This is a genomic window from Flavobacterium galactosidilyticum, assembly GCF_020911945.1.
GTDB lineage: Bacteria > Bacteroidota > Bacteroidia > Flavobacteriales > Flavobacteriaceae > Flavobacterium > Flavobacterium galactosidilyticum.
Window position 1 is genome coordinate 1672473 of record NZ_CP087135.1, and the last position, 57671, is coordinate 1730143.

Sequence of the window (57671 nt, forward strand, 5' to 3'; positions counted from 1 at the left end):
TAAGAATTAATGCAGTTGTTGTTTGTCGTTTTCCTTTATATAAAGTTCCTAGAATTAAACCTAAGAAAAGCAATACATTGACAACAACTAGATAATCTAATTCCCTTGGGATTTCAAGGAATTTTCTACCTTCCCAATGATTAAAGTGAAAACCTACTATGGCAACAACACCCACAATAGCTAAGGAAATCAATTGGACATATGCCCATTTTACGCTTATTAATTCAGTTTGTGCTTCTTCGGGGATAATGTAGTAAGCGGCTCCCATAAAGCCAGTTAATAGCCAAACAACTAGGAGATTGGTGTGTACAGCTCTTGCTGTGTTAAAAGGAATGATTTGATGTAGGCCTTGGATTCCTATACGGTCAAAGCCCATAATGAAGCCGTAGACGATTTGCAGCGAGAACAAAAGCATGCACAAGGCAAAAAACCAATAGGCTACTTTTTGTGATTTATATTTCATTTTTGTAAATTTTATTTGTTAGCGGTCAAAAATGGTATCGCCTTTTTTTTAATTGTGTTTGTTTGCAACAAACTTTTTGTTAGTGGCGGGTTCATTTTTGTTTATTTTAAATTATTCTTGATCTTTTGCTAATGGGGAAACTATTCTGTCAAAGCCATTTAAGTCAATTTTACTAATCCACTCGAAATAAGCAACCATTGCATTTGCATCAGCTTCGCTCATTTTGTAAGCAACCATTTTTCTTCCTTTTGGAGCCCATGGTACTGGAGACATCAAAACAGCTTTTACATACCCTTCGCCTCGGCGTTCTAGTACTTTAGTAAGTTCTGGTGCATAATAGCCACCTTCACCCATAATACTATGGCAACCCATACAATTGTTTTCTTCCCAAATTTCTTTTCCTCGTACTACTTCTTTAGTAATCTTGCCGTAGTTTGTTTGATCGTTTCGGGGCATGAACGAATAAATGGTCAATCCTATAAAGATTAAAAAGGTGACCAGCGTTCCTCCCAAAAAAAATGCTCTTGCTTGTGATTTTGAAAGCATAATTATCAGTTTTTGTTAGTTAATAAAAAATTGTTATTTAGATAGAGGACAAAATTGTCTTTTATTTATCTTCTGCAAATTAATAACTTAAAATAAAGTTAAAACATGATAAAAATCATTTTTTATAATTCTTTTGAAAAAAATATTTATTTATAAAATAGGGAATAAAATGATTCGTAAAGTGTTGGTAGCTATATTTTTATCAAAATAAAATTGTTTGTAATTTAATTACGGATAAATTTGTCCTTTATTCAAAATAGTACTAGATTTGTAAAAATATTTCAAAATAAAAATTACAATTATGGAAACTTTAGAAAAAACAACAATCGGAGAATATGTAGCAAAAGATTTTAGAACGGCAGCCGTTTTCTCAAAATACGGTATTGACTTTTGTTGCAAAGGAAACAGGACTATCGAAGAAGCTTGTGATAAAAAAAACATTGATACTACTGTTTTACAAGAAGAATTAGAAACTGTTTTAACTACTAAGGATGATAGCGGAATTGATTTTAAATCATGGCCATTGGATTTGTTAGCCGATTATATCGAGAAAACACACCACCGTTATGTAGAGGAGAAAACACAAATTTTACTTCCGTTTTTAGACAAACTTTGCAAAGTACACGGAGCAAGTCATCCTGAATTATTCGAAATAAATGAACTTTTTGTAGGCTGCGCAGGTGAATTAGCACAGCACATGAAAAAAGAGGAGTTGATGTTATTCCCTTTTATCAAAAAAATGGCAAAGGCAAGTCTTACCGATGAACTTATTGCAGCACCACATTTTGGAACTGTCAAAAATCCAATTGCGATGATGATGGCTGAACACGAAGCTGAAGGAGATCGTTTTGTGAAAATAGCTGAACTAACGAATAACTATACGCCTCCAGCAGATGGTTGTAGTACATATCGTGTAACATTTGCAATGCTATCTGATTTTGAACAGGATTTGCACAAACACATTCACTTAGAAAACAATATTCTATTCCCCGCTGCAGCACTTTTAGAACAAAAATTCGCTGGACAAGAATAAATTATAAGCTACGAAGGCGCAAAGTCACAAAAAGGCATTTAAACTTTTTTATTTTTTAGAAGTAAACTAAAAATGGAATAGGTGAAATTTTTGTGCATTTGCGTCTTTATGGTAAAAAATAACTAACCAAAAACCAATCAAATGCTATGGAGAAATACGTTATCAAAAGAAACGGAGAATACAAACCGTTTGAACCTTTTAAAATAAAAGATGCTATTGAAAAAAGTTTTCAAAGTGTTTCCATAGCAATTGACGATACCATTTTTGAAAATGTAATACTAGGACTAGCGACTAAAGAAACTTGGTCTGTTGAAGAAATTCAGGATTTAATCGAGCAAATACTTTTTGACAAAAAATATTTTGAAGTCATGCGTTCTTTTATGTTGTTTAGACATACTCGCAAGTTGCAACGAGAGCATTTACATGGCCTAAACGAAGACACTACTTACGTAGATAGCACGCAAACAATCGAGGAATACATCAGCCAAACGGATTGGCGCATCAACGCAAATGCAAATACGTCGTACTCGAATGCGGGTTTAATCAATAATGTGGCAGGGAAAGTAATTGCTAATTATTGGTTAGATAAAGTTTATACTAAAGAGGAAGGTTATGCACATCGCAACGGTGATATTCATATTCATGATTTAGATTGTTTAACGGGATATTGTGCCGGCTGGAGTTTACGCGTTTTACTAAACGAAGGTTTTAATGGTGTTCGTGGTCGTGTGGAAAGCAAAGCACCATCACATTTCAGAGAAGCGTTAGGACAAATGGCCAATTTTCTTGGGATTTTGCAAAGCGAATGGGCGGGAGCACAAGCATTTAGTTCATTTGACACCTACTTAGCGCCCTATGTTTTCAAAGATAATTTGGATTTTACCGAAGTTTTAAAAGCCGTTCGTAGCTTTGTCTATAATTTGAATGTTCCCGCGCGTTGGGGACAATCTCCTTTTACGAACATCACCTTAGATTGGGTGGTTCCTGACGATTTAAAAATTCAAATTCCAACCAAAAACGATTTGCATTTTTTCGCAAATAATAACGACGAAACTATTTTGGCTAGAGCCAAAGAACGAGGTGTTACGAAATTGACGGATTTGCGTTACGAGCATTTTCAGGAAGAAATGAACCTCATTAACAAAGCGTATTATACCGTAATGACTGAAGGTGATGCTAACGGCCAACCATTTACGTTCCCCATTCCAACCGTAAATATCACAGAGGAATTTGATTGGGACGGAGAAAATACTGATTTGCTTTTTGAAAATACCGCAAAAATAGGGTCATCTTACTTCCAGAATTTCATTGGTAGCCAATACAACTTAGATGAAAATGGTAATAAAGTGGAAAATCCAAATGCGTACAAACCCAATGCGGTTCGTAGTATGTGCTGCCGTTTACAATTAGATCTGCGTGAATTGCTGAAACGTGGAAACGGTCTCTTTGGAAGTGCTGAAATGACGGGAAGTATTGGTGTAGTTACTATTAACATGGCACGTTTGGGTTATTTATTTAAAGGTAATGAAGGAGAATTATACCAACAATTAGATCGATTACTGTATATTTCTAAATCTACTTTAGAGAAAAAAAGAGTTTTCATTCAAGAAATGTATGATCGAGGATTATACCCGTACACAAAAAGATATTTGCAACATTTCAGAAATCATTTTTCGACCATTGGTGTAAACGGAATGAACGAAATGATTTTAAATTTTTCGGAGAATAAAGATACCATTACCTCTGCTTCTGGAATTGAATTTGCTTCTGAAATTCTAGAGCACATCAGGGATCGTATGAAAGAATTTCAAGAGGAAACTGGAAATCTATACAATCTGGAAGCCACGCCCGCAGAAGGAACAACGTATCGTTTTGCTAAAGAAGACAAAAAACGTTTTCCAAATATTTTGCAAGCCGGACAGGAAGAGAATATATATTATACTAATAGTTCTCAAATTCCCGTAAATCATACTGAAGATCCGTTTGAAGCCTTGTATTTGCAGGATGAATTACAATGCAAATATACTGGTGGAACTGTTTTGCACTTATATATGAGTGAAAAAATCAGCTCTCCCGAAGCTTGTAAGCAGTTTGTTAAGAAGGTTTTGTCGAACTTCAAATTGCCGTACATTACCGTAACTCCAGTGTTTAGCGTATGTCCAGTTCATGGATATTTAACTGGAGAACATGAATACTGCCCTAAATGTGATGAGGTATTGATAGAAAATGAGAAACTTTTGCTCCAAGCGGAATAATTTGAAAAGTAATTTTTAAACTAAATAAACGTATACGATAAACCATAAAACCAAAATAAACATGAAAACAACCACCAATCCAATTTTAGAACAAAACCAACATTTAAGAACTAAATGCTTAGTGTACACCAGAGTAATGGGGTATCATAGACCTGTAGAAAGTTTTAATATTGGAAAAAAAGGAGAGCACAAACAACGAACTCACTTCCATGAAGGGAAATGTTAGTTGTCCTATTTACAGCATAACGCCATTTACGCTGTTAGATTATGCGCATAAATCAGCTTGCATTCTTTGGTTTGCAGGCTGTAATATGCGTTGTTTGTATTGTTACAACCCAGAAATCGTACTTGGGAAAGGCAAAATTTCTTTCGAAAAAACACTTGTTTTTCTTAATTCTCGAAAAAACTTATTAGATGCTGTGGTTTTTAGTGGAGGCGAATGCTTGTTGCATAAAAATATTCTTGAACTTATTGCCGAAGTCAAAAAAATGGGTTTCTTAGTCAAAATTGATACGAATGGCTCAAAACCAGCTGTTTTGCAGGAATTGATTACCAAAAAACTAATTGATTATGTAGCACTTGATTTTAAAGCGATGCCTGCTCATTTTGAAAAAATAACACAGTCTAATTTTTTTCTTCCTTTTCAAAAATCAGTTAGAATGCTAATTGAAAGTGGTCTTTCGTTTGAAGTTCGAACTACCATACACTCTGATTTAATTGATGGCAATCAACTGCGACAAATGATTCACTATTTAGAAAAACAGAATTATTTAGGCAATTATTATATTCAACATTTTATGAATGGAGCTAACACATTAGAGCCACTTGGATATTCAACCAAAGAAATCGAACGAGAAAATTTTTCTACATCAAATATTAAAGTACACTTTAGAGGTAAATAGGATGAAAATGTCTTTTTGAAAGCGTATCTTTGAACTTGTATTAAAATTTTATGTGAGCCATCATTTATTGATAACTTCTGTCAAAACGTAAAATAATCCTGATCAGTCGTGGGCAATGGTTTTTCACATAAGATCCATTTGCGTAAATTAGTGTTTTGTACTGAATATAGGTCTATATCCGTTTTTGAGAGATTTAAATATTTAGAATATGATTTCAAATAGACCTTTAAAAAGAGTTCTAGAGTTACAACCATTAAGTCACGATCATCACCATGGTTTGCAATTATGTTGGAAAATAAGAACTGGTTTTTCTAAACAAGTTGAAGTGGAACGGATAAAGAACTATGCGGATTGGTTTTTTACAAACCATTTGGTTCCTCATTTTGAACTCGAAGAAAAATATATTTTCACCATTTTAGATCAGAAAAATGAATTTGTAAAACAAGCATTAACAGATCACAGACGTTTGAAAAGATTATTTAGCGAAACTACTAATTTAGAGAAATCATTAGGCCTTATTGAGGAAGAGCTAGAAAAACACATTCGTTTTGAGGAACGTATTCTTTTTCCAGAAGTTCAAAAAGAAGCTACTTCGGAACAATTAGCTGAAATTGCAAAAATTCATAATCACGAACTTTTTGTTGAAAATAATGAGGACACTTTCTGGCTGTCTTAAAAGTTAAATTTTATAAAACAGCTAATTTTCATAATAGGAACTACGTTTATTCATCTATAAACAATCAATTATGTTTTCTAAAACCTGTGAATACGGGATTCGAGCAACTATTTTTATAGCCTCGCAATCGTATCAAAATAATAGAGTAGGATTAAAGGATATTGCCAAGAAAATTGATTCTCCGGAGGCTTTTACAGCGAAAATTCTGCAGATTTTATCAAAAAGTTCGATCATCAATTCCGTAAAAGGAGTAGGAGGCGGATTTGAAATTTCAAAACTGGCAATGAAAGAAATAACTCTGGCTCAAATTGTAACTGCTTTAGATGGAGATCGTGTGTTTACAGGATGCGGTTTAGGATTAGATAGCTGTTCTGAAGATCATCCGTGTCCGGTTCATGATAAATTTAAAGCCATTAGAAACGAATTGGCATTTATGTTAGAAAACACTAATTTAGAAGAGTTAGCTTTGGGAATCAAATCAGGTGAAACTTTTTTGAGGTATTAATATTGCATGCGAATAATACTATTGTACGGTAAAGTTTTGGAAAATTATAGCTACTTGTATGATTATCTACAATTGGCTTTAACATTTAAAAATAATGATTGGGATATTTTTCAATATGCACACTTCCATTCTAACAGCACAAGATACCTTTACAGTAATCATTAAATTATTGTAAAGGTATTTATAAATTATAACGAATTATAGAACAAAAAATAGAACGAAATGAATACTCTTAAAGAAAAAATACTAGCATTAAAAAAAGAAAAAAATGCTGTTATTTTAGCCCATTATTATCAAGAAGCTGCTATTCAGGATGTAGCGGATTATGTGGGCGATAGTTTAGGTTTGTCACAAGAAGCGATGAATGTAAATGCTGACATTATTGTATTTGCAGGCGTACATTTTATGGCTGAAACCGCCAAAATATTGAACCCGACTAAAAAAGTAATTCTTCCCGATTTAAAAGCAGGTTGTTCCCTAGCAGAGTCTTGTCCACCGGATTTATTTGGAGAATTTACTGCTGCACATCCAGACCATATTGTTATTACTTACGTCAATTGTTCTGCTGAGGTAAAAGCGTTGAGTGATATTGTTTGTACTTCATCAAATGCTGTCAAAATTGTACAATCAATTCCAAAAGATACGCCTATTATTTTTGCGCCAGATAAGAATCTAGGAAAATACATCATTAGCGAAACGGGTCGAGACATGTTACTTTGGGATGGTTCCTGTGTGGTTCACGAAGCCTTTTCCTTAGATAAATTAATTGAAGTGCATAAATTACATCCTGATGCTACCATTATTGCTCATCCAGAATCAGAAACACATATTCTTGAAACAGCAAGTTATATTGGTTCCACCGCAGGAATGATTGATTATGTGAAAACAAATTCAAATGCTAAATTTATCGTTGCTACTGAAGCCGGAATTCTGCATAAAATGCAACAAGAAGTACCTCATAAAATATTGATTCCAGCTCCGGCTAAGGACGATAATACTTGTGCTTGCAGCGAATGTGGTTATATGAAAATGAATACACTTCAAAAATTATATGATTGTTTGCTCAATGAAACTCCAGAAATAGATGTTCCAGAAAACATCAGAAAAAAAGCTTTACTTCCTATTGAACGCATGCTCGAATTATCTAAATAATGATTAGAACTAATTACCTAATTATAGGTTCAGGGGTTGCTGGATTGACTTTTGCCATCAAAATTGCAGATCGTTTTCCGGATAAAATTGTGACGATTGTGACTAAGTCAAATGCGGATGAATCCAATACCAAGTACGCACAAGGCGGAATAGCCATCGTTACTGATGAAACGCAAGATTCCTATCAAAAACACATTGATGACACCCTAATTTGCGGTGACGGTTTATGTGATGAGGAGGTGGTTAAATTGGTGGTAACCGAAGGTCCAAAACGTTTAAAAGAATTGATTGATTGGGGAGCGAAATTTGATACCACGCCCAAAGGAAATTTTGATTTAGGTAAAGAAGGAGGACATTCTGAAAATAGAGTAGTGCATCATAAAGACCAAACGGGTTATGAAATTGAGCGTGCTATTTTAGAACAAGTACATCAAAAAAAGAATATCACCGTGTTAGACCATCATTTTGCATTGGATCTAATTACAGAAAATAATCATTGTGTTGGAGCTTATGTTTTAAATCAGAAAACGAATGAAATTATTACATTTCAATCTGATTATACGTTGCTTGCCACCGGCGGTATTGGACATATTTACGGACACACAACTAACCCCGTTATAGCAACAGGAGATGGAATTGCCATTGCTTATCGTGCAAATGCTACTATAACAGATATGGAGTTTATCCAGTTTCATCCAACAGCATTATACGAAGATTCTATTGGTTCAAAGTTCTTAATTTCTGAAGCAGTTCGCGGGTTCGGTGCTTATTTGCGTACTAAAAGTGGACATAGATTTATGCCTGATTATGACCCAAGAGCTGAATTAGCATCTCGCGATATCGTATCTCAAAGTATCGATTTAGAACTTAAAAAATCAGGTGATGAATTTGTATATCTGGATTGCACTCATTTAGATGTAGTAGCTTTTGTCAAACATTTTCCTATGATTTATGACCGTTGCATGAAAAACGGAATTGATATCTTTAAAGATTGGATTCCAGTAATTCCGGCACAGCATTATCTTTGTGGTGGAATAGTAGTGGATATAAACGGAAAAACAGATATAATAAACTTATTTGCTTGTGGTGAATGTTCTCGTACGGGATTGCACGGGGCAAATCGCTTAGCCTCTAATTCCTTATTGGAAGCATTAGTCTTTTCAGATAAAATATATAATTATTTAGCCGAAGTTACTGTTGAAAATAACAGTGAGAATAATTTAATTCCCGAATGGCAATCCGAAATGAAACCTAGTTTAGAACTAAATTATTGTACTGAAATTAAGTCTAAATTTCAGCTTTTGATGCGTCAAAATGCTGGAATTGTGCGTTCTGACGCTGATTTGCTTGCAGCAAAATCGCAATTAATGATATGGCAGCAAGAACTAAAAGAAACCTGTAAAAACTATCATATCAGCACGGAATTATTCGAATTGTATAATATGATCACTGTTGGAAACTTAATCGTACAACAATCCATCGAACGAAAAGAAAATCGAGGTGGTTTTGTGAAATTTGATACCAGTTGTAAGTATTAAAATACTTTAAAGTCCGGCTTTAGGACAAAAAAAATTGCACAAAATTCCAGTTTTAATTTGTGGAAATTTGTGCAATTTGCGTTTAAAAATGAACTTATTAATAAGTAAAAGTTAGGTTCAAAAAAAAGTTTCTTCCTTGTCTAGGAATGTTGTTCCAGTCTGAAAACGTGGAATAATACCTGTCCAAAATATTTTCTATTCCCGCTCTCACATTCAATTTGCTTCCGTCAATTGTAAATAAATAGCTTGTAGCTAGGTTTACAATAGCATAATCTGGCGTTCTGTCTTCGCCATAAAAAGGACTATATTGTGTTTGCGTTGCATTTCCTTGCACCATAATTTCAGATGAAAACTGGTTCATTTTGTAATTTAAAGCGGCAGAATAACGCAGCGGACTGATGAATGGTAAATTTTTATCCTCAAAGTCTTTTCCGTAATTGTACACTAATTGTCCTTTTGTTTTAAAATGATCACTAATTTGGTATTCAACATTCAAATCAGTGTTAAAAATAGTAGCATAATTTAATGCAGTATAAATTTTCACACCACTAGCGCCTATGGTCATTGGAATAAGAGTTGCGTCTGGTTTTCCAATAATATAATTCGAAATATGAAAATAAGAAGAGGTTACTTTTGCCGAGAATTTTTTTGTGGCGTAACCTAAAGAAGTATTTACTTCCACTGAACTTTCATTTTTTAATCCTGGATTTCCAATGTAATCATAGCGATCAAAACTATTGAATAAATAGAAACCGTATCCTTCAGAAACTGATGGAGAGCGCTCGCCGTAAGCCAATCCAAAACCATATTCAAAACCATTTTTGTTATAGGAATAATTAGAGGAAATGCTTTTTAAAATCCGGATTTTGCTTGCACTCATATTAGGATAAAAAATCTGTAAACTTTCTAAACCTAATTCATCAGCCACTTTATTGAAATGGTTTGCTAAGCTTCCTGAAAATTTCAAACTGGAAGTAGAATTCAGTGCGATGTTGTCTTCTAAAAATAAGCTTCCGTAAAAAGTTCTTACATCGGGCCAAGTAAACATAAACATCAAATTTTCGTTTGGATCAGTTGGATACATTGTCATTTCGGCAATAGAACGATTGTAAAATGAGTTTAAATCGGCTGTGAAGTGATGGTTTTCAAAAACTCCTTTTGCTTTTGAATAAAAGCCATACGTATCACTCCAACCTGGCATATCCATGTGAATAGGTACAAATGGTCGTTTCGTATCATCCATTCTGTGCGTAATAGTGTTGTAATATAGTTTAGATTCCCAATTTTCTATTTTCGAAGATTTTGGCGTATACTCAAATTTTAATGAAGTGATTAAGGCTTCCGCCAAAGAAACATCCATAGGTAGCGCTGGATAACCAACATTAGTAGCTTTATCATAGATAAGCGACCCTTCTATGAGTTTGTTTTTACCGATTAAAAATCCAGAAGTGGTAGAAACATTGAATTTTCTAAATTGTGAAAACAAAACTTCCTGATTGTTCCCAGCCGTATAGTTGTCGGCATCACGGTACATAAAATCGGTATCAACATAGAATGAATTTTCGACATAATTAATCGCAGTCCCAAAAATTTTTTGGTTGCTATTGGTTTCATAACCTGCATTTATACTTGCTTCCCAGCCTAAGTCACTAAAATTGCTTCGGTTTCTTTTTAAATCAATCGCACCACCAATCGTAGCGCCATGACAAGCACCTTGTTGACCTGATTTTATGCTTGCTTCAGATAAATTAGAAACTTCAACATAAGAAGTTATGGGATCCATTTTGTCAGTACAAGCACCAAAAATACGCATACCGTCAATGGTGATTAAAGTGCGTTCCGTTGCCATACTATTGATGATTGGCTCCCAAGCATAACCGCCTCTTTTGATCATTTCAATTTTTCCAGACTGTTGTAAATATTCGTCAATAGTGGCTAAAGCTTTAGATTGTTTTTGGCTCAAATGAGCTTTTTTATTAATTACAATAACTTCGGTAAGGCTTTTAGGAACAATGGTATCTTTAGTCTGTACTTGGGCTGAAAGTGATATAGAAGCAATAAATTGTAATGCTAAAATAAAGACTATCTTTTTCATAATGAAAAGGTTAATGAAAAGGCCAAAAAAATATTTTTGACCTTTTTGATTTTAGAAAATAAATAGGTTTAGAATTCTACTTCAAAGTAAATACTACTTGCAGGAACTGTTTCTGATAGTGCTTCTCCTTTTAAAACTTCGTTGTTAGCATTCAAAAGTTGTAAGTTGATTTTCCAATAACCAGTCATCGTTAAAGATAATTTTCCGCGGTATAATTTATCTGAAACAGATTGTGTTAAATCAACATTATTAGGCGATCCGTGGTTTCCCATACTTGGCATTCTTGGATCTATTTTTACTTTAAAGCCATCAACAACAGGGAACATCATCATAGATGACATTTTGTAAACACCAACAGTTATATCATTAGTAGCTACTTTTGGAGTTGTTGGCTCAATAAGTGCCAAAAGATATTTAGTTCCGTCAGTTCCAGTAAAAGAACTTACTCTTTGTTTAGCAGACGCAGGAACACTAATTTGTTTATTTGCTGTATAGGCAATATCGTTAATAGTGTAATTTACAGTAAGAGTCCAATGTTCCAATGTGTTTTCAGGCATTTGAAAAACAATGTAACCGTTATATAAAGTTTCTTTCTCAGTAGTTTTAGTAATAGCAGAATATGGACAACCATGTGCCATTGTGGTCATTTGCATTAATGGTACCCAAGTTATAGTTGCTTCTTTTTCGTAAGTGTTAGTTGTTTTGTTTTTAATTCTTAAAGAAATTAAGTTGTGACCTTGTTGTAGAGTACCAGTGGCAGAGTAAAGCTCTACAATGTGCGTGTCGTTTGTAAGCTCTTGAATTTTATTCAGTCCTTCTAATTCATTTGTCACAATTGGTGCATCATCGTTAGAGCAAGAAGAAAAAGTGAATGCGATAATCAATAGGATTACTATATTTTGTAATTGAAATTTCATTTTATTTTTATTTAAGTTTATGAGGAATCGGTTTGAGAAGAATATATCTTTCAAACATTTGTAACCATAAGCTCTCGTCGATCTTGTAAATAGAACGAAAACCTATACTTTTTTAAAATTTATGAAATAACGGCGGGTGGGTGAAAAATAGAGTCGCTAAATTTGTAAGAATATAAATTGGAATAATTACTATTTGCTCTTTTGGCTTTCTGAAAATAAAGTGGTGTAATTGTAAACGAATTCATCTCTTGGAAAAACACAACTGTAGTTTCTTGAGAAGCTATTTTCTTATTAGTTGAAATTGGATTTTCATTCTCTGAATTTTTTGCTAATTCCTTCATCAAATGGCATTTTCCATTACATTGTAATTTAGGCTTTTCCTTATTAACGCAAAGAACCTTTGAGATGTAATCATAATTAACTACGTATTCTATAACCGGAAATATTGGTTTTAGAATTATGAGTAATGCTAATATGAGTACTGCTTTTTTCACCATACAAATATATAACTCGAAGAGTCAAGATCAGCATGACTATTATCATGTTTACTAATTAATTTCAAATTGGATAGTCACTTTATTAATAGTGGTAATAAAACTTATTTAAAAGATTAATTCATTAGAGATATTTTAATCTAATTCTTAAAATATGATGTAAAATCAATCTTGATTTTACTGCTATAAAAAAGAATGGAGCACTTTTTACAGCATCGTTTTTCTATTTTAAATATTTGTAACTTTGCAGTCTTATTAAAATATAATTTTTTGAAGATGAAGCGTGTTGTTGTAGGACTTTCCGGAGGAGTAGATTCAAGTGTTGCGGCTTATTTGTTGCAACAACAAGGATATGAGGTTATCGGTCTTTTTATGAAGAATTGGCATGACGATTCGGTTACTATTTCTAATGAATGTCCATGGCTAGAAGATAGTAATGATGCGTTATTAGTAGCTGAAAAATTGGGTATTCCTTTTCAAACAGTTGATTTAAGTGAAGAGTATAAAGAGAAAATCGTGGACTATATGTTCAACGAATATGAAAAAGGGAGAACTCCAAACCCTGATGTGCTTTGTAACCGCGAAATAAAATTTGATGTTTTCATGAAAATTGCCTTAAGTCTAGGGGCTGATTTTGTGGCAACAGGACATTATTGTAGAAAAACGGAAATTGATATAAACGGCGAAACGGTTTACCAACTGAAAGCGGGTGCTGATGTAAATAAAGATCAGTCTTATTTTCTGTGTCAATTATCACAAGAGCAATTGGCAAAATCATTATTTCCTATTGGAGAATTGACAAAACCAGAGGTACGTGAAATTGCCGCGCAAATGGACTTAATTACTGCTGAAAAGAAAGATTCACAAGGATTATGCTTTATTGGAAAAGTACGTTTGCCAGAATTTTTGCAGCAAAAATTACAACCAAAAGAAGGCGTTATTATTCAAATTGATAAAAACGATCCTATTTATAGTATTGAAAAGCAACTAGGTTTGAGTCTTGAAGAAGAATTAAAAATTGCTTCTCAAAAAGTTCCTTACACACCTCAAATGGGGAAAGTAGTTGGGAAACATCAAGGTGCTCATTATTTTACAATTGGCCAACGCAAAGGTTTGAATGTTGGAGGAACTACTGATCCGCTATTTATTATTGCGACTAATGTTGAAACAAATACAATCTATACTGGATTAACAAGTATGCATCCTGGATTATTCAAGAAAGTATTGCGTATTGAAAAAGACGAGGTACATTGGATTCGTAACGATTTGGCTTTAGCCAATGGGGAAAACGTTGAATATATGGTTCGAATCAGATACAGACAACCTTTGCAAAAAGCTATTTTGTATCAATTTGAAAACGAAATGTACATTGCTTTTGATGAACCACAATCGGCAATAACAGAAGGACAATTTGCGGCTTGGTATTCAGATGATGAATTAATTGGTTCCGGAGTAATTTCTTAGGGTTGTAATTTTAAGAAAAAGATAGGTTAGGGAATTAAAAGAAAAAGAGAATTAAGAGTTGAGCAATGGGTATTAAGCAATCGACTAAACCTATGAAGTTTTAAAAACAACGTAGGTTTTATATTGATAATCAGTTCTTAGTTAAATTCGTACTGTTATTAAAAATATAAATAATTGTAACAGTCATTCAATTTTTATAGTTGATGACTTATCTACAGTCAAACTAACGAAGAAACCTATGAGAAAATTTTATGTATTTATATTTTTAGTATTTACGATTTCAGGGTTTTCTCAGCAAGATGCTTGGGTTTATTTTAATGCAAAACCCAATGCTCAATTCTATTTCAATTCGCCATTGGAAATGCTTTCTCAAAAAGCATTAGATAGAAGAACAAATCAAAATATCGATTTAGATTTTAAAGACATCCCGATTGAAAACTCTTTTGTCAATCAAGTTAAAGCCAATGCAGGAATTACGGTGATGGCCCAATCGAAATGGCTCAATGCAATTCATGTGCGAGGTTCACAAGTTGATATCAATTCATTAGCAATTCTTTCTTTTGTAAGTAAAATTGATTTTGCGGATAAAACATTAAATCAAGCAGGTCGAATTGCAAAACCATTCAAGTTAAAACAGACTGGTAAATCGAAGAAAACAAAAGTGGAGTATGCTTACGGTTCTTCTTCAAATCAAATTCAAATGCTTAACGGACAAGTTTTACACCAACAAAATTATAAAGGTTCTGGAAAAATCATTGCCATAATGGATTCTGGATTTCCTGGAGTAAATACAACACAGCCTTTTGAAAGATTAAGAGATAATGGTAAAATTTTAGGCGGTTATAATTTTGTACTGAGAAATTCTGATTTTTATTCAGGCGATTCACATGGGACCTCGGTTCTTTCTACAATGGGAGGTTATAAAGAAAATTCTTTAGTGGGAACAGCACCAGATGCTTCTTATTATTTATTCATAACAGAGGATGATAATTCGGAGAATCCTATTGAGGAATCCTTGTGGGTAGAAGCTGCTGAAAAAGCGGATAGTTTAGGAGTGGATATTATTAATACGTCTTTAGGGTATTTTGATTTTGATAATACAGCATATAATCATACTTATAAGGATATGAATGGCGCAACAGCATTTATGTCTCGAGGTGCTGAAATTGCTTTTAGCCGAGGGATGATTATAGTTACTTCGGCTGGTAATTCCGGTGGAACATCAAATCCTCATGTCGCGGTTCCTGCTGATGCGGTTTCAGTTATTGCAGTTGGCGCAGTAACTCCATCTAAAATAGTAACTTCATTTAGTTCAACAGGACCTTCTTACGACGGAAGAATAAAACCTGATGTTATGGCGCAAGGACAAGTTGCGGTTGTTTCAGATGCTCTTGGGAATATTGTTACGGCTAATGGAACTTCTTTTTCGGGTCCTATAATGGCTGGAATGGTAGCTTGTTTATGGCAAGCGTTTCCAAAAAAGACTAATCAACAAATTAAAGATATACTACTAAAATCATCTGATAAATTTTTAACACCTAATAATCAGTATGGATATGGAATTCCTGATTTTGGATTAGCTGTTAGTACTACCTTAACTTCTGAATCTTTTTCGAATGATGAATTTATAGTCTATCCTAATCCTTTTAGTGATTTTGTAACGGTTTCGTTACCAGCGAAAATCGAAAAAGGAACGCTTTTTATTTATACCCTTACTGGTCATAAAATTTCAGAGCAAAAAGTGACTCCACAGTCGTCCATGATTTCATTAAAGTCGCTAGAAAAGGGAATGTATTTGTATAAAATGGAATCAGTTGGTTTTTCTAAAAGCGGAAAAATAATTAAAAAGTAATAGCATAATTTTAAATGAATAAAATCACCGAACTTTTCAAAATTAAATATCCAATTATTCAAGGCGGAATGATCTGGAACAGTGGTTATAAATTAGCAAGTGCCGTAAGTAATGCAGGTGGTTTAGGGTTAATAGGTGCTGGTTCTATGTATCCTGATGTTTTGAGAGGACACATTCAAAAATGTAAAAAAGCTACTTCAAAACCTTTTGGGGTAAATGTTCCTATGTTATATCCCAACATCGATGAAATAATGAAAATTATTGTTGAGGAAGGAGTGAAAATCGTTTTTACTTCGGCGGGAAATCCAAAAACATGGACTTCATTTTTGAAAGACAATGGAATAACGGTTGTGCATGTGGTAAGTAGCTCTGTATTTGCATTGAAAGCGCAAGATGCAGGCGTTGATGCAGTCGTTGCTGAAGGATTTGAAGCTGGAGGACACAACGGTCGGGAAGAGACTACTACACTCACGCTGATTCCTATAGTCAAAGAAAAAATTACAATTCCTTTGATTGCTGCTGGAGGTATTGCTTCGGGACGCGGAATGCTAGCGGTGATGACTTTAGGAGCTGATGGCGTGCAAGTAGGAAGTAGGTTTGCTGCATCAATAGAATCCTCTGCTCATGATAATTTTAAGGAAACGATCGTAAATGTGAAGGAAGGTGGAACTCAATTGACGTTGAAAGAACTCGCTCCAGTTCGATTAATCAAAAATAAGTTTTATCAGGATGTTCAGGATTTATATGAAAAATGCCCAACTAAAGAAGAACTTGTTGTGTTATTAGGAAGAGCAAGGTCAAAAAGAGGTATGTTTGAAGGGGATTTGGTTGAAGGCGAATTAGAAATAGGCCAAATAGCAGGAATTATTCACGAAATAAAGCCAGCGGCTAAAATTGTTGAGGAAATGATTTCCGATTTTGAAAAAGCACGAGAAGAAGTTACTAATTTTCAATTTTAAATAATGTCAAAAATAAAAATACATATTGTACTTCTTTTTTTAATGTTTGGATTCCAGCAAATTCAGGCTCAAATCTACAAGTTCAAAACGTCCGGTTTTAGTGTTTTGGAAAAAAACGAAAAAGGGAAGTGGGGCAAATGGTCAGACCTTAATTCAACTGCTATTTTAGTTACTTTAGATACTGATAAAAGTAGAATTGTAGTTTATTCTCAAATTATTCAACTTTTTGAAATAGTAGTTTATCAGCCAGTCGAAGAAAATGAAACTGATACAGTATATTCATTTACCTGTAAAGACAATGAAGGAGTCGATTGTACGGTTTCTATCATTACCAGAAAAAAGCAAGATAATAGAAAGCAATTATACATCAATTATGGGAATAGGATCATAATGTATAATATTTTTAAAATGTAAGATGCCAATTGAATTTATAAAAAATCCTCCAATTTAGCTGGAGGATTTGGTTTTTAAAGGATCTCAATATCTTTGATAAACGAGTCGTACTCTGAATAAAATAGTTCTAAAGCATTCATCTTTTCGTTGTAAAACTCAAAAATTTCATTCCAGTATTTTCTGTTGCTAACGCCAACATTTAGTTTTTCAACCCAAATGCGACTGATGTTTTTTCCGCTTTCTAGAGTGTGTTCTTTTTCAAAAACTAAATCTTTGATGAATTCCTCTTCGAGAATGTTCTTTAGTGCTTCCAGTTTTTCGAAGTAGGCAATTCTTTTTTCGTCACTTCTATGTTCGATATCAATTAAAACCTGTGCTTTTTTATTGTCTACATAAAATTTAAAAGAGAAATCTTTAATTTTAGTGTCGTACAGCATCCATTTGCGGGGAAATTTTTGTGCAAACTCAATCCAGAATTCACGCTTTAATCTTTGGTTTTCTTCTTTGCTGTACATAATTGATATTTTTTGGTGTTAGAAAATTGGTGTAATTATATTTTCTAACTACATTTAGAATTAAATTTCAGTGTGCAAAAATAGACTTTGATTATGGATTTTCAAGAATTTTTACAGTTTGTTCCTAAAATAGTTAACGCTTCACTTCCTGCATTGCAATCGCATCTTAAAATGGGACCATTAGAACGATTACAGCATTATGAAAGTATAGTTAGCAGTGAAAAGGTGCCTAAAATGGCTGGAGTACTAATGCTTTTTTATCCTAAAAATAATAGTCCGCATATTGTACTGATTATACGAAATTCTTATATAGGAATTCATTCAGCACAAATTGCTTTTCCTGGTGGGAAACATGAAATTGACGATATAGATTTTGCTTTTACGGCACTTAGAGAAACGCATGAAGAAATAGGAGTAGAATCGGATAAAATTGAAATCATTAAAGCATTTACAAAAATGTACATTACTCCAAGTAATTTTTTGGTTTATCCTTTTTTAGGGATTAGTAAAGAAGAGCTTGATTTTAAGCCTGATCCAAGTGAAGTTTCGGAAATAATTGAATTGCCTTTGTCTGTTTTGTTAAATGATGCCACAGTGGTTAATACTAATGTGTCCACATCGTATTTAGGGAATATTGATATTAACGCTTTCGAAATTGAGAACAAAATTGTGTGGGGTGCAACAGCAATGATGTTAAGTGAATTGAAAGATGTTATAAATGAAGTTTTGAGTGGTTCAAATTAAGATATTGGATTTGAGTAGTAGAAATCATCAAATATTATTTTCGTAATTTTGAAAATTAAATATTTATAAAATTAAATAAACGTATGGGATTGTTTAAGCGAAATCCTTTTGGGCATATACTATTTATAAAAAAGTGGTTAATTCGAATTTTTGGTGGTATTACGCATAGAAGATATAGAGGTTTTAATCAATTGCAGATTGAAGGCTCAGAAATTATAAGAGATTTACCTGAAACTAACGTACTTTTTATTTCCAATCACCAGACTTATTTTGCTGATGTAGTAGCTATGTTTCATGTTTTTAATGCCAGTCTTAGTGGGAGAGAAGACACTATTAAAAACGTATGTTATCTATGGCAACCTAAAATGAATATTTATTACGTTGCTGCCAAAGAAACCATGCGAGCGGGATTACTACCTAGAATTATGGCTTATGCGGGAGCTATTTCTGTTGAACGCACTTGGCGAGCTAAAGGAGTAGATGTGCAAGAAAAAAAAGAAGTTAATCCAGATGATACTGAAAATATAAGAATTGCATTAAATGACGGTTGGGTTATTACTTTTCCTCAAGGTACAACTAAATCCTTTAAGCCTGTGCGTAAAGGTACGGCTCATATTATAAAACAATACCGACCTATAGTTGTTCCTATAGTTATTGATGGTTTTCGTCGTTCATTTGATAAAAAAGGTTTGCGCATGAAAAAGAAAGGGATTCTACAATCCTTTATTATTAAAGAGCCTTTGGATATTGATTACGACAACGATACTATTGATGAAATTGTTGAAAAAGTAGAGTATGCAATTGAGCAACATCCCTCATTCCTAAAAGTAATCCCAGCTGAAATTGTAAAAGAACAAGAAGAATTAAATAAAACCCGTAGATGGGAATATTAGGGGAAGACTAATATTGTAATCGCAATGTTAATTAGTGCATTTAAAGCTTAATTATTAATTTAAAGCAAGTTGTCAATAAAAGTTTTTGATGAACTATAATTTTTGATCATAAAATGTATCTTTGAAAAATGCAGTTATCCGTCATTATACTTAATTATAACGTTCGATACTTTCTCGAAATTTGCGTTTTAAGTGTGCAAACCGCCCTTTCAAACATTGATAGCGAAATAATTGTAGTCGATAATAATTCGCAGGATGATAGTTGTGAAATGATCAAGCAGCGTTTTCCAAACGTGACACTCATTCAAAATAATGATAATATAGGTTTTCCAAAAGGCAATAATATTGGTGTAGCACGTGCAAAAGGAGAGTATATTTGCATTCTCAATCCTGATACCGTTGTTGCTGAAGATACATTTTTGAAAATATTGGCTTTCGCCAAGGAACAAAAAGATTTAGGGATAATAGGATGTAAACTCATTGATGGTGCAGGAAATTTTCTGCCGGAAAGTAAGCGAGGTGTTCCTACTCCTTGGGTCGCTTTTACTAAAATTATAGGATTGCATAAAATATTCCCCAAATCAAGACTTTTTTGTAAATATTACGCTGGACATTTAGAGGAAAATCAAACTGGAAAAGTAGATATTCTTGTAGGTGCTTTTATGGTAATGAAACGGGATTTGTATCTTGAAGTTGGCGGATTTGATGAAGAATGCTTTATGTACTCGGACGATATTGACTTATCGTACGTTGTTTCTAAAACCGGAAGAGCTAATTATTATTTCCATGAAACAACCGTTATACATTATAAAGGAGAAAGTACAATTAAGGATGGAACCTATATGAAACGTTTCCAAGAAGCTATGAACTTTTTTTATAAAAAACATTTTAGTTCTGATGACCTGCAGTCGTTGTTTTTTACTTTTTTTATGAAAATCGGAATCATTTTTTTTTCTTTTATAAAAAAGTTTCAGGGGCAAGCTAAATTTAAAAGGAAGCCAATCTGTTTCGAACTTTATTCATCATGTCCAGAAATGGCAAAGAAATTGACTGCAACTTTGCAAAATAAAGTCGCCTATCACGATTTAAAAACAGAAAAAGAGGTAATTTCGTATTTAAATAAATGTGCAGTTGGTGCTGAGGTAGTTCTGGATAACGAATTTATTTCTTTTAAAGAATGTATTGCAGTTCTCGAATTGGCAGTAAATAGAGGTTTTACCTTTAAAATCAGACCAAAAAACGCTAATTTTTTAATAGGAAGTAACAATAGCAATGAAATAGGAGAGGTTATTAAAATAGAGTAAAAAATTACATTAAATGTAATTTATGTTTGAAATATTTAGTAATTTCGCAAACTGAAAATCAATATCACCTTTTAGGTTAATAATATGGCAAGATTTGAATTAAAACTTCCAAAAATGGGAGAAAGCGTCGCAGAAGCAACTATTACAAACTGGTTGAAACAAGTTGGCGACAAAATTGAAGCTGACGAAGCGGTACTTGAAATTGCAACTGATAAAGTAGACAGTGAAGTGCCAAGCGAAGTTTCAGGAACTTTGGTAGAACAGTTATTTGGAAAAGACGATCTGGTTCAAGTAGGTCAAACGATTGCAATAATTGAAACTGAAGATGGAGAAGTTATGCCAATTGTTAAGGAAGAAGTCGCTCCTGCTGCTGTTGCCGAAGTAGAAAAAATGGTAGAAGTTGCTAAAGAAAACGTTGCTGCTCCTGTTGATTTCTCTGAATCTGAAAAATTCTTATCGCCTTTAGTTAAAAATATAGCTAAAGAAGAAGGAGTTTCTGTTGCGGAATTAGCTTCTATTGCTGGAACAGGAAAAGAAGGGAGAGTAACTAAAAATGATATTTTAGAATACGTAAAAAATAGAACAAGTCAACCAGCCGCTGCGGCTCCGGTTGCTCCAGTTCAAAAAGTAGTTGCAGCTCCAGTTGCTCAAAAGGCGGCTCCAGTATCTGTTAGTGGTGGCGATGAAATTATTGAAATGGACAGAATGCGCAAGCTTATTGCGGGTTATATGGTCGCTTCAGTACAAACATCGGCACATGTACAATCGTTTATCGAAGTGGATGTGACGAATATTGTGAAATGGAGAGAAAAAAATAAAAATGCTTTCGAAAAAAGAGAGGGAGAAAAGTTGACTTATACTCCAATTTTTATGGAAGCTGTTGCAAAAGCATTGAAAGATTTTCCAGGAATGAATATTTCTGTTGATGGTGATTATATCATCAAAAAGAAAAATATCAATCTTGGAATGGCTGCCTCATTACCTAATGGAAATTTAATTGTTCCTGTAATTAAAAATGCGGATCAATTGAATTTAGTAGGAATGGCAAAAGCGGTAAATGATTTAGGTGGACGTGCTAAGGCTGGAAAACTAAAGCCAGACGATACGCAAGGCGGAACTTACACCGTTACGAATGTGGGTACTTTTGGAAGTGTTTTTGGAACACCTATCATCAATCAGCCACAAGTGGGAATTTTAGCACTTGGAGCTATTCGTAAAATGCCTGCTGTGATTGAAACTCCTGAAGGAGATTTTATTGGTATTCGTCAAAAAATGTTCTTATCGCACAGTTACGACCACAGAGTTGTAGATGGAGCGTTAGGAGGAAGTTTTGTGAAACGAGTAGCAGAATATTTAGAAGCTTTTGACGTGAATAGAGATCTGTAAAAACAAATAATTACAATCAAAACCCGATTCCTTTCTGAAAGCGATTCGGGTTTTTGTTTTTATGGCATTTTTAGAACTTTATACGCTAAACTTTAAACAAAATTAAACCCAAATTTCTATATTTGTAATCACACAAAAAATTAAAATGGAACTTAAACTCAGTAAACCAATTTGCTTTTTCGATCTTGAAACTACAGGAATTGATATCGGAAAAGATAGAATTGTAGAAATCTCAATATTCAAAGTTTTTCCTAACGGAAATAAAGAAAGTAAAACATGGTTAGTGAATCCAACGATTCCAATTCCGCCACAAACCACCGCTGTACATGGAATTACAGACGAAAAAGTGGCTAACGAACCTACTTTTAAAGAACTAGCAGCACAAGTTCATAATATGATTAAAGACAGTGATTTAGCTGGATTTAATTCAGATCGTTTTGATATTCCGTTACTAGCTGAAGAGTTATTGCGCGCTGGAGTTGACTTTGATATGAAAGGAAAAGTTTCAGTTGATGTACAAACTGTTTTTCATAAAATGGAAGAGCGCACCTTGAGCGCAGCACTTAAATTTTACTGTGGTAAATCACTAGAAAACGCCCATTCTGCAGAAGCAGATACAATGGCGACTTACGAAATTCTGAAAGCGCAATTAGATCGTTATCCCGAATTGGAAAACGACATGAAATCATTGTCTGAATTTACAACAAGAAAGAAAATTGCTGATTTTGCAGGAATGATCGCTTTTGATAAAGATAACGAAGAGATTTTTACTTTTGGTAAACACAAAGGTATGAAAGTGGATAAAATTCTAGAAACAGAACCGGGCTACTTCAGTTGGATTCAGAACGCTGATTTTCCTTTATATACTAAAAAAGTTTTAACGGCCATTAAGTTAAGAAAGCTGAACACAAAGTAAAAATGAGTAGTGTTCAGTTTTGCTGAGCACTGAATATGGAACACTTAGAACTATGAAAATAATCTGCATCGGTAGAAATTATACCAATCATATAGAAGAATTAAAGAACGAAAGGCCTACGGAACCTGTTGTTTTTATGAAACCAGATTCGGCTGTTTTGTTAAAGCAACACCCTTTTGTAATTCCAGAATTTTCGGAGGATGTGCATCACGAAGTCGAAATTATTGTCAAAATAAATAAGGTTGGTAAATACATCGAAACTAAATTTGCACACAAATATTATGACGAAATTAGTGTAGGAATCGACTTTACTGCTCGTGATTTACAAGTTAAATTAAAAGCTAAAGGATTGCCGTGGGAGAAAGCTAAAGCTTTTGACGGTTCAGCGATTATAGGTGAGTTTTTGCCTAAAAGCCAATTTAGTTCGTTAGAAAATATTACTTTCGAACTCAAGAAAAACAATGAAACAGCACAAATAGGTAATTCCAGTTTGATGTTATGGAAAATTGATGAGCTGATTTCCTATGTTTCTCAGTTTTTTACATTAAAAATTGGCGATATTATCTTTACAGGAACTCCAGAAGGAGTTGCGGCAGTAAAACCAGATGATGTTTTAGAAGGTTTTTTAGAAGGACAACAACTATTTAGAATACAAGTAAAATAATGGCAATAAATTATAACCTTTCAAAAGTGTATGCGCTTTCAGACAATGATCCCGAATTTGTAAATGAAATTCTAAATTTGTTTGTTACAGAAGTTCCCGAAGATTTAATGCAAATCAAAGAAGGTATAAAAAAGAAAGATCACAAGCATGCATACGCTTATGCGCACAAAATAAAACCAACACTTGATCTGATGGGTTTGAATGTAGCTTTTGAAGAAATTCTTCAAGTCGAGGCATGGACAAAATCTGAAGGTAAAAAGAAAGATATTAAAGAAACTTTTAAGAGTGTGAAGTCGCAAGTCAAAGAAGCAATTAAAGAAATTAAAAAAGATTTCGATTTGTAGAATTTGTGCGTGACCATTCCTCCACTATCGTTACAGTACGGTCGGGCTATCCGTTGCAATCCACGCGCAAAAGCGTGGGATTTTCACTACTATCCCTCACGCAAAAGAGAAATGTGCTTTAGGAGTGCATTTCTCTTTTTTTTGATTTGCATAATGTAAAGTAATAATAGAAATTAAAATAAATGAAAGCAACCATAGTTACTATAGGAGACGAAATTTTAATTGGTCAGATTGTAGATACAAATTCTGGTTTTATTGCCAAATCATTAGATAAAATTGGAGTTGAAGTCAGCGAAATGATTTCAATAAGCGACGATAAAAATCACATTTTAGAGACGTTTGCAAAGCTTCAAAATAAGGTGGATTTAGTTATTGTTACCGGTGGCTTAGGTCCTACAAAAGATGATGTGACTAAAAAAACATTTTGTGATTATTTTGAGGATGAATTAGTAGTGGATCAAAGGGTACTTGTTCATGTTACGCAACTTATTGAAGGTTTTTATAAGCGTGCCATTACTCAAATGAATAAAGATCAAGCTCTGGTTCCTTCAAAATGTACTGTACTTCATAATGAAGTGGGTACGGCGCCAGGAATGTGGATGAAAAAGGAAAATACCGTATTTATTTCGCTTCCTGGAGTCCCTTTTGAAATGAAATATTTGGTAGAAAATGAAATTATACCAAAGGTAGTTGTGGAGTACGAGCGACCTTATATTATTCATAGAACAATTCTAACGTACGGTCAAGGAGAAAGCCTTGTAGCGGAACGTATTGAAGACTGGGAGAACAATCTGCCAGAATTTATAAAATTAGCGTACTTACCAGCTTTAGGAAGAGTGCGTTTGCGACTTTCAGCTCGAGGTACTGATAAAAAAATATTAGAAGAAGCGCTTGAGGAAAATATAAAATCATTGGATGCTATTATTCACGATATAATCGTTGGTTTTGATGAGGATGAAACAATTGAGTTTGGCATTGGTAAAATGCTGAAAAAGCAAAATAAAACGCTTTCGACTGCTGAAAGTTGCACTGGAGGAATGATAGCTCAAGTTTTAACATCTGTTTCGGGATCTTCTCAGTATTTTAAAGGCGCTGTAGTTTCGTATGCAACTGAGGCTAAGATTGCTGTTTTGGGCATACCGGAAAGTTTGATAAATGAATATTCTGTGGTTAGTAAGGAGGTAGTTTCGGCGATGGCTTTGAATATAAAAGAGATTATGAAGACTGATTATGCAATTGCAACAACAGGAAATGCTGGTCCCTCAAAAGGCGATTCTGATGCGGAAATTGGAACTGTTTTTATTGCAATAGCTACGCCTGTTGATATAATTGTGGAAGAATTTAATTTTGGTCAACCACGTGAAAAAGTGATAGATAGGGCGGTATTTAAAAGTTTAGAGCTTCTGCAAAAAGAAATTTTAAAAAATGTGTAATAATATTGTTGGTTAATAGGTTTATTTTTCTTTTCTTTGCACCCTGATTTTGAATAACGATAAAAGATAAGATATAATGTCAAGAGTTTGCGACCTTACAGGTAAAAGAGCGATGGTAGGAAACAACGTTTCTCACGCCATGAATAAAACTAAGAGAAAATTTTCTGTTAACTTAGTTAAAAAGCGTTTTTATCTTCCAGAAGAAGACAGATGGATTACTCTAAGAGTAGCTGCATCTACGGTAAAAACAATTAATAAAAATGGAATTGCTGCAGTTTTGAAAAAAGCTCAAGCGCAAGGATTTATCAAATAATCCCTTCCAAAGAAAAAAAATAGCAAGATGGCAAAGAAAGGTAATAGAATCCAGGTAATTTTAGAATGTACTGAGCACAAGACTACAGGTGTTGCGGGAACTTCAAGATACATCACTACTAAGAACAAAAAAAACACACCAGATAGATTAGAGATTAAAAAATTTAATCCAATCTTGAAACGTGTAACAGTTCACAAAGAAATTAAATAATAATTAGAGATTTTTATAAAGATCTCAAATGACTTGCATTTAATTTTTTTAAATGTCACATTTGAAAATTTTATTTGAATTTCAATAACATTTGAATCATGGCAAAAAAAACCGTAGCATCGTTACAAACAGCTTCAAAGAGATTATCAAAAGCCATCAAAATGGTAAAATCTCCTAAAACAGGTGCATATACATTCGTAGAATCTATTATGTCTCCAGAATCAGTTGATGAATTCTTGAAAAAGAAATAATATTCAATAAGCATTATATAGAAAAGCTACTTTCATTCGGAAGTAGCTTTTTTATTTTCTATATTTACCGTTAGAAAACGTATTGGTTCCTTGGGCCTTAAATGCTTCATTCTTAATACTATTAATACAATGAGTTTTTTTAAAAGAATATTTTCATCAGAGAAAAAAGAGACACTAGACAAAGGTCTTGAAAAATCAAAAACAAATTTCTTTTCGAAGTTAACTAAAGCGGTTGCTGGAAAGTCAAAAGTGGATGATGAAGTCCTAGATAATTTAGAGGAAATCTTAGTTGCCTCTGATGTTGGTGTGAATACAACCTTAAAAATTATTACTCGAATAGAAAATCGAGTAGCTTCAGATAAATATCTTGGAATTGAAGAGCTTAATCAAATTCTTAGAGAAGAAATTGCAAGTTTATTATCTGAAACAAACTCGGGTGAAGCAACCGAATTTGTAATTCCAGTTCGAACAAAACCTTATGTTTTGATGGTAGTTGGTGTAAACGGTGTTGGTAAAACAACGACTATCGGGAAATTAGCGTATCAATTCAAAAAATCAGGATACAAAGTGGTTCTTGGTGCAGCAGATACTTTTCGTGCAGCAGCTATCGATCAATTGCAAATATGGGCTGATAGAGTTGATGTTCCTATTGTAAGACAGAATATGGGAAGTGATCCTGCTTCTGTCGCTTTTGATACCTTACAATCTGCCGTAGCACAAGGTGCTGATGTTGTTATTATTGATACAGCAGGGCGTTTGCATAATAAAGTGAATTTAATGAATGAATTGACTAAGGTGAAGCGTGTAATGCAAAAAGTGGTTGCCGATGCGCCACATGATGTTTTATTAGTTTTAGATGGCTCCACCGGTCAAAATGCTTTTGAACAAGCAAAGCAGTTTACAGCAGCGACAGAAGTTACTTGTTTAGCGGTTACTAAGCTAGACGGAACTGCAAAAGGTGGTGTAGTAATAGGAATTTCGGATCAATTTCAAATTCCTGTAAAATATATTGGTGTAGGAGAGGGAATTGAAGATTTACAAGTCTTTAATAAATATGAATTTGTGGATTCTTTCTTTAAATAATATAATGAATTTTTCGTCTTTAAAAAATATACCTACAATGTATCTCTATTTTGGGAGTGTCATTTGCTTTGTTTTAGCTAGTTCAAATAAGGATACAAATGTTAATTTGTATTATTTATTAATGGTTATTGGAGTACTACTTTTTGTTTTTGGTTTATTTAATAGAACTAAAAAGCAATAGAATTTTAATAAATTCAAAAGCTTATTTCTGAGTAAACACAATTAGTTATGGAACTTATTATTTAGTTTTAAAAACTAAGGCAAATAAATAATTTCCTAATTTTTCAGGTATTAAAGCACATTTGAACTTATTTTGAATGTGCTTTTTTATTTATAAAAATGGATGCTTCTTCTGCGATTTGCTTGGTTTTGTTGATTATATACTACAAGAACACAGCGAGTATTATTGTAACTATTTTATAAATTAAAGTGAGTAAAACTTTTTTGCTTATTAAATGTAAATAGATAAAATCATATTTATCAATCTGTACTATTGTTGATAAAGCGAAAATGATACCGTTTGATTTATTTTTTAAAGAGCACGGAAATTTGTGTAAATCTAAATTTTGTTAGGTTATAAATTAACAAAATAGTACACGGTGTTGTTGCTTTTTTTGTTTTGTTTGCGCTTAATAAGTTTAACTTTGTCTAGGAAATAAAAACATCATTATTAGCTCCATTCCCCAGCCCTGATGAGAGCGGCATCCCATGCTGGCTTTGCGCGGAATGAAGCAATAAGCTTGGGTACAGCGGACAGCGGGAATAGCTCCTTAAAAAAAACTATTATTATGAAAAAAACTTTTGGAATTTTATTTATCTCATTACTATTTGTTGCTTGCAAGCAAAAGATACAACCAGCCGATATTGCTAAAATAAATGGATATTGGGAGATTGAGAAAGTTACGTTTGATAAAGGTGAGGACAAGGATTATAAGATGAATGAGAGTTATGATTATTTTGAAATTAAAGCTAGTAAAGGGATTCGGAAAAAGGTGATGCCGCAATTAGATGGGACTTTTTTAGTGAATGATACGTTTGAAAATGTTGCGGTACGATTTGCAGATGATAAAGTATTCTTAGAGTATGAAACACCATATATGAAATGGAGTGAGGAATTAATTGCTTTGTCAGCAGAAGAATTAGTTTTGTTGAACAAAGAAAAAAAAGAATATCATTACAAGAGAGCAACACCAATAAATATACTAGGCGATGGCAAAACGACTAAATAATCAGAGTACGATAGGGGATGTTTTGAAGCAAATCATTCAAGTGAATAAATTGCAACCCGGAATGGATCAAATTGATGTTAAAGATGCTTGGAGAAATTTGATGGGCAATGGGGTGAATAGTTATACTAATAATGTGGTTTTGAAAGGAAGTACATTATATGTTGAGTTGACTTCCTCAGTGCTAAGAGAGGAATTAAGTCATGGAAAATCTAAAATTGTTTCCATGATTAATGAAGAATTAAGAAGAGATGTGGTGAAGGATGTGGTGTTGAGATGATTCTAAGGACACTATCCTAAAAAGTGTATAAATAGAAAATCCCGTTTCTAAATAATTGAAACGGGATTTTTGTACTTTGTATTATCTTCAGTTTATTTTGTGAGTGAACACTAAATACTAGAACTGCTCTCTTCCAGCAAAATGGAAAGCACCTTCGATAGCTGCATTTTCATCGCTATCAGAACCGTGAACTGCATTTTCTCCAATAGAAGTTGCGTATGCTTTACGGATAGTTCCTTCAGCTGCTTCAGCTGGGTTAGTAGCACCAATTAAAGTTCTGAAATCTTCAACAGCGTTATCTTTTTCTAAGATAGCAGCAACGATTGGTCCTCTTGACATAAATTCAACTAATTCTCCGTAGAAAGGTCTTGCAGCGTGAACTTCGTAAAAAGCTTGTGCGTCAGCAATAGTTAATTGAGTTAATTTCAAAGAAACGATTTTGAAACCTGCATTAGTAATCATTGCAAGAATGTTTCCGATGTGTCCGTTAGCAACAGCATCAGGCTTAATCATTGTAAAAGTTCTATTAGTAGCCATCTTATTTTTTTTTTTTTATAATTTTGTGCAAAAGTAAACTTTTTTGTTTAATAATGTTGGATATTTTTTATGAAGTAATTCAAATAAAATTATAGTGTAATTACATCAAATTTATTTTCTAATGGTTTCAATTGGTTGATAATCATCGGAATCAGACTTTCGCCGTTTTCTAAATAAAATTCGGAAAAATTGGCCTGACGTTCTTGTAAACTTTGATTGGGAAACAACTCATTTTGCAACTCGCAGATGCGATTTAATATATCGCTCAGTTTCCTTTTCTGGGCTCTAAGTAAACGTTTTTCGAGATTTTCTAAGCCCTTATTTTGTTTTGCTTCTTGTGCTTTAACTGCTCCAATAAATGACTCATCTGTTTGAGAAGCTATTTTGTAAAGATTTTCAAATTGCTCTTTCAACTGCATTTTTAAATTATTCAAATCAATTGTAAATTCCGATAGTACTTTTGTTTTTTTGTTGATTAAACTATCTTGTTTGGAAAATAAATCACTCCACGTCAAATCAAGTTTATCTGCTTTTTTTACTTGTTTTTCGGTTGCTAGCAGTACTGAATTTCGCAATAGCAGTATTGGAAACGTAACGTTAGCAGCATCAAAGAATGATTTTAGTTCTAGCCAATACGCAATTTCTCCACCTCCACCAATGTAGCATAAGTTAGGTAAAATCACTTCTTGATACAAAGGACGCATGATTACATTTGGACTGAACTTCTCAGGGTGATTCTCTAGTAATTTTAAGATTTCAGTTTCAGAAAATTCAATGTTAGCGTGGTTTACTTTGAATTTATCATTTTCGAAAATAATACGTTCCCGTAGATTGTCGTCGATATAAAACAAATTGATTTCGCGAGGATTTACTTGAACCGTGTATTCTTTTAATTTTTCAGCAGTTTCTAATACTAATTTATGAGAAGTTTGATGTAGTAATTCTTCTTTTACGTAAGGAATAAAAGCGTGTTTCAAGTCGGAATTGTCTGCATCAATAATTACAAGACCATACGTTCCGAATAATGCATTGGCTAAATACCTCGTTGCATCTGCTAGATTATCATGGTTTAGATAAGCATCCGCAAACATTTTTTTGACGGCCTGAGCATTTGTACTAGAACCTAATTCAAGTGCATAGACTTCAAAAAAATCTTCTAAACCTTTAGTTGATAATCGACCAACGGGTCCAGTACTTTCTGTATTCCATCTGAATTTTTTTCCTTTAAAATTGAAATAATTAATCTCTTCAAAATCATGGTCTTCGGTTGCCATCCAGTAAATGGGAACAAAGCTATTGGCGGGATACTTTGCTTTTAGTTCTGTAGTTAAATTAATCGTCGAAATAATCTTGTACAAGAAATACAAGGGACCACTAAATAAATTTAATTGATGTCCAGTTGTTACTGTAAAGGTATTTTTAAGTAATAAAGCTTCTATGTTGTGTTTCGTTAAAACAGAAGTTTCAACATTTGCATATTGTTTTTGTAAAACAGAAACTAAGGTTTTTCGTGAAACATCATTGAAATTTTGCTGCTTTTCTAAGATTTGATCTTCAAAATTTTCAAGCTTTGGAAATCTATGGTATAAAGAGTTTAAATTACTTTTTTGATCTAAATAATCGTTCATCAAGGAAGAGAAATATCCTGAATTTTGATAGGTGATACAGTCAGTTGGCATATTGAATTTTATTTAATGCTAAAATAAGAAATCTAAAGGTATTATTTTTAGTTTAAGAAAGCTTTGTGAAATGTGGAGTTCACAATTATTTATTAATATATGTCTAGAATTAAACGAAAAAAGGTTGCCTTTTGATGGGCAACCTTTAGTACTACTATAAAAAAAATTATTGAAAAGCGTAAGTGGTTAATCGAAAATTGCTTGACGCACTAGTGAAAGTGTAAATGGTATTACTAAATGCGATTGTAAATTTTTCTCTCTTTACATATAGTCCTTTAGGATCTAATAATTCCTTATCGATTGCTGTAATGTATGCCGGCGGTGCAGCTGACCAACCATCATCTGCAAGCTTTAGTGTCTTATTTATAGGATCTTCAGTTACAGTTACAAAATGGAATATAGATGCTTTTCCACCAGTAAAAGTATAAGCGATATAGCTTCCATTTAGAGGGTCGTTAAAAGTAAATTGAATTCTGTTTATCTTTTGTGTGCTAGGCAAAGCTGCATTTGCCGCATTCAATAATGAATTACAAAGTAATGAATTGGAAGGCGCGGTCGCTAAATTTGCTGCTATATATGCATATGCTTTTTGTGAAGTTCCAGGTAACAATATTTTATAGTCATCTGTTAGCACTAATGGTTGATTAGAATATCTAATTGTTGCTTTAACTGCTCCAGTTCCAATTGCGTTAAAGCTCCCTGTAGCTGCGTCAAAAGTAAAGACAGATAGTTCTTGAGTTCCTACTTTGACAGGAGGACTTACAATAATTCCCGTAGGTGTGTAAGCGATACCGATATTATTAGTTACACTAGAGCCTGTTTCGATTGAATTTGAAGTTGCAAATCTTGAAGTTGACGTAAATGCAAAATCAAATTGACTAATTTTTGTTCCATCATTAATTTCTAGTAAACGAAATAAAGGTCTTGTTGAAGCGCCTACAACATTAGGAATCATTAACCTACTTTGAGCTAAATCTGTCCAATCTGTAGCTTTTGCTTTTACAAATCGTACTTCTTTAAAGCTGCGGCTTGTTCTAAAAATAATTTCGCCGTTTTCTTGTCCGTAATACAAAAATTGGAAATCACCTAAGTATCCTTTCCCTCGCAGTGAGGCAACTGGAAAGCTATTTGAATCTGACAGTAAGTGGATCCTATTTTTAGTGGTAAATACTAAACTTACAGTGCTTCCTAAAATAATATCGTATTCACTTGATTGAATTGAGGTATCGTTATCAAAATCCGATGCCATATCAACCTTTCCATCTTTAAATTTAAAAAGATGTGTAAATCCTCCAAGTTGAGTGTTGTCAGTAAAGTAAACTGCTTTCCAGCCTAGTTCAGATGACATAAGCAGATCATTCAATTCTTTCTCCTTTGCGTTTAATCTTTCAGTAGGAGTACCATTAAATGGAGATTCTAAGGTTTCTTTATTATCGCAAGAAACCAATTGGATCGCTAAAAGAGCGACCAAAAGATAATTAATAATTTGTTTTATTTTCATGTGGTTTGAAATTATGTTATGAAATATCAGATTTTTTAAGGAGCTCTAATAAATACAGCTCCTTTTAGAAACTATTAATTGTTAATTACATCATTAGTATTCTTTTCAGCTTCATCTCTTAGTTTGTATAAGTCGATGTTGAAAGCATCTTTGTAATATTTTACAACTATTGCCTCCTTGCTTTTTATACTTGCACGTGCTGCAGGGCTTACAATAGCTGCTAAAATAGCTGCATATTCCGCTTTTGAACTTACTAGTATAGTTGCTGCAGTTTCTGCAAAGTCTTCATTAATATTTGATTTCGCATATGCTGTCAAAAAACCTTCTTCAAGTGCAACCGCATCAGATGTGTTATACCAAGCAGATGAGTATCCAGTTGGGGTAATTGTAGCCATCGATTTCTCATCAAACGGTTTTGTCTGATTAAGGATGTGAATGTACTCGTGCTGAATCGTTCTAAGAAAACGTTTGATGTTCGCACGATTTTTTTTGTCCACGTTATCCGTTTCAAAAAATGTTATCCTTTTACCTCCTTCGGCTAATCCTAAGGTTATAGTTCCTGTTGTGTTTAGATTTACACCACCTACAAGTACAAATTCTCTAGGTGCAATATTTTTAACAAAATTAGGTCCTGCTACAGCTTTGTAACTTTCTAACCAAATTTTTTGTACAATTTCAAGAACTGGTTGAACTTTGGCTTGTATTGGAGGGTATAGAAATCTATTATTATCCACCGCATTTGGGTTCCATTTATACTGTACATTGATGTTGTACGGAAGTAAATAGTTAGTATCAATCCAGTTGTCTAAAGCTGTTTTAGGTGGAGTTGATAAATCTAACTGACTATCTTTAAGTGGTTCATCTCCTGTGCAAGAACCTAAAAGTACGACTGCAGATAGCAGTGCTAATTTTTTGTATTTATTTAATATTTTCATATCTATATTTTATTAACGTGGATTTTTTTCAACTCCTGTATCAGTAACATAAAAAGGTATTTGAATTGCTCTTCGCAAATCGTCCTTTTCCAATACGTTATTTGGTTTGTTATAAATCTTATGAGTTACTTTTAAATTGAAACGTTTGATGTCAAACCATCTTAAACCTTCATGTATGAACTCAATTCTTCTTAACTCAGCAACTGCTTTAATATAAGACGCTTGTACTGGTGTCAGGCTGTAGAAAGGAGTATATTCGTCAGTTATTACTGGATACTTAGCAACAATTTTTGCTTCTGTTACCTTATCAGTCGTTGCATTATAACCGGTCGTACGAGTAGAAAAGAAGTATTCCATTTCAGCATTTGCTAAATTTAACTCGTTTTTCATGATATGAGCTTCAATTTTGTTTAGAAACAATTCTTCATTACTAAGTAAAACGTTTGTTACATACGGAAGACCGATACCTGCATTAGCGTTAGTATATTTGAAATATTCTACAAATTTCGGTAAAAATATAGTGATAGATCCATTACTTGAAAAACTGCTATACAACCATGTTTTATTAAATAAATTAGTTGCTGCACCAAAAACTGTATTTCTTTCTGCACCTGTTAAGCCAAAACGATTACTTCGTATCGTTCTGTTGTATACTGAAGAAGTTGAAACTACCAATAAATTAGAGTTTTCAGAAGCTTGCGAGTAAATATTGAAACGTGTTGTAGTATCAAGTAAATTATACCCTGCAATGTTTCTTAATTTACCATCCGGTTGACTGCTTAAGTCATCTGAATTTGCTAACACTTTATCCCAATTCCCTTACACAAGGTAGAAACGGCTAGCGAATGCTTTTGCAGCTGCTTTATTGAAGTGAAATTTCGGTTGGTTATAATCATCACCTACTAATTGCAAACCTAGCTCGATATCTTTTTCAAGATTAGTATATACTTCTTCAACAGTATTACGAGTATATTTTTTTAGCAATACAGTTTCTGGCTCTAAGATGTAAGGAATTCCTAAATCTGTTTTCGCAGTTGCAGGATTATATCTTTGTGAAAAAACACTTACTAGCATAAAGTGAGAATAAGCTCTAGCCATTAAGGCTTCTCCTCTTTGTGCTTTTAAGTTTGCAGGATTGCCCAATTTCTCGATAGCTTCTAGGGCTTGATTAGCGTGAGCTATTGCAGTGTAACAAGCGTCCCAATAGAAAGAAGGAGTATCTCTTTGCACATCATCTAGTTCCTCCCAATTGTAATTTTGGCTATTTTTTGTTGTTGTTCCTGTTAGATTTTCACTATCAAATGCATTGTCTGACATAGTTTCAGCAAAATCCATATAACTAGCGTCAGGATATGCATTTACTAAAATTTCAGAAATTTTTTCTGGCGTGTCTAGTTGAGTTCTATTATCTGGTACCTCAGATAGGAAGTCATCACAACTGGTGGTGATTCCTATAAGAACAAGTAACGATAGGATTAATTTTAATTTTTTCATATTTTTTTAATTAAAATGATACGTTTAATGAAAATGTGTATTGACTTGTTATTGGTTGTGATACTCCACCTGTTCTGTAAAATTCAGGGTCTTGACCGTTTAATTTTTTATCAGAATAAATTAGTAGCGGATTTGCAGTAGATGCTTTCATTGACATTGTTGTAAGACTTAATTTTTTCTTTAAATCTTTTGGAAACTCGTAGCTTAACGATACATTTTTCAGTCGTACAAATGTGCCGTCTGCAACTCTTTCATCAGAATAATTGTAAGCATTGTAAGCTTTTGTTAAATCTTTTGATTGTGCAGCGTAATTAGCGATTAATCTTTGGTCAGCTATCACTGGAATGTTTGTCAACAATTCGTCACCAGCATTTACCCATCTATTAGTAAATTCTTTAGTAAAAACTGTTAAGTCATCATAAGCATCAGAATAAATAGGATTTAATCGAACTTTATTTCCTCCTGAAGCAACTATAAATATATTTAAAGACCAGTTGTCATAAGTAAACGTGTTCGATAAACCTGCTGATTTGTTAGGTTCTATTGATCCTTCGTACTTTAAGTACTTAGTTATATTTTCTCTATCTTGAAAATTAGCTCCTGCAACGTTATCAGTTATACCATCTGCCATAATAAAAGTAGGTAATCCTTGAGTGTTTAATCCAGTAAATTGATACGAATATAGAGCGTTTCTAGGGCGTCCCACTGTGTTACCACCTGTACCATCTATAAGTCTTAAAACACTTGGCTCGTCTTGTAATTTAGTAATCTTCTGATCATAAACAGATAAGTTCAAGCTTGTTGACCATTTCAATCTAGTATCATTAAGATTTCTTGTGTTTACTGAAAATTCAATACCTTTAGTTTCCATGTCAGCATTGTTTCCTTGCTTTAATTTCTGTCCACCAATACCAGAAGTAGTTACAAAATCAACTAAATCAAACGCCTTACGGCTATAAACGTCTGTTGTAAATTGTACTCTGTTATTGAACATACCTAAATCTAAACCTATGTTTGTCTCAAATTGTTTTTCCCAAGTTAAATCACCGTTTTGAAGCTGATCTATGTTTAAACCAGTTTCTCTATCCCCTAAATTTAGACGGTCTGTAATGAAACTTTTGTAGATTGCTAATGAGTTTGTCGCTGGACCTGCAGTAGCAGTTAATCCATAAGAACCTCTTAAAGCTAAAGTATTTATCTTTTGGAAGTTTTTCATGAAATCCTCTTCCATAATATTCCATTTTCCACTAAAAGTGTAAGTAGGCAACCATCTTGAAGAATTACTATTTCCTTGTCTGTTTGATCCGTCATAGCGACCAGTGATCGATCCTGTATAACGACGATCGTACGTATATCCTACTTTACCAAAGAAACCAACTGTTCTTTCTCTTTCTTCATTAAATCCGTAATACGATTCCCCACCGTTGATTAATTTTTCTAATATTCGTGGGTCAGTAAATGCCGTTAAGCCTCTATCGTACTGTAAACCGTATGCGGTGAAGTTAGAACTATTTCTATCAACAGAACGTAATTCTTGTCCAAATAAAGCTTCAACTTCATGAATATCATTAAATGTATTTCTATAATTAAAGCTATTTCTAATGTTAAATGAAGTCAAGTCATTTGTAAAAGTTCTTAAAATTCCACCATTTGGTAAAACAGATACTTTTGGAGCTGTTAAATTATTCGGATCTTGGTATAAAAATATGTTTTGATCTCTCACAATTGTTGTTTCCATCGCGTTGTATGCGCCTACAATGTTAGAGTTTTCAAGAATGTTGTGTTCTCTTATTGTGTTTGCATATCGTGCATTAGCAGTAAAATTATACGTTAACTTCGGATTTATTTTGTAAGCTAGATCCGCCTGAAAACGAATGTCCTTAACTTTAATATCCATGTAGTTGTTTTTTAATTCCTGTACGATGTTTAGGGGAGCCCAGTTATTTCTGTAGTACTCATAATCGCCATTGTCATCATACGCTCGCAATGCTCTATTAGTGTTTAGTACATAGCTAAACGGATTGATATCAAAATCTCTTGTAGTACTTCCGCTTACACCATCTCTAAGGCTATCATAACTTCCTGGCGCTGATTGGTCTCTCACAGATGCTTGAGTAGAAAGAGTTAAACTTAATTTATCATTGATAAAAAAAGTATTTTTAAGATTCGTTGTCAATTGGCTCACACCATCAGCAACTGTCCATCCTGGGTCGTTATAGAATCCAAGCGAAGCGAAAAATGCATTATTTTTTCCTCCACCAGAAAAACTTAAGGAATGGTTTTGCGTGATTGACGGTCTGAATAAAACTTTAAACCAGTCTGTGTTTGCTAATTCATATTTTCTTAAAAATGCGTTTCTGCTTGGCTCATCATTTTTAACGCCATAAGTTCCGCTAGTTTCATCGTATTTATTGATCGCATTAGCTAAAATATTAAAAACACCTCCATAACGACCTTGTGAAGTTGATGGTAAATCTAGAAAACCTTTAGATTCCATTTCTTTTAAAATACTCATTGTTTCTTGAGAGTTCAAGATGTCGTATTGATTGTAGGTAGGTACTGTTCTAGCTGTTTGTTCTAATGAATACGTTACACTCAAAGGAGCTTCTCTTCTTCCTTGTTTTGTAGTAACAACGACAACACCATTCAAAGATCTTGATCCATAAATAGAAGTTGCAGAAGCATCTTTAAGTATTTCAATGCTCAAAATGTCACTTGCATTTAGTCCAGCTACCGAAGAACTTAGTAACGTTTCTGAGTTTCCAGAAGCTAAATCAGCAAACGAAAGGTTTACAATATCCTCTTGTACGATTCCGTCGATTACCCATAAAGGTTTTGTGTCTCCAAAGATAGAAGAAGATCCACGAACCGTAATTTTTGGAGCAGTTCCAAAAGTTCCTGTTACGTTTTGCACGGTAACACCAGCTGCTTTTCCTTCAATCATTCTACTGATGTCGACAACACCTTCTACTAGTAATTCTTTACCAGATATTTTACTAATAGCTCCTGTAAAAGTTCTTTTAGATGTTTTTTCGTATCCAGTTGTGATTACAACTTCTTTTAAACTTTGTTCGTTTTCCACTAAAACAATAGTCATAGCTGTAGTTTTGATAGCTACCTCTTGTGATGTCATACCAATGTAAGAAACAACAAGTCGTGTGCTGTTTTCAGGCATGTCAATCGCAAAATTTCCATCAAAGTCAGTTACTACGCTCACTTTAGTTCCTTTTGCTAAAACTGTTGCTCCAGGAAGTGGAATTCCTGATTGATCGGTTACTCTACCTCTAACTATTGGTGCTACAGCTAATTTTTCAAACACTGTTTCCATGGTTTCAAGGTCAGAAAAACCTGCTGATTGCGAACTGTTATTTTGCAATACGATTTGATTGCTTACTTCGCTATACTGAATATTAAGTGGCTTCAAAATAATACTCAGAATTTCGGCTAAAGTCGCATCTGTTGCATTAATTGTAACTTTATCACTTAATTGAGTGATTCTAGAATTATAAGAGAATTTTACGTTTGCTTTTTGTTCAAGCTTTGCTAACGCATTGCCAAGGTTCGTATTAGAAAAGCTAACAGTTACCTTTGTGTCTAGCTTTCTTTGTCCATTAACACTGTTTGCCATTGTGATGGTGGAAAACACAAATGCTAGAACAAATTGAATTAATGTTATTTTCATGATTCGATGTAGTAATCGTTGTTTGACAACAGTTTTTTTCATAATTTTGATTTGTTTGATTATTACTATTATTGGGTATTGGTCAACATGCAAATTGAACTTTCCACAGGACAATTTGAATCTAATTAGGCGTCGAAATGTTACAGCATTTTCGGCGCTTTTTTTATTTATTTTACATAGGCTTTACATTTATTCACATCCCTGTGATGATATAATAATTTGGTTTCCATTCATTTCATAACTAGTATTATTTCCAATACTTTTACAGATAATTTTTAATTTTTCAGGCAAAGGTTGGTCATTTAAAGAAGTAGTAAGATGACAATTTTTTAATTTTTCAGTAGGGAAATCAATTTCTACAAGATAAGCTTGTTCTATTGTTTTTAAAATCTGGCTCACTGGAGTGTCTGAAAAATTAAAGCTTAGTTGCTCGATGTTATTTGAATTTAATACTAACTTTTTATCGGTAGTGATATCTGTAATTTTGTCAAATTTTAAATCTTTTCTAACAAAGCGCATTGCCTGGTTAGGCAATAAAATAATTTCTTCTTGGTCTGAATTAGTCACAGATTCATTAGGTGTGATTTTTACTTTACCAGTACGCACTACTACTTCAACATTAGGTTGGTTTTCGTATGCTTTTATTCTAAAACTTGTACCAACAACTTTAGTTATAATTTCATTCGCAAATACAAGAAATGGTTTTTTGGCGTCTTTACTAATTTCAAAAAAAGCTTCACCAGACAGATAAACTTTTCTTTCGTTTCCTATAAAAGCTTTAGGATAACTTAATTTGCTATTAGGTTGCAGAAGAACGGAACTGCCATCTGAAAGTGTTATAATTTGCGATTTATCAGAATTGTTAGTTTGCTCCACTAAACCTTCCATGTTTTCACTTACTAATTCATTATAAACCTGTAGCTCGTTCTTTAAGAAACTCGGCGTATTGGAGAAAAAGTTTAAAATTAATCCGAAAACGATAACTGCCGCTGCCACTTTAAACCATTTAGTTTCCCATAGTTTTATCACGGGTCTTTGAGTTGTAGTATTTTTATTTTCTAGATTATTTATTTTTTCCCAAGTCTTTTCTAATGCAAATTCAACGTTTAATTCATCAATTGTAAGTTTTGTAACTTTCATTGATAATAACCAAAGACGCGCTTCCTCAACTAACTTGGCTCGCTTGGAATCTTCTAAAGTCCATTCTTCCCATTTTTGTTGGTCAACGTGATATTCTACCCACTGTCTAAAAGACTGATCGGATAAAAAATCTTCGATTTTAGTATAATTGTTACGTTCTTGCATCAATACAATATGGATTACAATAACTAAGAGGTAGGTTTTTGTTTTATATACTCACTTAAAATGTTATTTTTTTAAATAAAACTTTAAAAGACTAGATAAAAATTGTGGATAGCAGTAAAAATAACATAATATTCTGTTTCCATTCTTTGCGAATATTCAGAACAGCACGGTATAATAAATTACTTGCAGATTGATAATTTACTTCAAGAGTATCGGCAATTTCTTCCACTCCTAAGCCTTCATGATAGCGAAGATAGAGTGCCTCTTTTTGTCTTGCTGGTAAATCGTTTACTAGTTTATTTAAGTTTGAGACTTTACTAGCAGTGGTTTCATCAGCGATAAGTTGGTGCTCTATTGAGAAATCAAAGAGAAATTCTATGGCATCTACTGTCGCGCTTTTGCTAAAAATAGGATCGCGTTCTTGAAGTCTTGAAATTCTTTTGCGAACGCTTGCGAATAAATAGGCTTTTACAAGAACTGAATCGTTTAGAGTGTTCCTATAAATCCAAATATCCGTGAAAACATCCTGTACGCAATCTTGCACTTTATCTTGATGAGGAGAAAATGAATTTCCGTATTGTACTAAATGAGAATAATATTTTTCGAAAAGTTGTGAAAACGCTTTTTCATCCCCCAATTTTAGATTGCTCCAAAGGGTTAAATCATCGAGTTGAATAGTACGTTTAAATTGCGTTTTCAAAATACTTAGATTATGCGAACTGTATTAATTTCGTGTTAATTTTTTGTAATTTTACGTCTTTAAAAATCAAAATCAAATTAAAAATAAAAAATTATAGTTAATTATTTTATGAGAGGTAGCTAAAACGTTTTAATAGGTTACACAAATGTTAAAATGACTACAGTTGTGGTTCTACTGTGTTTTTATTGACTAAAAATAATTTTGTTTTACTAGATGAAATTATCTTTTTAAACTGAAAAGTCCTTTATATTCTTGCCCTTTCCCTTTTTTGCCAGGAAGTACTTTTCGATCAGCTATGAGGGTGTCATATAGATTGAAAATAGGCGTATTTCATATTCATTATCTGGAATTAGAGTATAGTGAGAATAGGATCCTATTGAAAAAACAAAACAGTAATACTTATGTCTTTTTTATTGAATTTTATTCATATATGATCAAAAAATTAAAAATATGTAAATGAACTTTACGAATATAAAAACAGAGAGTTTTTGTTGCGTTTAGTATTTAAAATACGCTGTGAATATGCAATCTGGCTCGCAGTTTATGTACAAACAATGAAAATATCCCCTATTTTTGCACAAAACAATCTCTCTTTTGAAAACCAAACTTTTACTTATTACGCCGCCTTTTACTCAGTTGAATACACCGTATCCGGCAACTGCTTATATTAAAGGATTTTTAAATACTATAAATATTGAGTCAGTTCAAGCTGATTTTGGTATTGAAGTAATTTTGAAGTTGTTTTCAAAAAATGGATTACAAGATTTATTTGATAATGCTAAAATTGATAGTAGTACTTCTGATAATTCAAAGCGTATTCTGGCTTTGCAAGACGAATATATAAAAACAATTGACGTAGTAATAGCCTTTTTACAAGGAAAAAATCCCACTTTAGCATTGCAAATATGTCAAGAAGATTTCTTGCCAGAAGCTTCCCGTTTCGCTCAGCTGGAAGAACTCGATTGGGCTTTTGGAACTATGGGAACTCAGGATAGAGCCAAGCATTTAGCCACTTTATATCTAGAAGATATTTCTGATTTTATAGTTGAATGTATTGATGGGAATTTCGGTTTTAGCCGCTATGCGGAGCGATTGGGCAGAAGTGCTAATTCTTTTGATGAATTGTACGCAGCCTTACAACAAGAAACTACGTTTATCGATGCTATTCTAATTTCTATTTTGAAAGAACGAATAGAGTCTATTCAACCTACTTTATTTTTAATATCAGTTCCTTTTCCAGGGAATTTATATGCTGCTTTTCGATGTGCACAATGGGTGAAGAAAAATCATCCAAATATCAAAATTTCCATGGGTGGCGGTTTCCCAAATACCGAATTGCGTTCCCTTTCGGATGCGCGTGTTTTTGAGTTTTTCGATTTCATCACTTTAGATGATGGTGAAACTCCAGTTGAATTACTTTGTGAATATGTTCAGTCAAGCGAAGTCGAATTACCTTTAAAGCGAACTTTTATTTTAGAAAACGGAAAAGTAGTTTATAAAAACAATGCTAGTAAACCAGATTACAAACAATCTCAAGTAGGAACGCCTGATTATTCTGATTTGCTTTTGGACAAATACATTTCGGTTATTGAAATTGTGAATCCTATGCATCGTATGTGGAGCGATGGCCGATGGAACAAAATGACTATGGCGCATGGTTGCTATTGGGGAAAATGTACTTTTTGCGATATTTCTTTGGATTATATCAAAATTTACGAACCTGTTGCTGCCAATTTATTGTGCGATCGCATGGAAGAGATGATGCTGCAAACCGGTCAGAATGGTTTTCATTATGTTGATGAAGCCGCACCACCAGCATTGATGCGCGCTTTGGCACTCGAAATTCTTCGTAGAAAATTGTCCGTTACATGGTGGACTAATATTCGATTCGAAAAAAGCTTTACCAAAGATTTGTGTCTACTCTTAAAAGCATCTGGTTGTATTGCTGTTTCAGGAGGTCTGGAAGTGGCTTCCGATAGATTATTAAAACTGATTGATAAAGGCGTTACGGTAGAACAAGTGGCAAAAGTTACTAGAAATTTTACCGAAGCTGGCGTTATGGTGCATTCCTATTTAATGTACGGTTATCCGTCGCAAACGGTTCAGGAAACGATAGATAGTTTAGAAATGGTCCGACAATTATTTGAAGTTGGAGTTTTACAATCGGGATTTTGGCATCAATTTGCCATGACGGCACATAGTCCTGTTGGAATGTATCCAGAGAAATTTGGAGTAATTGCACAACAAAACGAAATTACTTTTGCTAATAACGATATAGCCTTCACCGATAAAACAGGAATCGACCACGAAAAATTTGGTTTTGGACTTAAAAAATCCTTATATAATTTCATGCACGGAATTTGTTTTGACTATGAATTACAAGATTGGTTTGACTTTAAAATACCAAAAACTACAATTTCACCCGACTTTATTTTCGATGCTTTACAAGAAGAAGGTGAATTTAATAGTAAGCCAAATGCTAAAATAGTTTGGCTAGGAGGTAAGCCTGTTGTAGACTATTTCACAAAAACTAAAAAAGGAAACTCTTGGGAAATGCTAACGCTTACTTTTCATGACAAGAAAGAAAGTTTTAGTATTCAAACTAATAAATTAGAAGGGAAATGGTTAATAGAAATGCTGCAAAAAATTTCCGTTTCTAATAGTAGAATATATACATTTCAAGAAGTTAAAAGTGATTTTGAAAGTCAATTGGAGGATTTCGAATTGTTTTGGTATTCCAAGCCAATGAAGACTTTAAGAGAATTTGGATTATTAGTGTTATAGTTTTTAATGAATAACTATATCATTTTAGCATAAAAATATTATTTTTTAAACACGCAAACGTTTTCTTTCCTTATTTTTACAATTAATAAAAATTGTACTTATGAGTATTGGTTATAAAGTAAATGTAAATGACACTTTTCATTTTGATGTTGAAAAGGAAAGTGTTTCACTATTGGATTCAGTATCTGTTGAAAAGAATAAATTTCATATACTGCATGACAATATCCCCTATAAAGTAGAAATTTTAACTGCTGATTTCCATCAAAAAAGTTATACTGTTAAGGTGAATAACAACACTTATAATGTTGCTATTTCAAATTCGTTAGACCTACTCATAAAGGAAATGGGATTTGAAGTTGGTCTTGCTAAACAAGTAAATTTTATCAAAGCGCCTATGCCGGGATTAATCCTTGAAATTAGTGTTGCTGTTGGTCAAGAAGTAAAACAGAACGACAATCTAATCATTCTTGGTGCCATGAAAATGGAAAATAGTTTCCTGTCTCCTCGTGATGGTATTATTAAGTCCCTTTCTGTGAACATAGGCGATGCAGTGGATAAAGGACAATTATTAATTGAGTTTGAATAAAAAATATAATTTACGAATCCAGCGGTTAAAAAACTAAATAATGAAAAAAATATTAGTTGCAAATAGAGGAGAAATCGCCATTAGGGTGATGAAAACTGCTCAGAAAATGGGTATTAAAACTGTCGCTGTTTATTCGACAGCCGATAGAAATGCGCCTCACGTAAAATTTGCCGATGAAGCTGTTTGTATTGGACAAGCACCTTCGAGTGAATCCTATTTATTAGGTAATAAAATTATACAAGTTGCTAAAAACTTAAACGTAGATGCCATCCATCCTGGTTATGGGTTTTTGAGTGAAAATGCTGATTTTGCTGAAGAATGTGAAAAAAATAATATTATTTTCATTGGGCCAAAATCTAAAGCGATCCGAGTTATGGGAAGTAAATTAGTAGCTAAAGATGCTGTTAAAGAGTATAATATTCCCATGGTTCCAGGTGTTGACGAAGCAATTACTGACATTGAAAAAGCAAAATTGGCTGCTAAAGTTATTGGTTTTCCTATATTGATTAAAGCTTCTGCTGGTGGTGGTGGAAAAGGAATGCGTGTTGTAGAAAGTGAAGCTGATTTTGAATCTCAAATGAATCGTGCCATCAGTGAGGCAGTTGCAGCTTTTGGTGATGGTTCTGTTTTTATCGAAAAGTATGTGGCTTCACCTAGACATATCGAAATTCAAGTAATGGCTGACAGTCATGGGAATATTTTATATTTGTTTGAAAGAGAATGTAGTATTCAGCGTCGTCACCAAAAAGTAATTGAGGAAGCTCCTTCTGCTGTTTTAACACCAGAATTGCGAATAAAAATGGGTGAGGCTGCTGTTTTAGTGGCTAAGTCATGTGATTATTTAGGAGCAGGAACAGTTGAGTTTTTATTGGACGAAAACAATAATTTCTATTTCCTCGAAATGAATACTCGTTTGCAGGTAGAACATCCCGTTACAGAATGGATTACAGGAACTGACTTGGTTGAGCTACAAATCAGAGTCGCTAGAGGTGAGGTATTGACAATCAAACAAGAAGATTTAAAAATTAAAGGGCACGCATTAGAACTAAGAGTGTATGCGGAAGATCCTATGAACGACTTTTTGCCAAGTGTAGGCCATTTAGAGGTGTATCAATTGCCAATTGGTGAAAATATTCGTGTAGATAATGGTTTTGAGCAAGGCATGGATGTTCCTATTTATTATGATCCAATGTTGGCAAAGCTAATTACTTATGGCGAAACTCGTGAAGAAGCGATTCAATTGATGATAAAAGCGATTGATAATTATCATATAGAAGGCGTACAGACCACATTGCCTTTTGGCAAATTTGTTTTTGAACATGAGGCGTTTCGTTCTGGAAATTTTGATACGCATTTTGTAAAGAAATATTACAATGCAGACGTATTGAAAAACCAAATGGCTAAAGAAGTAGAAATCGCTGCTCTTGTAGCTATGAAGCAGTATTTTGAAGATCAAAAAATCGTTAGATTGCCTAATTGAAATGTTTATTTAACATTAAGAAATTAGATTGCATCTGCAAAAGATGTATTTATTTTTAAGGATTAAATGAGAAAGTAGCGAATTAGCGTTCAAAAAAAGAAAAGTATGAAAGACAAAATAAATACATTAAATGATAAAATTGCTAAAGCGCATTTAGGCGGTGGCAAACAGCGCATCAGTAAACAGCATTCTAATAAAAAACTGACTGCTAGAGAGCGTGTTGAATATTTGTTGGATGAAGGTTCATTTGAAGAAATAGGAATGTTAGTTACAAACCGAACCTCTGATTTTGGAATGGAAAAAGAGTTGTATTATGGTGACGGAGTGATTACAGGATATGGAACTGTAAATGCACGATTAGTTTATGTTTTCGCTCAAGATTTTACTGTTTTTGGTGGATCCTTATCGGAAACTCATGCTGAAAAGATATGTAAAGTCATGGAGATGGCTGTCAAAATGGGTGCGCCAATGATAGGACTGAATGATTCTGGTGGAGCGCGTATTCAAGAAGGGGTTCGTTCGCTAGGTGGTTACGCTGATATTTTCTTTAGAAATGTACAAGCTTCAGGAGTAATTCCTCAAATTTCGGCTATTATGGGGCCATGTGCTGGTGGAGCGGTCTATTCTCCCGCAATGACTGATTTTACGATGATGGTTGAAGACACAAGTTATATGTTTGTTACCGGTCCTAATGTGGTTAAAACAGTGACTAATGAGACAGTAACTTCTGAAGAATTAGGTGGCGCTAGTACGCATTCGACTAAGTCTGGAGTGGCGCATTGCACTTCAACTAATGATGTAGAATGTTTAGAGGATTTAAAACGATTATTGAGTTATTTGCCGCAGAGTAATAAAGAGTTAGCACCTTATTTACCTTATGAATTGGGTGATGAGCTTCGAGATGAATTATTGTCAATTATTCCTGACAATCCAAATAAACCTTACGATATGCATGGCGTTATAGGTGGGATTATTGATGAAGATTCGTTTTTTGAAATTCATAAAAATTATGCCGAAAATATAATAGTAGGTTTTGCTAGATTAGGTGGTAGAAGTATTGGAATTATTGCCAATCAGCCAATGGTTTTAGCAGGTTGTTTGGATGTGAATAGTTCGAAAAAAGCAGCACGATTTACTCGTTTCTGTGATGCTTTTAATATTCCTTTGTTGGTATTAGTTGATGTTCCTGGATTTTTACCTGGTACGGATCAAGAGTGGAACGGGATTATTGTTCATGGAGCTAAATTGTTGTACGCATTAAGCGAAGCAACTGTTCCTAGGGTAACAGTGATTACGCGAAAAGCGTATGGTGGTGCCTATGATGTAATGAACTCAAAACACATTGGCGCTGATATGAATTTTGCTTGGCCAACAGCTGAAATTGCGGTAATGGGAGCCAAAGGTGCTTCTGAAATTATCTTCAAGAAAGAAATTATTGAAGCCGATGACCATGAAGCGAAGCTTTTGGAAAAAGAAGCTGAATATGCTGATTTATTTGCAAATCCATATACTGCCGCACAAAGAGGTTTTGTTGATGAAGTAATTTTACCACAAGACACACGTCGGAAATTAATTAAAGCATTTAGTATGCTGGAAAATAAAGTGAGTGTAAGACCTAACCGCAAACACGGAAATATTCCATTGTAATTAAGGGTGTTATATTTTAATAATGATTTAAAACCAGCGGAGTTAGCTGGTTTTTTTATGACTTTATTTTAAAATTATTAGAATTAAATAAAGTAAAAACTAAAATGGTTAGCTTAACTTTGAATAATCAAGATTTTTAGTTTAAAAAACACATACAATGAAATACAATAGATGTGGCAAAAGTGGTTTGTTATTACCACAAATTTCTTTAGGATTATGGCATAATTTTGGGTCAGTAGATAATTTCGAAAATGGAGAAACTATCGTTAAAGCTGCGTTTGAAAAAGGGATTACTCATTTTGACTTAGCTAATAATTACGGACCCGTTCCAGGTTCAGCCGAAACTAATTTTGGTACTATATTAAAAAATAATTTTCAAGGAAATCTGCGGGATGAAATAGTGATTTCTACAAAAGCGGGTTACACTATGTGGGATGGTCCTTATGGCGACTGGGGATCTCGAAAATATCTATTGTCGAGTTTAGATCAAAGTTTAAAACGTATGAATCTAGATTATGTAGATATTTTTTATTCGCATCGATTTGATCCTGAAACTCCGTTGGAAGAAACAATGATGGCTTTAGATTATGCGGTTAGAAGTGGTAAAGCGTTGTATGCAGGAATTTCTAATTACAATCCAGAACAAACTGCGCAAGCTACAGAAATACTAAAACGTTTGGGGACTCCTTGTTTGATTCACCAAGCGAAATATTCGATGTTTGTTAGACAACCAGAAGATGGTTTGTTAGATGTTCTTGAAGAAAAAGGAGTAGGTTGCATTGCTTTTTCTCCTTTGGCGCAAGGACTTTTAACGAATAAATATCTAAAAGGTATTCCTGAAGATTCAAGAGCTTTTAATCCAAACGGACATTTGAAATTAGAGGAAATATCGGAGGAAAAAGTTGGGAAAATTATAGCACTGAATGAAATAGCAAAAAGTAGAAATCAATCTTTAGCACAAATGGCCTTAGCTTGGATCCTGAAAGATAAACGAATTACTTCAGTTTTGATTGGTGCGAGTTCTGTAAATCAATTGCATAATAACATCGATAGTTTGCATAATTTGGATTTCTCCAAAGATGAATTAATAACCATTGAAGAAATTTTATTGTAAGTACTGTTCGATTTTTTGTATAACGAAAGTTATTAAAATTGATTTTAATCATTAATTCTCTTGCATTTCTTATATGGGTAAAAAAAAATAATAATTCTAAGGAGATTTTCTTCTGAAACAATTTAAAATAAGAAAGATGACATTCAAATCCATTAACCCATTTTCGCAAGAAATAATTGCCGAATATGAAGCATTGACAAATAGCCAGCTTAATAAAAAATTAGAACTAGCTGAAACTGCTTTCAAAAATTGGAAGAATACTTCTTCTCAAGAAAGAGCAGATAAAATGCAAAAGTTAGCCAATATTTTAAGGGCGAATAAAGAAAAATTAGGACTGATCATTACAAGCGAGATGGGTAAAATCATTTCTGAAAGTATTGGTGAGGTTGAAAAGTCAGCTTCAAATTGTGATTATTACGCAGAGCATGCGGAGCAAATGTTAAAAGATGTATATTATGACACACCGTTCAAAAGCATGTCGGTTTATGATCCTATGGGAGCTGTTTTTGCAGTAATGCCATGGAATTATCCTTTTTGGCAAGTACTACGTTATGCTGCTCCTGCGATTATGGCGGGTAATGTAACGCTGTTGAAACATGCTTCAAATGTGATCGGTTGTGCCAAAGCTATTGAAAACGCTTTTCTAGAAGCTGGTTTTCCCGAAGGTGTTTTCCAACATATAGGTATTGAAATAGGTCAGGTAGAAAGTGTAATTGCAGCTGATATTGTACACGGAATTACTTTGACTGGTAGTGAAGGAGCTGGGTCTTCGGTTGCTGCATTGGCTGGAAAGCACATCAAAAAGACCGTCATGGAGTTAGGAGGATCTGATGCTTTTATCGTTTTGAATGATGCTAATCTGGAGAAAGCTGCTGAAGTGGCTGCACATTCCAGAATGTTAAACGCTGGTCAAGCCTGTATTTGTGCGAAACGTTTTATCGTTACGGAAAAAGTAGCAGATGAATTTGTTTCTCTTTTTGCTAAAAGTATGCAATCGTTACAGCAAGGTGATCCATTGAAAAAAGGAATTCATTTAGGACCTTTAGCTCGATTAGATTTAGCTGAAACTTTAGCTTCTCAATTAGAGAAATCTTTAAAACAAGGTGCTAAACTAGTAGTAGGAGGAGAGTACGAAAATTGTAATTTTCAACCAACTTTAATTGATTTTGTAGCCGTAGATTCTGTTGCTTTTCAGGAAGAAACTTTTGGACCACTAGCAACTGTTATTAGAGCCAAAGACGAAAATGATGCTGTAGCAATTGCAAATAATCACCGCTATGGCTTGGCAGCTGCAATTTGGACTGAAGATCGAGAGAAAGCATACAAAATCGCGAGAAATATAGAAGCAGGAAACGTTTTTGTTAATTCTCTTGTTCGTTCTGATTCTAGAGTTCCTTTTGGAGGAGTGAAAAAATCTGGATATGGTAGGGAGTTAGGAGCTGTTGGAATCAAAGAATTTGTGAATATGAAATCAGTAGTTATTGAATAATAAGATTGGATAATTATCCTATCACTATCTAATAATTCATTAATAAAAAAACGAGAGTAGAATTTGTCTTAACAAAGTCTACTCTCGTTTTTTATTTTTTTTTATAAAAAACACTACTGTTTTTTATAAATGTTATAAATCGTGTTTATTGTTTTTTCATCCAAAAGGGGAGTTAAATCAGTTTGAATGAAATGTAATTTGAAAGCACTAATAGCCGCTGCTAAATTTTTAGTATTATAACCTATAATTCTTAAAGCTTGCTCTACATTAAAATCAGCAGGAGCAGATTCTAAGACTTCGTCTGGCCAAATTCCGAATCCTTTTTCAGCTAGTGTTTGCCAAGGGAATAATACGCTTGGATCAACTTTTCTTCTTGGAGCGATATCAGAGTGACCTATGATATTTTGATCTGGAATATTATAGTCTTTTTTCAATTTCGTTAAAAGAGCTAATAAGCTATTAATTTGTGCTTCAGAAAACGGCTCTGAACCATTATTATCAAGTTCAATTCCTATTGATGCAGAATTGATATCTGTATTTTTGCCCCAAGAGCCATTCCCAGCATGCCAAGCTCTTAGATAGTCGTTCAGCATTTGTACAACACGACCGTCATCACCTATAACATAATGAGCACTTACTTGCGTGCGAGCTAGTGTAAATGTTTTTATGGTTTGTTGGATAGAATCTTGTGCGGTATGGTGAATGATAACAAAATTAGGTTTCCTTAAATTAAAATTTACAGTACTAATCCATTCTGTATTTACGCCATTTTTCAATATTGTAAGACTCATTTTTGAAATAGAATCTTTTGCATTAATTAATTTCTCTGCGTACGAACGGTTGTCTGTAATTTTGTATGTATTAACAACTGGTAAAGCAACTGTCTCTTTACTAGAAATAGTTTCTTTCAATGTTTTAAGGGTTTCGTCATACACTTTCTCGCTTTTTTTGTACGGATTAGTAGCGCAGGAAGTGATTATAAGAGCGAAAAGTAGGTAATAAAAAATTTTTGTCATAATATTTATTTAACGAAACACTGTGATATCTTATTCTGATTTCTTCTTTTTAGATTTTTTAGGACTTTTTGATTCTTCATTCAGTAAAACATACTTTTCCTTTTGATCTTTGTTCAGTAATTCCGTTATTTTTCTATCGGTAGCTTCAGAGAGCGCTTTAATATTTGTCATTTTATCTTCCTGACTAGTTTCAGCTTTTAAAAGCATTCCTTGTGTTCTAATGTTTTCACTCACAATATTAGATATAGCAATCACTTGAAGTTCATCAAGATTAAGTGCTGGTTTTAATTGCTCCATTATTTTAGCAACTGTAACTTCAACAGGGATTTCTTTCGGTTTTTGCTGTGACATGGACTGATCCATTCCGCTATTCATGCGGCGACCGTTGCCATAGCCATTACCATAACCACTACCGTAGCCGTTATTGTATCCATTGCCGTATTGTGCGGAAACAGTGTCGGAAAATACTATTACAAATAGAGCAAGTAATATGGTTTGAAGTAGTTTCATAATTAGCATTATTAAATAAATTATTACAAATTTAAGCTGGTTCTCCGTATAAATCAAATTCTGTTGCTTCAATAATCTTTATCATCGCAAAATCACCTGTTTTTAAATAATATTTTGAAGCGTCTATTAAAACTTCATTATCTACATCTGGACTGTCAAATTCAGTACGTCCTACAAAATGGGCGCCTTCTTTTCTATCTATGATACATTTGAATGTCATACCTACCTTTTCTTGATTTAAATCCCAAGAAATTTGAGACTGCAGTTCCATGATTTCATTCGCACGCTCTTGTTTTACATTGTCTGGAACATCATCTTCTAGTAAATAAGCATGTGTGTTTTCTTCATGAGAATAAGCAAAACAACCCATTCTGTCAAACTTCATTTCCTGAACAAAGTCTTTTAGAGTATTGAAATCTTCTTGCGTTTCTCCAGGATATCCTACAATCAGAGTAGTACGAATAGCCATTCCAGGAACTGCTTCACGGAAGGTTTTCAATAATTTGGTAGTTTTTTCTTGGGTGGTTCCACGACGCATTGATTTCAAGATAGAATCTGAAACGTGTTGCAATGGAATATCTAAATAATTACAAATTTTAGGCTCGCGCTTCATGATTTCCAAAACATCCATTGGGAAACCAGTTGGGAATGCATAATGTAAACGAATCCATTCAATACCTTCTACTTTTACTAAAGCTTCTAGTAATTCTCCTAAAGCTCTTTTTTTGTATATATCTAAACCGTAATAAGTCAAATCTTGAGCAATCAGAATCAATTCTTTTACACCGTTTTTAGCTAGACCTTCAGATTCCTTAACCAATTTTTCAATGGTTTGCGAAACATTTTTTCCACGCATTAATGGAATAGCACAAAAACTACAAGGTCGGTCACAACCCTCAGAGATTTTTAAATACGCATAATTTTTAGGGGTTGTTGTCAAACGCTCTCCTAATAATTCATGCTTATAGTCAGCTCCTAAAGCTTTTAATAATCCTGGCAACTCTGTGGTTCCAAAAAACTGATCCACATTAGGTATTTCTTTCTCTAAGTCAGGTCTGTAGCGTTCAGATAAACATCCTGTAACGAATACTTTATCAACTAAACCTCTTTCTTTTTTATCAGCATATTCCAGAATCATATTTATTGACTCAGCCTTAGCATTGTCAATGAATCCACAAGTATTGATAACAATAATATTGCCTTCTTCGGCTTCAGGAGCTTCATGTGCTACGTCTTTTCCGCTTGCGCGAAGCTGACCCATAAGCACTTCACTGTCATATACATTCTTTGAGCACCCAAGAGTGATCACATTTATTTTATTCTTTTTTAAAGACTTCGTTCTCATAACATTAGAATCCCGATATTTTGGGAATTTGCAAAATTACAATAATTATTTAAAATGAACTTGTTTCAGTTTCTATTTAATTTTTTAGAAATTCATTATCAGGATGTTTTTTATTAGAATTGAAAGTAAACCTAGACTATGCAATGTGATTTTATGTAAGGTCAGGACTAAAAAAAATCCGTTTCTTAATGTGGAAACGGATTGTAAATTCAATTTTTTAATTTTTCTTATAATTCAAATAACAGAGATAATGATACATTGTTATTGATGGCATCAATTTTTGCTCCATCAGTAAAGCCTTGACCAAAAAATCCTTGTTGAGAATTTCTCTTAGCGTATGAATAGGCTAAGTCTAATTTAGTTGAGCCAAAATTGTAACCCAAACCAGCTGAATAACCAGTTAAATCTCCAATAGTCACAGCATTTTTATAAGGGCTTTGCTCATAGCGATATCCACCTCTTAAACTTACGGCATTAATTCTGTATTCGGCACCTATTCTTAATTCTCCTGCGGTATCTAGTAATGTATTTAATTCGTTATTCAACGCGCCATACCCTGGTTTGAATTTGGTTTTGCTATAATCTTTCATGGCGTAATCAACACTAATAAGACCAGATTTTCCGAATATATAAGCTAAACTACCGGTCATTTTACTAGGAGTTTGCAGTTTATAAGCTTCATATATGTTAACGACTCTAGGATCTACAACATCAGTTACATCATTTACATTTGCCGCACTACTTACTACAGTTAGTTTTTGTGAAAGCTCATCATTTAAGGTATACCAAGTTGGTGATTCATAAGCCAATCCAATACGAAATTCATTTGTTAATTTAGCAATCGCTCCCGCTTGGAATGAAAATCCAGTTCCGTACGTATTTAACGTGTTGTCAAATTGTACTTGCGAAACCGTGTAATCATTAGTTAGTGGTGCGTTGTTATCTTCATAAAAACGAGAGGTCTTTTGTAAATCTGTAAAATGTGAGTTTAAATTTAATCCAAGATACAGTTTGTCTTTATAAGAAGTAGCGCCATTAAATGATAATTTTCCGTTATATCCAGTGCTAGCTACTGAGTTTTCTTGGTAGTAATTTCCTCCTGTCGGAACCATAGAGGAGTACGTGCTGTTAGGATTATTAACGTCATTAGCGTCAATTATAAAACCTTGATCGTAAAAAGCAATCATAGCTTGTTGTGCTGCAAAACCGTAAGGTAAATTGCTTCCTAAATAAGAATATAAATCTGAAATTGATTCTCCAGTTTTTCTATTTACAAATTCTTGAGGTATCGGAGCTCCATTATTTCCGGTATTAGCATAGCTCAAAAAGTATTTGTCGATAGAGTTATTTGGGTTTGTTCCTGCCGAGAATAATCTGTTTTCAAAATTATTCGTGTTTTCATAGTTAACTGCTACTGAGATTTTTCTCCAATTGCTGCCACTTCTATTGTTGAATACAAATACAGCTCCTGCTTGATTCAAATCGAGAGAGTTTTCTTTATCAGAAGTTTTAGTGCCAAAGTAATCTGAATTGTTTTTAGTATTAAAACTACTTAAAGTCAGTCCCATTTGATTGTTTGAAAAAACCGCTGACCCCGCAGGGTTTACATTAATTGAAGATAAATCACCTCCAAGTGCACCAAAAGCACCACTCATTGCTCTAAATCGTGCGGTACCATTCAAATTTTCTTGAGAATAAAGTAATGCATCAGAAATTTCTTGAGATTGTGCAATGCTAGCGGTAAAGCCTAGTGCGAATAAGAATATATATTTTTTCATGTGATTTGAAGGTTATAATTTAATACTGTAAAAAAGGTAATTGAACTTTTATTATCCTCTACCGCCTCTGCTTCCTCCGCCTGAAGACCTCATTGATCCACCTGAAGATCTTACTTCACCTCCGGATGATCTGGAGTTGCTGTTTGAACTGGGGGTGTATGATCTAGAATTATCTTCACTTCTTGGTGCTGGCGTGTATGAACGCGCAGGTGTGTTACTTTCAGAACGCCCATTATTAATGTTTCCTCTTCTAGGTGCGGATTGACTGCTATTTTGATTATTATTTCGACTGTTATTATCTTGCTGTGGATTTCTCGAAAAAGTTGGACTCGTTCTGTTGGTTGAGTTTCTATTAAAATCCGTGCTTTGTCTATTCTCTGAATTTATAGCTCTTCTGCTAATTGTATTATCTTGTGTTCTGGAATAATTACTTGAATTTCGCGCATTTATGCCTGATCCAGAATTATTGTATGAAGAACCTCTTCGACCTGTATTGTAGGAACGTGTTCTATTATCGTAATAATGAGGATAGCCCCAATTATTTCCGTAGTAGCCATTTCCGTAATATCCGTTTCCATACCAATTATTTCCATACCAGTTATTCCAACCAAAACCTATGTTCACTCCCCAGCCGTACCCATAATTCCAACCGAAGTTATTGCCGTACCAATTATTCCCATAGTATCCGTTTCTGTACCAACCATTACCATACCAATTATTGCCGTACCAATTATTCATTGCCCACCCGCTATCATAATAGTTTATGCTAACAGTTTGAGGGTTGCTACCCCAACCGGGATAACTGCTGTCATTATTTTGGTCTGAATTATTATCTAAATCATAGCTACTGTAATTATCTACATTTGTGAAAATTTCAGCAGATTCATTGTTATTTTGCAGAGAGTTGAAATACTCTTTGTATTGATTTTGATCGTATAGATTGTTTTGAGGCTCTCTTCCAACAGTAACATTTGCGGTGTTACCATAAATCCCGTCAGAATCATAGTAAGAGCTATTTTGGTAGGAGCCACAGGATGTCAATAAGACACTCAAAAAACCAACAATGTAATATATTGATGTATTTTTCGGAGAAACAGTATTAGTTTTCATATCTATGGAGTTTTTTATTGTTGCACATTACAAAAATAGTTAGTTTTGTCGAACTATTTACGTAAAATTATTAATGCAAAATTTATGCCAAACTATTCAGTATGAGTAAGAACTTAACTAAGAGATCAGAAGATTATTCAAAATGGTATAACGAATTGGTTGTCAAAGCCGATTTAGCCGAAAATTCAGGAGTTAGAGGCTGTATGGTTATCAAGCCGTACGGTTATGCGATATGGGAAAAAATGCAGGCAGAATTGGATCGAATGTTTAAAGAAACTGGGCATCAAAATGCTTATTTTCCACTTTTTGTTCCTAAAAGTATGTTTGAAGCCGAGGAGAAAAATGCAGAAGGATTCGCTAAAGAATGTGCTATTGTAACGCATTATAGATTGAAGAATGATCCAGATAAACCCGGAAAATTGATGGTTGATCCTAATGCGAAATTGGAAGAGGAATTGATAGTTCGTCCTACGAGTGAAGCTATAATTTGGTCAACATATAAAGGATGGGTTCAATCGTATAGAGATTTACCTTTGTTAATCAATCAATGGGCGAATGTGGTTCGTTGGGAAATGCGTACACGTCTTTTTCTTAGAACAGCTGAATTTTTGTGGCAAGAAGGACATACTGCTCACGCTACAAAAGCAGAGGCGGTAGAGGAATCAGAGAAAATGATGAATGTATATGCTGATTTTGCTCAAAAATTTATGGCAATACCAGTTGTAAAAGGATTAAAAACAGAAACAGAACGTTTTGCTGGCGCAGAAGAAACGTATTGTATCGAGGCGTTAATGCAAGATGGGAAAGCATTACAAGCGGGAACTTCTCACTTTTTAGGTCAAAATTTCGCAAAAGCATTTGATGTGAAATTTGCTAGTGCCGAAGGGAAGCAAGAGTATGTTTGGGGAACCTCATGGGGAGTTTCTACTCGTTTGATGGGTGCTTTAGTAATGACTCATTCAGATGATCAAGGTTTAGTGCTTCCTCCAAATTTAGCTCCTATACAAGTAGTGATTGTTCCTATTTACAAAACGGATGAGCAATTGGCTGCTATCTCTGCTGAAGTAGCTGTTTTAACTGCAGCGTTGCGCAAACTAAATATTTCGGTAAAATTTGATGATAGAACTACTCAAAAACCTGGTTTTAAATTTGCAGAGTGGGAATTAAAAGGAGTTCCTGTTAGAATCGCAGTAGGTCCTAAAGATTTAGAAAACGGAACATTTGAGATTGCAAGGCGCGATACGTTGACAAAGGAGGTCGTTTCTAAAGAAGCAATTGAAGTATATATCAGTGATTTATTGACTCAAATTCAGCAAGATTTGTTTAATAAAGCACTCGATTATAAAAATTCTCATATCACTGAAGTAAATAATTTTGATGAGTTTAAATCGGTTTTAGAAACTAAAGGAGGTTTTGTGTCAGCACATTGGGATGGTACTGCAGCTACTGAAGAGAAGATTAAAGACTTGACTAAAGCAACTATAAGATGTATTCCTCTAGATAGAGTTTTAGAGGCGGGAAGCTGTGTGTTTACTGGGAAAAGTTCAGTAGGAAGAGTGTTATTTGCTAAGGCTTACTAAAAAAAAAATATTTTTTTTGCGTAAGCTATTGTACGTTTCAAAAATAGTTGTATTTTTGCATCCGCATTAGAGAAGCAGGGCCCGTTCGTCTATCGGTTAGGACGCATGGTTTTCATCCATGTAAGAGCGGTTCGATTCCGCTACGGGCTACTAATTTTCTTGCAAATTAAAGTCATCCTGAACTCAGAGGGATAAAATGGCCCGTTCGTCTATCGGTTAGGACGCATGGTTTTCATCCATGTAAGAGCGGTTCGATTCCGCTACGGGCTACAAAATTCAATTTTATATTGAGAAAACTTAGGGGATAATGGTCCGTTCGTCTAGGGGTTAGGACGCCAAGATTTCGTCTTGGTAACAGGGGTTCGATTCCCTTACGGACTACAAAAAAATTAGTAAAAGAAAAAAAGCAATATAATGGCAAATCATAAATCAGCTCTAAAGAGAATCAGAACTAGCGAAAAGAAGAGAGTATTAAATAGATACCAACACAAAACTACTCGTAATGCAATTAAAGCATTAAGAATAGCTACTGACAAAAATGATGCTACATCTAAATTGTCTACTGTTATTTCTATGATTGATAAATTAGCTAA

The 57671-nt window shown here is 33.8% G+C and carries 54 protein-coding genes and 3 tRNA genes (2 of these 57 cut by a window edge); 37 read left to right on the top strand and 20 right to left on the bottom strand.

Annotation, left to right across the window (positions count from 1 at the left end):
- Window positions 1-463, bottom strand: the 5' end (the start) of a protein-coding gene (locus LNP27_RS07325; RefSeq protein WP_229943941.1) for a cbb3-type cytochrome c oxidase subunit I. The gene continues 887 nt to the left of window position 1, outside the view; 463 of the gene's 1350 nt are visible here — the first part of the coding sequence; the start codon lies at window positions 461-463; its stop codon lies beyond the left edge, outside the window.
- Between the two features lie 111 nt (window positions 464-574).
- Entirely contained in the window at window positions 575-1009 is a 435-nt protein-coding gene (locus LNP27_RS07330) for a c-type cytochrome (protein ID WP_229943942.1), read from the bottom strand.
- Window positions 1010-1310: 301 nt separating this feature from the next.
- On the opposite strand from LNP27_RS07330, the gene ric reads away from it, so the two are divergent.
- From ric to nadB, 8 genes are all read left to right on the top strand, one after another.
- Window positions 1311-2042 carry an iron-sulfur cluster repair di-iron protein gene (gene ric / locus LNP27_RS07335; protein WP_229943943.1) on the top strand — a complete coding sequence of 244 codons (732 nt, stop codon included), beginning with the start codon at window positions 1311-1313 and terminating at the stop codon, window positions 2040-2042.
- 146 nt (window positions 2043-2188) lie between these two features.
- Complete coding sequence (locus LNP27_RS07340; RefSeq protein ID WP_229943944.1) at window positions 2189-4297, top strand: ribonucleoside triphosphate reductase; 2109 nt, start codon at window positions 2189-2191, stop codon at window positions 4295-4297.
- A 61-nt stretch (window positions 4298-4358) separates the two neighbouring features.
- Window positions 4359-4523 (top strand): anaerobic ribonucleoside-triphosphate reductase, encoded by a 165-nt coding sequence (gene nrdD, locus LNP27_RS07345; RefSeq protein ID WP_229943945.1) that lies wholly within the window; start codon window positions 4359-4361, stop codon window positions 4521-4523.
- Complete coding sequence (locus tag LNP27_RS07350; RefSeq protein WP_229943947.1) at window positions 4507-5199, top strand: anaerobic ribonucleoside-triphosphate reductase activating protein; 693 nt, start codon at window positions 4507-4509, stop codon at window positions 5197-5199. Before nrdD ends, LNP27_RS07350 begins: the two co-directional genes overlap by 17 nt.
- Before the next feature lie 208 nt (window positions 5200-5407).
- Complete coding sequence (locus LNP27_RS07355) at window positions 5408-5875, top strand: hemerythrin domain-containing protein (RefSeq protein ID WP_229943949.1); 468 nt, start codon at window positions 5408-5410, stop codon at window positions 5873-5875.
- Between the two features lie 70 nt (window positions 5876-5945).
- On the top strand, window positions 5946-6380 hold the full coding sequence (locus LNP27_RS07360; RefSeq protein WP_229943950.1) for an RrF2 family transcriptional regulator: 435 nt from the start codon (window positions 5946-5948) through the stop codon (window positions 6378-6380).
- A 222-nt stretch (window positions 6381-6602) separates the two neighbouring features.
- Window positions 6603-7532, top strand: coding sequence for a quinolinate synthase NadA (nadA, locus tag LNP27_RS07365; protein WP_229943951.1), 930 nt, complete (start codon window positions 6603-6605; stop codon window positions 7530-7532).
- The gene (gene nadB / locus LNP27_RS07370; protein WP_229943952.1) at window positions 7532-9070 is read left to right on the top strand and encodes an L-aspartate oxidase; all 1539 of its coding nucleotides are present in this window, start codon (window positions 7532-7534) and stop codon (window positions 9068-9070) included. The genes nadA and nadB overlap by 1 nt, the downstream gene beginning before the upstream one ends.
- A gap of 97 nt (window positions 9071-9167) precedes the next feature.
- Here the strand turns inward: nadB and LNP27_RS07375 are convergent, their stop codons facing one another.
- The 3 genes from LNP27_RS07375 to LNP27_RS07385 all read right to left on the bottom strand — a co-directional run bounded on the left by LNP27_RS07375 (window position 9168) and on the right by LNP27_RS07385 (window position 12579).
- The gene (locus LNP27_RS07375; protein WP_229943953.1) at window positions 9168-11165 is read right to left on the bottom strand and encodes a TonB-copper family protein; all 1998 of its coding nucleotides are present in this window, start codon (window positions 11163-11165) and stop codon (window positions 9168-9170) included.
- Window positions 11166-11233: 68 nt separating this feature from the next.
- Window positions 11234-12082 (bottom strand): hypothetical protein, encoded by an 849-nt coding sequence (locus tag LNP27_RS07380; RefSeq protein ID WP_229943954.1) that lies wholly within the window; start codon window positions 12080-12082, stop codon window positions 11234-11236.
- A 119-nt stretch (window positions 12083-12201) separates the two neighbouring features.
- Window positions 12202-12579, bottom strand: coding sequence for a hypothetical protein (locus LNP27_RS07385; protein ID WP_229943955.1), 378 nt, complete (start codon window positions 12577-12579; stop codon window positions 12202-12204).
- A 273-nt stretch (window positions 12580-12852) separates the two neighbouring features.
- Here LNP27_RS07385 and mnmA point away from each other — a divergent pair, with 273 nt between their 5' ends.
- The 4 genes from mnmA to LNP27_RS07405 all read left to right on the top strand — a co-directional run bounded on the left by mnmA (window position 12853) and on the right by LNP27_RS07405 (window position 17265).
- Window positions 12853-14040 carry a tRNA 2-thiouridine(34) synthase MnmA gene (gene mnmA, locus LNP27_RS07390; RefSeq protein ID WP_229944045.1) on the top strand — a complete coding sequence of 396 codons (1188 nt, stop codon included), beginning with the start codon at window positions 12853-12855 and terminating at the stop codon, window positions 14038-14040.
- A 238-nt stretch (window positions 14041-14278) separates the two neighbouring features.
- A complete protein-coding gene (locus LNP27_RS07395) occupies window positions 14279-15892 on the top strand; it encodes a S8 family peptidase (RefSeq protein ID WP_229943956.1) in 1614 nt (537 codons plus the stop codon).
- 14 nt (window positions 15893-15906) lie between these two features.
- Entirely contained in the window at window positions 15907-16851 is a 945-nt protein-coding gene (locus LNP27_RS07400) for an NAD(P)H-dependent flavin oxidoreductase (RefSeq protein ID WP_229943957.1), read from the top strand.
- Window positions 16852-16854: 3 nt separating this feature from the next.
- Window positions 16855-17265 (top strand): hypothetical protein, encoded by a 411-nt coding sequence (locus LNP27_RS07405; protein WP_229943958.1) that lies wholly within the window; start codon window positions 16855-16857, stop codon window positions 17263-17265.
- Window positions 17266-17318: 53 nt separating this feature from the next.
- Here the strand turns inward: LNP27_RS07405 and LNP27_RS07410 are convergent, their stop codons facing one another.
- Window positions 17319-17759, bottom strand: a complete 441-nt coding sequence (locus LNP27_RS07410; protein WP_229943959.1) for a DUF4268 domain-containing protein — start codon at window positions 17757-17759, stop codon at window positions 17319-17321.
- Between the two features lie 93 nt (window positions 17760-17852).
- Here LNP27_RS07410 and LNP27_RS07415 point away from each other — a divergent pair, with 93 nt between their 5' ends.
- The 14 genes from LNP27_RS07415 to LNP27_RS07480 all read left to right on the top strand — a co-directional run bounded on the left by LNP27_RS07415 (window position 17853) and on the right by LNP27_RS07480 (window position 28806).
- The gene (locus LNP27_RS07415) at window positions 17853-18503 is read left to right on the top strand and encodes an NUDIX hydrolase (protein WP_229943960.1); all 651 of its coding nucleotides are present in this window, start codon (window positions 17853-17855) and stop codon (window positions 18501-18503) included.
- A gap of 83 nt (window positions 18504-18586) precedes the next feature.
- Window positions 18587-19396: a lysophospholipid acyltransferase family protein gene (locus tag LNP27_RS07420; RefSeq protein ID WP_229943962.1), complete on the top strand. Its 810-nt coding sequence runs from the start codon at window positions 18587-18589 to the stop codon at window positions 19394-19396.
- Between the two features lie 128 nt (window positions 19397-19524).
- A complete protein-coding gene (locus LNP27_RS07425; RefSeq protein WP_229943963.1) occupies window positions 19525-20700 on the top strand; it encodes a glycosyltransferase family 2 protein in 1176 nt (391 codons plus the stop codon).
- Between the two features lie 84 nt (window positions 20701-20784).
- Window positions 20785-22086: a dihydrolipoamide acetyltransferase family protein gene (locus tag LNP27_RS07430; RefSeq protein WP_229943965.1), complete on the top strand. Its 1302-nt coding sequence runs from the start codon at window positions 20785-20787 to the stop codon at window positions 22084-22086.
- Between the two features lie 145 nt (window positions 22087-22231).
- Entirely contained in the window at window positions 22232-23002 is a 771-nt protein-coding gene (locus tag LNP27_RS07435) for a 3'-5' exonuclease (protein WP_229943966.1), read from the top strand.
- Between the two features lie 52 nt (window positions 23003-23054).
- Window positions 23055-23666, top strand: coding sequence for a fumarylacetoacetate hydrolase family protein (locus tag LNP27_RS07440; RefSeq protein WP_229943968.1), 612 nt, complete (start codon window positions 23055-23057; stop codon window positions 23664-23666).
- Window positions 23666-24010: an Hpt domain-containing protein gene (locus LNP27_RS07445; RefSeq protein WP_229943969.1), complete on the top strand. Its 345-nt coding sequence runs from the start codon at window positions 23666-23668 to the stop codon at window positions 24008-24010. The genes LNP27_RS07440 and LNP27_RS07445 overlap by 1 nt, the downstream gene beginning before the upstream one ends.
- 182 nt (window positions 24011-24192) lie before the next feature.
- Window positions 24193-25443: a CinA family nicotinamide mononucleotide deamidase-related protein gene (locus LNP27_RS07450; protein ID WP_229943970.1), complete on the top strand. Its 1251-nt coding sequence runs from the start codon at window positions 24193-24195 to the stop codon at window positions 25441-25443.
- 76 nt (window positions 25444-25519) lie between these two features.
- Window positions 25520-25756 carry a 50S ribosomal protein L28 gene (gene rpmB, locus LNP27_RS07455; RefSeq protein ID WP_007138096.1) on the top strand — a complete coding sequence of 79 codons (237 nt, stop codon included), beginning with the start codon at window positions 25520-25522 and terminating at the stop codon, window positions 25754-25756.
- A 27-nt stretch (window positions 25757-25783) separates the two neighbouring features.
- Complete coding sequence (gene rpmG, locus LNP27_RS07460) at window positions 25784-25966, top strand: 50S ribosomal protein L33 (RefSeq protein ID WP_007805817.1); 183 nt, start codon at window positions 25784-25786, stop codon at window positions 25964-25966.
- A gap of 98 nt (window positions 25967-26064) precedes the next feature.
- Window positions 26065-26217, top strand: a complete 153-nt coding sequence (locus tag LNP27_RS07465; protein ID WP_121924307.1) for a DUF4295 domain-containing protein — start codon at window positions 26065-26067, stop codon at window positions 26215-26217.
- 129 nt (window positions 26218-26346) lie between these two features.
- Window positions 26347-27300, top strand: a complete 954-nt coding sequence (ftsY, locus tag LNP27_RS07470) for a signal recognition particle-docking protein FtsY (protein WP_229943971.1) — start codon at window positions 26347-26349, stop codon at window positions 27298-27300.
- 788 nt (window positions 27301-28088) lie between these two features.
- Window positions 28089-28529, top strand: a complete 441-nt coding sequence (locus LNP27_RS07475; RefSeq protein WP_229943972.1) for a lipocalin family protein — start codon at window positions 28089-28091, stop codon at window positions 28527-28529.
- Window positions 28510-28806, top strand: a complete 297-nt coding sequence (locus tag LNP27_RS07480; RefSeq protein ID WP_229943973.1) for a DciA family protein — start codon at window positions 28510-28512, stop codon at window positions 28804-28806. Before LNP27_RS07475 ends, LNP27_RS07480 begins: the two co-directional genes overlap by 20 nt.
- A gap of 117 nt (window positions 28807-28923) precedes the next feature.
- On the opposite strand, the gene LNP27_RS07485 is transcribed toward LNP27_RS07480, so the two are convergent.
- The 9 genes from LNP27_RS07485 to LNP27_RS07525 form a co-directional block, all read right to left on the bottom strand.
- Window positions 28924-29343 carry a nucleoside-diphosphate kinase gene (locus LNP27_RS07485; RefSeq protein WP_091259031.1) on the bottom strand — a complete coding sequence of 140 codons (420 nt, stop codon included), beginning with the start codon at window positions 29341-29343 and terminating at the stop codon, window positions 28924-28926.
- Window positions 29344-29432: 89 nt separating this feature from the next.
- Window positions 29433-31022, bottom strand: coding sequence for a bacillithiol biosynthesis cysteine-adding enzyme BshC (gene bshC, locus LNP27_RS07490; RefSeq protein ID WP_229943974.1), 1590 nt, complete (start codon window positions 31020-31022; stop codon window positions 29433-29435).
- A 166-nt stretch (window positions 31023-31188) separates the two neighbouring features.
- Window positions 31189-32523: a DUF4302 domain-containing protein gene (locus LNP27_RS07495; RefSeq protein WP_229943975.1), complete on the bottom strand. Its 1335-nt coding sequence runs from the start codon at window positions 32521-32523 to the stop codon at window positions 31189-31191.
- Between the two features lie 74 nt (window positions 32524-32597).
- Window positions 32598-33458, bottom strand: coding sequence for a zinc-binding metallopeptidase (locus LNP27_RS07500; RefSeq protein ID WP_229943976.1), 861 nt, complete (start codon window positions 33456-33458; stop codon window positions 32598-32600).
- 12 nt (window positions 33459-33470) lie between these two features.
- Entirely contained in the window at window positions 33471-34262 is a 792-nt protein-coding gene (locus LNP27_RS07505; protein WP_229943977.1) for a RagB/SusD family nutrient uptake outer membrane protein, read from the bottom strand.
- A gap of 15 nt (window positions 34263-34277) precedes the next feature.
- Entirely contained in the window at window positions 34278-34952 is a 675-nt protein-coding gene (locus LNP27_RS07510) for a RagB/SusD family nutrient uptake outer membrane protein (RefSeq protein ID WP_229943978.1), read from the bottom strand.
- 10 nt (window positions 34953-34962) lie between these two features.
- Complete coding sequence (locus LNP27_RS07515) at window positions 34963-38676, bottom strand: SusC/RagA family TonB-linked outer membrane protein (protein WP_229943979.1); 3714 nt, start codon at window positions 38674-38676, stop codon at window positions 34963-34965.
- 147 nt (window positions 38677-38823) lie between these two features.
- On the bottom strand, window positions 38824-39939 hold the full coding sequence (locus LNP27_RS07520) for a FecR family protein (RefSeq protein WP_229943980.1): 1116 nt from the start codon (window positions 39937-39939) through the stop codon (window positions 38824-38826).
- Between the two features lie 91 nt (window positions 39940-40030).
- Window positions 40031-40639 (bottom strand): RNA polymerase sigma factor, encoded by a 609-nt coding sequence (locus tag LNP27_RS07525; protein ID WP_229943981.1) that lies wholly within the window; start codon window positions 40637-40639, stop codon window positions 40031-40033.
- Between the two features lie 594 nt (window positions 40640-41233).
- On the opposite strand from LNP27_RS07525, the gene LNP27_RS07530 reads away from it, so the two are divergent.
- The 6 genes from LNP27_RS07530 to LNP27_RS07555 all read left to right on the top strand — a co-directional run bounded on the left by LNP27_RS07530 (window position 41234) and on the right by LNP27_RS07555 (window position 49739).
- Window positions 41234-43423: a B12-binding domain-containing radical SAM protein gene (locus LNP27_RS07530; protein ID WP_229943982.1), complete on the top strand. Its 2190-nt coding sequence runs from the start codon at window positions 41234-41236 to the stop codon at window positions 43421-43423.
- A 100-nt stretch (window positions 43424-43523) separates the two neighbouring features.
- A complete protein-coding gene (locus LNP27_RS07535) occupies window positions 43524-44009 on the top strand; it encodes an acyl-CoA carboxylase biotin carboxyl carrier protein subunit (protein ID WP_229943983.1) in 486 nt (161 codons plus the stop codon).
- 40 nt (window positions 44010-44049) lie between these two features.
- Complete coding sequence (accC, locus tag LNP27_RS07540; RefSeq protein ID WP_229943984.1) at window positions 44050-45489, top strand: acetyl-CoA carboxylase biotin carboxylase subunit; 1440 nt, start codon at window positions 44050-44052, stop codon at window positions 45487-45489.
- A gap of 105 nt (window positions 45490-45594) precedes the next feature.
- Window positions 45595-47136, top strand: coding sequence for an acyl-CoA carboxylase subunit beta (locus LNP27_RS07545; protein WP_229943985.1), 1542 nt, complete (start codon window positions 45595-45597; stop codon window positions 47134-47136).
- Between the two features lie 157 nt (window positions 47137-47293).
- Window positions 47294-48250, top strand: coding sequence for an aldo/keto reductase (locus tag LNP27_RS07550; protein WP_229943986.1), 957 nt, complete (start codon window positions 47294-47296; stop codon window positions 48248-48250).
- Window positions 48251-48386: 136 nt separating this feature from the next.
- A complete protein-coding gene (locus LNP27_RS07555; RefSeq protein ID WP_229943987.1) occupies window positions 48387-49739 on the top strand; it encodes an NAD-dependent succinate-semialdehyde dehydrogenase in 1353 nt (450 codons plus the stop codon).
- Between the two features lie 113 nt (window positions 49740-49852).
- Here the strand turns inward: LNP27_RS07555 and LNP27_RS07560 are convergent, their stop codons facing one another.
- The 5 genes from LNP27_RS07560 to LNP27_RS07580 form a co-directional block, all read right to left on the bottom strand.
- Window positions 49853-50758, bottom strand: a complete 906-nt coding sequence (locus tag LNP27_RS07560; RefSeq protein ID WP_428979018.1) for an N-acetylmuramoyl-L-alanine amidase — start codon at window positions 50756-50758, stop codon at window positions 49853-49855.
- 27 nt (window positions 50759-50785) lie between these two features.
- Window positions 50786-51265 carry a hypothetical protein gene (locus tag LNP27_RS07565; RefSeq protein WP_229943989.1) on the bottom strand — a complete coding sequence of 160 codons (480 nt, stop codon included), beginning with the start codon at window positions 51263-51265 and terminating at the stop codon, window positions 50786-50788.
- Between the two features lie 31 nt (window positions 51266-51296).
- Complete coding sequence (gene rimO, locus LNP27_RS07570; protein WP_229943990.1) at window positions 51297-52610, bottom strand: 30S ribosomal protein S12 methylthiotransferase RimO; 1314 nt, start codon at window positions 52608-52610, stop codon at window positions 51297-51299.
- Window positions 52611-52837: 227 nt separating this feature from the next.
- Complete coding sequence (locus tag LNP27_RS07575) at window positions 52838-54388, bottom strand: OmpP1/FadL family transporter (RefSeq protein WP_229943991.1); 1551 nt, start codon at window positions 54386-54388, stop codon at window positions 52838-52840.
- A gap of 51 nt (window positions 54389-54439) precedes the next feature.
- The gene (locus tag LNP27_RS07580) at window positions 54440-55498 is read right to left on the bottom strand and encodes a hypothetical protein (RefSeq protein ID WP_229943992.1); all 1059 of its coding nucleotides are present in this window, start codon (window positions 55496-55498) and stop codon (window positions 54440-54442) included.
- A 101-nt stretch (window positions 55499-55599) separates the two neighbouring features.
- On the opposite strand from LNP27_RS07580, the gene proS reads away from it, so the two are divergent.
- From proS to rpsT, 5 genes are all read left to right on the top strand, one after another.
- Window positions 55600-57078 (top strand): proline--tRNA ligase, encoded by a 1479-nt coding sequence (proS, locus tag LNP27_RS07585; RefSeq protein ID WP_229943994.1) that lies wholly within the window; start codon window positions 55600-55602, stop codon window positions 57076-57078.
- A gap of 78 nt (window positions 57079-57156) precedes the next feature.
- Window positions 57157-57228 (top strand) — tRNA-Glu (locus LNP27_RS07590).
- Between the two features lie 48 nt (window positions 57229-57276).
- Window positions 57277-57348, top strand: a tRNA-Glu gene (locus LNP27_RS07595).
- A 39-nt stretch (window positions 57349-57387) separates the two neighbouring features.
- Window positions 57388-57459, top strand: a tRNA-Glu gene (locus LNP27_RS07600).
- 33 nt (window positions 57460-57492) lie between these two features.
- A protein-coding gene (gene rpsT, locus LNP27_RS07605) for a 30S ribosomal protein S20 (protein ID WP_229943996.1) crosses the window boundary here: on the top strand, window positions 57493-57671 show its 5' portion. It continues 73 nt past the right edge of the window; 179 of the gene's 252 nt are visible here — the first part of the coding sequence; it begins with the start codon at window positions 57493-57495; the stop codon falls past the right edge of the window.

What these genes read in the sequence shown, in the direction of transcription:
- LNP27_RS07330 (WP_229943942.1), bottom strand. Translation starts at nt 1,009, where the DNA reads ATGCTTTCAAAATCACAAGCAAGAGCATTTTTTTTGGGAGGAACGCTG.
- ric (WP_229943943.1), top strand. Translation starts at nt 1,311, where the DNA reads ATGGAAACTTTAGAAAAAACAACAATCGGAGAATATGTAGCAAAAGAT.
- LNP27_RS07340 (WP_229943944.1), top strand. Translation starts at nt 2,189, where the DNA reads ATGGAGAAATACGTTATCAAAAGAAACGGAGAATACAAACCGTTTGAA.
- nrdD (WP_229943945.1), top strand. Translation starts at nt 4,359, where the DNA reads ATGAAAACAACCACCAATCCAATTTTAGAACAAAACCAACATTTAAGA.
- LNP27_RS07350 (WP_229943947.1), top strand. Translation starts at nt 4,507, where the DNA reads ATGAAGGGAAATGTTAGTTGTCCTATTTACAGCATAACGCCATTTACG.
- LNP27_RS07355 (WP_229943949.1), top strand. Translation starts at nt 5,408, where the DNA reads ATGATTTCAAATAGACCTTTAAAAAGAGTTCTAGAGTTACAACCATTA.
- LNP27_RS07360 (WP_229943950.1), top strand. Translation starts at nt 5,946, where the DNA reads ATGTTTTCTAAAACCTGTGAATACGGGATTCGAGCAACTATTTTTATA.
- nadA (WP_229943951.1), top strand. Translation starts at nt 6,603, where the DNA reads ATGAATACTCTTAAAGAAAAAATACTAGCATTAAAAAAAGAAAAAAAT.
- nadB (WP_229943952.1), top strand. Translation starts at nt 7,532, where the DNA reads ATGATTAGAACTAATTACCTAATTATAGGTTCAGGGGTTGCTGGATTG.
- LNP27_RS07375 (WP_229943953.1), bottom strand. Translation starts at nt 11,165, where the DNA reads ATGAAAAAGATAGTCTTTATTTTAGCATTACAATTTATTGCTTCTATA.
- LNP27_RS07380 (WP_229943954.1), bottom strand. Translation starts at nt 12,082, where the DNA reads ATGAAATTTCAATTACAAAATATAGTAATCCTATTGATTATCGCATTC.
- LNP27_RS07385 (WP_229943955.1), bottom strand. Translation starts at nt 12,579, where the DNA reads ATGGTGAAAAAAGCAGTACTCATATTAGCATTACTCATAATTCTAAAA.
- mnmA (WP_229944045.1), top strand. Translation starts at nt 12,853, where the DNA reads ATGAAGCGTGTTGTTGTAGGACTTTCCGGAGGAGTAGATTCAAGTGTT.
- LNP27_RS07395 (WP_229943956.1), top strand. Translation starts at nt 14,279, where the DNA reads ATGAGAAAATTTTATGTATTTATATTTTTAGTATTTACGATTTCAGGG.
- LNP27_RS07400 (WP_229943957.1), top strand. Translation starts at nt 15,907, where the DNA reads ATGAATAAAATCACCGAACTTTTCAAAATTAAATATCCAATTATTCAA.
- LNP27_RS07405 (WP_229943958.1), top strand. Translation starts at nt 16,855, where the DNA reads ATGTCAAAAATAAAAATACATATTGTACTTCTTTTTTTAATGTTTGGA.
- LNP27_RS07410 (WP_229943959.1), bottom strand. Translation starts at nt 17,759, where the DNA reads ATGTACAGCAAAGAAGAAAACCAAAGATTAAAGCGTGAATTCTGGATT.
- LNP27_RS07415 (WP_229943960.1), top strand. Translation starts at nt 17,853, where the DNA reads ATGGATTTTCAAGAATTTTTACAGTTTGTTCCTAAAATAGTTAACGCT.
- LNP27_RS07420 (WP_229943962.1), top strand. Translation starts at nt 18,587, where the DNA reads ATGGGATTGTTTAAGCGAAATCCTTTTGGGCATATACTATTTATAAAA.
- LNP27_RS07425 (WP_229943963.1), top strand. Translation starts at nt 19,525, where the DNA reads ATGCAGTTATCCGTCATTATACTTAATTATAACGTTCGATACTTTCTC.
- LNP27_RS07430 (WP_229943965.1), top strand. Translation starts at nt 20,785, where the DNA reads ATGGCAAGATTTGAATTAAAACTTCCAAAAATGGGAGAAAGCGTCGCA.
- LNP27_RS07435 (WP_229943966.1), top strand. Translation starts at nt 22,232, where the DNA reads ATGGAACTTAAACTCAGTAAACCAATTTGCTTTTTCGATCTTGAAACT.
- LNP27_RS07440 (WP_229943968.1), top strand. Translation starts at nt 23,055, where the DNA reads ATGAAAATAATCTGCATCGGTAGAAATTATACCAATCATATAGAAGAA.
- LNP27_RS07445 (WP_229943969.1), top strand. Translation starts at nt 23,666, where the DNA reads ATGGCAATAAATTATAACCTTTCAAAAGTGTATGCGCTTTCAGACAAT.
- LNP27_RS07450 (WP_229943970.1), top strand. Translation starts at nt 24,193, where the DNA reads ATGAAAGCAACCATAGTTACTATAGGAGACGAAATTTTAATTGGTCAG.
- rpmB (WP_007138096.1), top strand. Translation starts at nt 25,520, where the DNA reads ATGTCAAGAGTTTGCGACCTTACAGGTAAAAGAGCGATGGTAGGAAAC.
- rpmG (WP_007805817.1), top strand. Translation starts at nt 25,784, where the DNA reads ATGGCAAAGAAAGGTAATAGAATCCAGGTAATTTTAGAATGTACTGAG.
- LNP27_RS07465 (WP_121924307.1), top strand. Translation starts at nt 26,065, where the DNA reads ATGGCAAAAAAAACCGTAGCATCGTTACAAACAGCTTCAAAGAGATTA.
- ftsY (WP_229943971.1), top strand. Translation starts at nt 26,347, where the DNA reads ATGAGTTTTTTTAAAAGAATATTTTCATCAGAGAAAAAAGAGACACTA.
- LNP27_RS07475 (WP_229943972.1), top strand. Translation starts at nt 28,089, where the DNA reads ATGAAAAAAACTTTTGGAATTTTATTTATCTCATTACTATTTGTTGCT.
- LNP27_RS07480 (WP_229943973.1), top strand. Translation starts at nt 28,510, where the DNA reads ATGGCAAAACGACTAAATAATCAGAGTACGATAGGGGATGTTTTGAAG.
- LNP27_RS07485 (WP_091259031.1), bottom strand. Translation starts at nt 29,343, where the DNA reads ATGGCTACTAATAGAACTTTTACAATGATTAAGCCTGATGCTGTTGCT.
- bshC (WP_229943974.1), bottom strand. Translation starts at nt 31,022, where the DNA reads ATGCCAACTGACTGTATCACCTATCAAAATTCAGGATATTTCTCTTCC.
- LNP27_RS07495 (WP_229943975.1), bottom strand. Translation starts at nt 32,523, where the DNA reads ATGAAAATAAAACAAATTATTAATTATCTTTTGGTCGCTCTTTTAGCG.
- LNP27_RS07500 (WP_229943976.1), bottom strand. Translation starts at nt 33,458, where the DNA reads ATGAAAATATTAAATAAATACAAAAAATTAGCACTGCTATCTGCAGTC.
- LNP27_RS07510 (WP_229943978.1), bottom strand. Translation starts at nt 34,952, where the DNA reads ATGAAAAAATTAAAATTAATCCTATCGTTACTTGTTCTTATAGGAATC.
- LNP27_RS07515 (WP_229943979.1), bottom strand. Translation starts at nt 38,676, where the DNA reads ATGAAAAAAACTGTTGTCAAACAACGATTACTACATCGAATCATGAAA.
- LNP27_RS07520 (WP_229943980.1), bottom strand. Translation starts at nt 39,939, where the DNA reads ATGCAAGAACGTAACAATTATACTAAAATCGAAGATTTTTTATCCGAT.
- LNP27_RS07535 (WP_229943983.1), top strand. Translation starts at nt 43,524, where the DNA reads ATGAGTATTGGTTATAAAGTAAATGTAAATGACACTTTTCATTTTGAT.
- accC (WP_229943984.1), top strand. Translation starts at nt 44,050, where the DNA reads ATGAAAAAAATATTAGTTGCAAATAGAGGAGAAATCGCCATTAGGGTG.
- LNP27_RS07545 (WP_229943985.1), top strand. Translation starts at nt 45,595, where the DNA reads ATGAAAGACAAAATAAATACATTAAATGATAAAATTGCTAAAGCGCAT.
- LNP27_RS07550 (WP_229943986.1), top strand. Translation starts at nt 47,294, where the DNA reads ATGAAATACAATAGATGTGGCAAAAGTGGTTTGTTATTACCACAAATT.
- LNP27_RS07555 (WP_229943987.1), top strand. Translation starts at nt 48,387, where the DNA reads ATGACATTCAAATCCATTAACCCATTTTCGCAAGAAATAATTGCCGAA.
- LNP27_RS07565 (WP_229943989.1), bottom strand. Translation starts at nt 51,265, where the DNA reads ATGAAACTACTTCAAACCATATTACTTGCTCTATTTGTAATAGTATTT.
- rimO (WP_229943990.1), bottom strand. Translation starts at nt 52,610, where the DNA reads ATGAGAACGAAGTCTTTAAAAAAGAATAAAATAAATGTGATCACTCTT.
- LNP27_RS07575 (WP_229943991.1), bottom strand. Translation starts at nt 54,388, where the DNA reads ATGAAAAAATATATATTCTTATTCGCACTAGGCTTTACCGCTAGCATT.
- LNP27_RS07580 (WP_229943992.1), bottom strand. Translation starts at nt 55,498, where the DNA reads ATGAAAACTAATACTGTTTCTCCGAAAAATACATCAATATATTACATT.
- proS (WP_229943994.1), top strand. Translation starts at nt 55,600, where the DNA reads ATGAGTAAGAACTTAACTAAGAGATCAGAAGATTATTCAAAATGGTAT.